45 protein-coding genes and 1 pseudogene (1 of these 46 cut by a window edge) are annotated in these 47,414 nt (G+C 63.2%); 28 read left to right on the top strand and 18 right to left on the bottom strand.

The genetic code is table 11. The features are described 5' to 3' along the window. A protein-coding gene (locus MJ606_RS10835) for a M20/M25/M40 family metallo-hydrolase (protein ID WP_243049523.1) crosses the window boundary here: on the bottom strand, nt 1-851 show its 5' portion. Its footprint begins 547 nt before the window's first position; only the first 851 of its 1,398 coding nucleotides appear in the window; the start codon lies at nt 849-851; its stop codon lies off the left edge, out of view. A 97-nt stretch (nt 852-948) separates the two neighbouring features. Continuing rightward, the gene (locus MJ606_RS10840; RefSeq protein ID WP_243049524.1) at nt 949-1,560 is read right to left on the bottom strand and encodes a 2'-5' RNA ligase family protein; all 612 of its coding nucleotides are present in this window, start codon (nt 1,558-1,560) and stop codon (nt 949-951) included. A gap of 279 nt (nt 1,561-1,839) precedes the next feature. On the opposite strand from MJ606_RS10840, the gene MJ606_RS10845 reads away from it, so the two are divergent. Together MJ606_RS10845 and MJ606_RS10850 are read left to right on the top strand one after the other, a co-directional pair. Further along, the gene (locus MJ606_RS10845; protein WP_243049525.1) at nt 1,840-2,166 is read left to right on the top strand and encodes a hypothetical protein; all 327 of its coding nucleotides are present in this window, start codon (nt 1,840-1,842) and stop codon (nt 2,164-2,166) included. A gap of 57 nt (nt 2,167-2,223) precedes the next feature. After that, nucleotides 2,224-2,769, top strand: a complete 546-nt coding sequence (locus MJ606_RS10850; RefSeq protein WP_243049526.1) for a Spy/CpxP family protein refolding chaperone — start codon at nt 2,224-2,226, stop codon at nt 2,767-2,769. A gap of 70 nt (nt 2,770-2,839) precedes the next feature. On the opposite strand, the gene MJ606_RS10855 is transcribed toward MJ606_RS10850, so the two are convergent. Continuing rightward, nucleotides 2,840-3,502, bottom strand: a complete 663-nt coding sequence (locus MJ606_RS10855) for a 2'-5' RNA ligase family protein (RefSeq protein WP_243049527.1) — start codon at nt 3,500-3,502, stop codon at nt 2,840-2,842. 145 nt (nt 3,503-3,647) lie between these two features. Here MJ606_RS10855 and MJ606_RS10860 point away from each other — a divergent pair, with 145 nt between their 5' ends. After that, nucleotides 3,648-4,115 carry a hypothetical protein gene (locus tag MJ606_RS10860; RefSeq protein WP_243049528.1) on the top strand — a complete coding sequence of 156 codons (468 nt, stop codon included), beginning with the start codon at nt 3,648-3,650 and terminating at the stop codon, nt 4,113-4,115. Nucleotides 4,116-4,233: 118 nt separating this feature from the next. On the opposite strand, the gene MJ606_RS10865 is transcribed toward MJ606_RS10860, so the two are convergent. After that, a complete protein-coding gene (locus MJ606_RS10865) occupies nt 4,234-5,595 on the bottom strand; it encodes a DUF2252 family protein (RefSeq protein WP_243049529.1) in 1,362 nt (453 codons plus the stop codon). Nucleotides 5,596-5,799: 204 nt separating this feature from the next. Here MJ606_RS10865 and MJ606_RS10870 point away from each other — a divergent pair, with 204 nt between their 5' ends. Together MJ606_RS10870 and MJ606_RS10875 are read left to right on the top strand one after the other, a co-directional pair. Next, nucleotides 5,800-6,036: a hypothetical protein gene (locus tag MJ606_RS10870; protein WP_243049530.1), complete on the top strand. Its 237-nt coding sequence runs from the start codon at nt 5,800-5,802 to the stop codon at nt 6,034-6,036. 43 nt (nt 6,037-6,079) lie between these two features. After that, on the top strand, nt 6,080-6,367 hold the full coding sequence (locus MJ606_RS10875) for a GIY-YIG nuclease family protein (RefSeq protein ID WP_243049531.1): 288 nt from the start codon (nt 6,080-6,082) through the stop codon (nt 6,365-6,367). 97 nt (nt 6,368-6,464) lie between these two features. Here MJ606_RS10875 and MJ606_RS10880 read toward each other — a convergent pair whose 3' ends face one another. Further along, nucleotides 6,465-8,774 (bottom strand): transferrin receptor-like dimerization domain-containing protein, encoded by a 2,310-nt coding sequence (locus MJ606_RS10880; RefSeq protein WP_243049532.1) that lies wholly within the window; start codon nt 8,772-8,774, stop codon nt 6,465-6,467. Between the two features lie 178 nt (nt 8,775-8,952). Continuing rightward, entirely contained in the window at nt 8,953-10,401 is a 1,449-nt protein-coding gene (locus MJ606_RS10885) for an alkaline phosphatase family protein (protein WP_243049533.1), read from the bottom strand. 253 nt (nt 10,402-10,654) lie between these two features. Here MJ606_RS10885 and MJ606_RS10890 point away from each other — a divergent pair, with 253 nt between their 5' ends. The 8 genes from MJ606_RS10890 to MJ606_RS10925 all read left to right on the top strand — a co-directional run bounded on the left by MJ606_RS10890 (nt 10,655) and on the right by MJ606_RS10925 (nt 19,808). Next, complete coding sequence (locus MJ606_RS10890; RefSeq protein WP_243049534.1) at nt 10,655-11,275, top strand: hypothetical protein; 621 nt, start codon at nt 10,655-10,657, stop codon at nt 11,273-11,275. A 316-nt stretch (nt 11,276-11,591) separates the two neighbouring features. Beyond that, a complete protein-coding gene (locus MJ606_RS10895) occupies nt 11,592-13,469 on the top strand; it encodes a KUP/HAK/KT family potassium transporter (protein WP_243049535.1) in 1,878 nt (625 codons plus the stop codon). Between the two features lie 112 nt (nt 13,470-13,581). Continuing rightward, the gene (locus MJ606_RS10900) at nt 13,582-13,956 is read left to right on the top strand and encodes a BlaI/MecI/CopY family transcriptional regulator (protein WP_243049536.1); all 375 of its coding nucleotides are present in this window, start codon (nt 13,582-13,584) and stop codon (nt 13,954-13,956) included. Then, a complete protein-coding gene (locus tag MJ606_RS10905; RefSeq protein ID WP_243049581.1) occupies nt 13,956-15,488 on the top strand; it encodes a M56 family metallopeptidase in 1,533 nt (510 codons plus the stop codon). Before MJ606_RS10900 ends, MJ606_RS10905 begins: the two co-directional genes overlap by 1 nt. Nucleotides 15,489-15,570: 82 nt before the next feature. Continuing rightward, the gene (locus MJ606_RS10910; RefSeq protein WP_243049537.1) at nt 15,571-15,822 is read left to right on the top strand and encodes a hypothetical protein; all 252 of its coding nucleotides are present in this window, start codon (nt 15,571-15,573) and stop codon (nt 15,820-15,822) included. A gap of 52 nt (nt 15,823-15,874) precedes the next feature. Continuing rightward, the gene (locus MJ606_RS10915) at nt 15,875-16,282 is read left to right on the top strand and encodes a hypothetical protein (protein ID WP_243049538.1); all 408 of its coding nucleotides are present in this window, start codon (nt 15,875-15,877) and stop codon (nt 16,280-16,282) included. Between the two features lie 21 nt (nt 16,283-16,303). Next, nucleotides 16,304-17,785: an FUSC family protein gene (locus tag MJ606_RS10920; protein WP_243049539.1), complete on the top strand. Its 1,482-nt coding sequence runs from the start codon at nt 16,304-16,306 to the stop codon at nt 17,783-17,785. Nucleotides 17,786-17,849: 64 nt separating this feature from the next. Further along, nucleotides 17,850-19,808 carry a peptidase M61 gene (locus MJ606_RS10925; RefSeq protein ID WP_243049540.1) on the top strand — a complete coding sequence of 653 codons (1,959 nt, stop codon included), beginning with the start codon at nt 17,850-17,852 and terminating at the stop codon, nt 19,806-19,808. A gap of 225 nt (nt 19,809-20,033) precedes the next feature. On the opposite strand, the gene MJ606_RS10930 is transcribed toward MJ606_RS10925, so the two are convergent. Beyond that, on the bottom strand, nt 20,034-20,786 hold the full coding sequence (locus MJ606_RS10930) for a DOPA 4,5-dioxygenase family protein (protein ID WP_343214814.1): 753 nt from the start codon (nt 20,784-20,786) through the stop codon (nt 20,034-20,036). Between the two features lie 197 nt (nt 20,787-20,983). On the opposite strand from MJ606_RS10930, the gene MJ606_RS10935 reads away from it, so the two are divergent. Together MJ606_RS10935 and MJ606_RS10940 are read left to right on the top strand one after the other, a co-directional pair. Further along, nucleotides 20,984-22,336: a dicarboxylate/amino acid:cation symporter gene (locus MJ606_RS10935; protein WP_243049541.1), complete on the top strand. Its 1,353-nt coding sequence runs from the start codon at nt 20,984-20,986 to the stop codon at nt 22,334-22,336. 215 nt (nt 22,337-22,551) lie between these two features. Continuing rightward, on the top strand, nt 22,552-23,136 hold the full coding sequence (locus MJ606_RS10940) for a cysteine dioxygenase family protein (protein ID WP_243049542.1): 585 nt from the start codon (nt 22,552-22,554) through the stop codon (nt 23,134-23,136). Between the two features lie 54 nt (nt 23,137-23,190). Here MJ606_RS10940 and MJ606_RS10945 read toward each other — a convergent pair whose 3' ends face one another. Then, nucleotides 23,191-23,940, bottom strand: a complete 750-nt coding sequence (locus MJ606_RS10945; RefSeq protein ID WP_243049543.1) for a helix-turn-helix transcriptional regulator — start codon at nt 23,938-23,940, stop codon at nt 23,191-23,193. Beyond that, nucleotides 23,937-24,314 carry a VOC family protein gene (locus tag MJ606_RS10950; protein WP_243049544.1) on the bottom strand — a complete coding sequence of 126 codons (378 nt, stop codon included), beginning with the start codon at nt 24,312-24,314 and terminating at the stop codon, nt 23,937-23,939. The genes MJ606_RS10945 and MJ606_RS10950 overlap by 4 nt, the downstream gene beginning before the upstream one ends. A gap of 216 nt (nt 24,315-24,530) precedes the next feature. Here MJ606_RS10950 and MJ606_RS10955 point away from each other — a divergent pair, with 216 nt between their 5' ends. Both MJ606_RS10955 and MJ606_RS10960 read left to right on the top strand, forming a co-directional pair. Beyond that, nucleotides 24,531-24,953 carry a GNAT family N-acetyltransferase gene (locus tag MJ606_RS10955; RefSeq protein ID WP_243049545.1) on the top strand — a complete coding sequence of 141 codons (423 nt, stop codon included), beginning with the start codon at nt 24,531-24,533 and terminating at the stop codon, nt 24,951-24,953. Between the two features lie 18 nt (nt 24,954-24,971). Further along, nucleotides 24,972-25,418: an isoprenylcysteine carboxylmethyltransferase family protein gene (locus MJ606_RS10960; protein WP_243049546.1), complete on the top strand. Its 447-nt coding sequence runs from the start codon at nt 24,972-24,974 to the stop codon at nt 25,416-25,418. A gap of 85 nt (nt 25,419-25,503) precedes the next feature. Here MJ606_RS10960 and MJ606_RS10965 read toward each other — a convergent pair whose 3' ends face one another. Beyond that, nucleotides 25,504-26,367 (bottom strand): alpha/beta hydrolase, encoded by an 864-nt coding sequence (locus MJ606_RS10965; protein ID WP_243049583.1) that lies wholly within the window; start codon nt 26,365-26,367, stop codon nt 25,504-25,506. A 264-nt stretch (nt 26,368-26,631) separates the two neighbouring features. Here MJ606_RS10965 and MJ606_RS10970 point away from each other — a divergent pair, with 264 nt between their 5' ends. The 3 genes from MJ606_RS10970 to MJ606_RS10980 all read left to right on the top strand — a co-directional run bounded on the left by MJ606_RS10970 (nt 26,632) and on the right by MJ606_RS10980 (nt 29,438). After that, nucleotides 26,632-27,546, top strand: a complete 915-nt coding sequence (locus tag MJ606_RS10970) for a LysR family transcriptional regulator (RefSeq protein WP_243049547.1) — start codon at nt 26,632-26,634, stop codon at nt 27,544-27,546. A 125-nt stretch (nt 27,547-27,671) separates the two neighbouring features. Continuing rightward, nucleotides 27,672-28,679 (top strand): helix-turn-helix domain-containing protein, encoded by a 1,008-nt coding sequence (locus tag MJ606_RS10975; protein WP_243049548.1) that lies wholly within the window; start codon nt 27,672-27,674, stop codon nt 28,677-28,679. Between the two features lie 132 nt (nt 28,680-28,811). Then, nucleotides 28,812-29,438, top strand: coding sequence for a cytochrome P460 family protein (locus tag MJ606_RS10980; RefSeq protein WP_243049549.1), 627 nt, complete (start codon nt 28,812-28,814; stop codon nt 29,436-29,438). A gap of 790 nt (nt 29,439-30,228) precedes the next feature. On the opposite strand, the pseudogene MJ606_RS10985 reads toward MJ606_RS10980, so the two are convergent. Continuing rightward, nucleotides 30,229-30,903 (bottom strand): annotated as a pseudogene (locus MJ606_RS10985) (DUF4424 family protein); the annotation flags it as partial. A gap of 12 nt (nt 30,904-30,915) precedes the next feature. Beyond that, nucleotides 30,916-31,344 (bottom strand): DUF4424 family protein, encoded by a 429-nt coding sequence (locus MJ606_RS10990; protein WP_243049550.1) that lies wholly within the window; start codon nt 31,342-31,344, stop codon nt 30,916-30,918. A gap of 668 nt (nt 31,345-32,012) precedes the next feature. On the opposite strand from MJ606_RS10990, the gene MJ606_RS10995 reads away from it, so the two are divergent. Continuing rightward, complete coding sequence (locus tag MJ606_RS10995) at nt 32,013-32,225, top strand: DUF3820 family protein (RefSeq protein WP_243049551.1); 213 nt, start codon at nt 32,013-32,015, stop codon at nt 32,223-32,225. Between the two features lie 411 nt (nt 32,226-32,636). Further along, nucleotides 32,637-33,317, top strand: a complete 681-nt coding sequence (locus tag MJ606_RS11000) for a hypothetical protein (protein WP_243049552.1) — start codon at nt 32,637-32,639, stop codon at nt 33,315-33,317. 60 nt (nt 33,318-33,377) lie between these two features. Here the strand turns inward: MJ606_RS11000 and MJ606_RS11005 are convergent, their stop codons facing one another. Next, nucleotides 33,378-34,337 carry a hypothetical protein gene (locus tag MJ606_RS11005; RefSeq protein ID WP_243049553.1) on the bottom strand — a complete coding sequence of 320 codons (960 nt, stop codon included), beginning with the start codon at nt 34,335-34,337 and terminating at the stop codon, nt 33,378-33,380. A gap of 207 nt (nt 34,338-34,544) precedes the next feature. Beyond that, nucleotides 34,545-35,246 (bottom strand): hypothetical protein, encoded by a 702-nt coding sequence (locus MJ606_RS11010; RefSeq protein WP_243049554.1) that lies wholly within the window; start codon nt 35,244-35,246, stop codon nt 34,545-34,547. 960 nt (nt 35,247-36,206) lie between these two features. Here MJ606_RS11010 and MJ606_RS11015 point away from each other — a divergent pair. Both MJ606_RS11015 and MJ606_RS11020 read left to right on the top strand, forming a co-directional pair. Beyond that, nucleotides 36,207-36,542: a helix-turn-helix transcriptional regulator gene (locus MJ606_RS11015; protein ID WP_279236775.1), complete on the top strand. Its 336-nt coding sequence runs from the start codon at nt 36,207-36,209 to the stop codon at nt 36,540-36,542. Nucleotides 36,543-36,723: 181 nt separating this feature from the next. Continuing rightward, nucleotides 36,724-38,118, top strand: a complete 1,395-nt coding sequence (locus MJ606_RS11020) for an Hsp70 family protein (RefSeq protein WP_243049555.1) — start codon at nt 36,724-36,726, stop codon at nt 38,116-38,118. Nucleotides 38,119-38,132: 14 nt separating this feature from the next. On the opposite strand, the gene MJ606_RS11025 is transcribed toward MJ606_RS11020, so the two are convergent. Continuing rightward, nucleotides 38,133-38,834, bottom strand: a complete 702-nt coding sequence (locus tag MJ606_RS11025) for a CerR family C-terminal domain-containing protein (RefSeq protein WP_243049556.1) — start codon at nt 38,832-38,834, stop codon at nt 38,133-38,135. A 172-nt stretch (nt 38,835-39,006) separates the two neighbouring features. Between MJ606_RS11025 and MJ606_RS11030 the strand changes: the two genes are divergently transcribed. The 3 genes from MJ606_RS11030 to MJ606_RS11040 are packed head-to-tail and all read left to right on the top strand — an operon-like array spanning nt 39,007 to nt 43,146. Continuing rightward, nucleotides 39,007-40,071, top strand: a complete 1,065-nt coding sequence (locus MJ606_RS11030; RefSeq protein WP_243049557.1) for an HlyD family secretion protein — start codon at nt 39,007-39,009, stop codon at nt 40,069-40,071. Beyond that, nucleotides 40,064-41,644: an MDR family MFS transporter gene (locus tag MJ606_RS11035; RefSeq protein WP_243049558.1), complete on the top strand. Its 1,581-nt coding sequence runs from the start codon at nt 40,064-40,066 to the stop codon at nt 41,642-41,644. The genes MJ606_RS11030 and MJ606_RS11035 overlap by 8 nt, the downstream gene beginning before the upstream one ends. An 11-nt stretch (nt 41,645-41,655) precedes the next feature. Then, the gene (locus tag MJ606_RS11040) at nt 41,656-43,146 is read left to right on the top strand and encodes an efflux transporter outer membrane subunit (RefSeq protein WP_243049559.1); all 1,491 of its coding nucleotides are present in this window, start codon (nt 41,656-41,658) and stop codon (nt 43,144-43,146) included. A gap of 27 nt (nt 43,147-43,173) precedes the next feature. Here MJ606_RS11040 and MJ606_RS11045 read toward each other — a convergent pair whose 3' ends face one another. Then, nucleotides 43,174-44,169, bottom strand: coding sequence for a zinc-dependent alcohol dehydrogenase family protein (locus tag MJ606_RS11045; protein WP_243049560.1), 996 nt, complete (start codon nt 44,167-44,169; stop codon nt 43,174-43,176). 151 nt (nt 44,170-44,320) lie between these two features. Here MJ606_RS11045 and MJ606_RS11050 point away from each other — a divergent pair, with 151 nt between their 5' ends. Next, nucleotides 44,321-45,172: a LysR family transcriptional regulator gene (locus MJ606_RS11050; RefSeq protein ID WP_243049561.1), complete on the top strand. Its 852-nt coding sequence runs from the start codon at nt 44,321-44,323 to the stop codon at nt 45,170-45,172. Between the two features lie 62 nt (nt 45,173-45,234). Here the strand turns inward: MJ606_RS11050 and MJ606_RS11055 are convergent, their stop codons facing one another. Both MJ606_RS11055 and MJ606_RS11060 read right to left on the bottom strand, forming a co-directional pair. Beyond that, the gene (locus MJ606_RS11055; protein WP_243049562.1) at nt 45,235-46,329 is read right to left on the bottom strand and encodes a glycosyltransferase family 4 protein; all 1,095 of its coding nucleotides are present in this window, start codon (nt 46,327-46,329) and stop codon (nt 45,235-45,237) included. Then, the gene (locus MJ606_RS11060; RefSeq protein WP_243049563.1) at nt 46,326-47,051 is read right to left on the bottom strand and encodes a polysaccharide deacetylase family protein; all 726 of its coding nucleotides are present in this window, start codon (nt 47,049-47,051) and stop codon (nt 46,326-46,328) included. The genes MJ606_RS11055 and MJ606_RS11060 overlap by 4 nt, the downstream gene beginning before the upstream one ends. Nucleotides 47,052-47,414 lie beyond the last annotated feature (363 nt).

Consider the following 47,414-nt stretch of genomic DNA (forward strand, 5'->3'; position numbering starts at 1 on the left):
GCGCGCATGGCTTCGCCCAGCGTGCCCGGCGTGGTGGCGCCCAGGACCTTGAATGAGGCCAGCGTGGTGTCGTTCCACATCACCGGGAAACGGTAGCCCTGCACTTTCTTGAGTGCATCGGCCAGTTCATAGATGGCGTTGTCCGGACGCGGCAGCGAACTGTGGCCGCCCGGGTTATGCGTGGTCAGCTCGAAGCTGGCGTAGGCTTTCTCGGCCGTCTGCAGGCCGTACACCAGCGGCTTGCCGGTGTCGCTCAACTCGCCGCCACCGGCGTCCGTATTGAGCGCGAACTCGGCATCCACCAGGTCGCGGTGATGCTTCACCAGATCGTCCATGGTGTCCTGCGAAGTTTCCTCATCGCCGGTGTAGACGATGATCAGGTCGCGGGTGGGCACGAAGCCTTCTTTCTTCAGGCGGATGAAGTTGGCCGCCAGCGCGGTGACGCCGCTCTTGATGTCCTCGGTGCCGCGCCCGAAGAAATAGCCGTTCTCCTCGGTCAGCTTGAACGGGTCGCGCTGCCAGTCTTCCGGCTTGGCCGTCACCACGTCCATATGCGCCATCAGCGCAATCGGCTTGCCGCCCGTGCCATCGCCGCGATAGCGCACCACCATGGCCGCAGTCTCGCCATAGGGAATGATGTGGATGTCCGACTCGGGAAAACCCGCGGCGCGGAACTGGTCGGCCAGGTAGTTGGCCATCACCGGCACCTGCCCCTGCCCGATCTCGGTCTTGAACGCGATGAGCTGACTGAAGATGTCGCGCGCCTGGGCTTGGTCGGGGTCCAGCGTGGTCGCCATGGCAGGCAGCGCGACCGAGACGGCCAACCATGAAGCAAGCAGGGGTTTGAACATGAAGCCTCTCACCAGGATCGGAAGAAACCGTGAGTATGTCGTGTTCCCGTCCCTTCGTGCGGCCCGGGCCGCACGATTTTTTGCGGTATACCCGCTGCTATACGGGGTCAAAACGCCAGGCATCGAGAGTGCGGTATTCCCCGCCGCCGATCACGCTGTGCAGCAATGCAAAACCCTCGACCCGCCAGCTGATCGGATCGATCGGCACCGCTTGCGGCAGCACACCACGGCTGTAGGCAAACGTGACATGCGGCGTGAAGTTGCGTGAGAGATGCGCGCCCAACCCGGCCAGTATCAACGCCTGCTGCAAATCCTGCCACAGCGCTTGCAAGGCAGGAGGTACCTGCGTGCAGCGCAGTACGCAAGGCGGCTCGCGCCCATGAAACCCCGCCGCATGGTCGAGCACCAGCTCGAACGCTGCTGCGCGCACCTTGCCTGCCGCAGCGACGGCGGCCTGGACGATATCCGGGCGCAGCATCGGATGGTCGCCAAGGAAATGCAGCGTGGCGTGGTAGAGCGAGGGCCGGATCATCCGCGCGCGCAGATGTTGCGCCGCCACCACCTCGTTCGCCGCCTGCTCGACACGGCGGCCTGTCGCCTCGTTCGGCAGCAGGGCAAAGAACAGGCGATGGATTTCGGTCGGCGTGTTCGATCCACCGCCGAGCAAGTCGGGCTGGATATCGGCGGGGGCGGATCGACGGGGGCTCATGCCAAAAACAACCAGGGAAACCGGCACAGCCTACCGCAATCGCCCTGGTTTCTCCCAAGGAAGCAATAAAAGCTCGCGCCCCCATTAACAACCTTGTCACGCCGCTACCGCTGCGTCGGGAGAAGATGCTGCCCCTCCCGTGCTCACACCGTGCCGACATAGGCAAACGGAAACCAACGGCGCCGGCTGGGCATGGAAATCCGTTGAGCTGCCGTGCACATACATCGCCCTACGCTTGCCTGCGTGCGACACACCGCCGCGCTGCCGGAGGGAACGTTGATGAACCACAACAGGCACTTCCATCTGCATCACAAGATCGTCGCCGCCTGCATCGCTGCCGCCTGGGTGGCCATGCCGCTGCCGGCGCTGGCGCAATACCACCGCCATGAACCGCCACCGCGTTACGACCGCTACCACGGTTATGACCGTCACTATCGCGGCCACGACGACACCGGCGCCGTGGTGGCCGGTGCCCTGCTGGGCGTGGCTGCCGGCGCTGCCATCGTGGGCGCCAGCACGCCACAACCGCCACCGACGGTGGTCTACACCTCACCGCCGCCCCCGCCGCCTCCCGGTGTCGTGTACTACCAGGACGACGGCTACTGAGCGTGATGCCAGGCGCCCAGCTCAACCATTCGAACCCTTGAATCGGAGCATCTGACGATGACCCCTACCTTTCGCAGTATCGCCACGCCGGCCGTGCTTGCCGTCGCGCTGCTCACGGCACCGGCCTGGGCGCAGACCTCGCCCACCACCGGAACCTCCAACGCATCCTCCGCACCCGCGACCGCCAAGGACCATGCGCAAAAGCGGGCCGATGCCGTCGAACGACGCATCACCGAACTTCATGCCAAGCTGAAGATCACCGACCAGCAGTCCAAGCAGTGGGATGCGTTCGCGCAGACCATGCGCGACAACGCGCAGAAGGCGGACCAGGCCTTCCACGACCGGGCACAGAACATCGCCACCATGAGCGCGCCCGACGCCATGAAGTCCTACGCCGATCTCACGCAGTTGCATGCGGACAACATGAAGAAGCTGTCGTCGTCCTTCAATGACTTGTACGCCGTGCTTTCGCCCGAGCAGAAGCAGCTGGCCGATGCGTTGTACCGCAATCCCAACGGCAAGCAAGGTCCCGGGCCGCGCAAAGGCAGTGGCAAGGGCAGCAAGAGCGGCGCGCCTGCGAGTGCCTCATCGTCCGGTGGCTGAGCAAGTCTGCCATGGCGTCAAGTGATGCACGGTACGAAGGCGACCTTCGTGCCGTGCGTTTCGCCGGGAGCTAGCGCGCTGGCGCCGTCGTCTTGCCGGGCGCCGCCAACACCGAACGGTGTTGAACATGCAGCGGGCCAAACTGGCTGCGCGCGTCATAGGTCACGTAATGCAGCTGGCCGATGGACAACGCCACGCTGGGAGCCTCGATGGCAGCCAGTCGTTGCCGCAACGCATCCGCGCCCAGCCTGCGCCGATACAGCCCCAGGGTGAGATGCGGCACATAGGCCGCCTGCCGCACTTCGCGACTGGCATGCCCCAGCAACACTCGCCACTGGGCAAGCCGACCCTCGGGGTCGCCCACCGGAATGAAAGCCGCACTGGCGAAGCTGTCAGGCGCCGCCAGCGGCAACGTGCACGGCGTGCCGATAGCGGATTCCAGCCGGATGATCTGGCGTTGCAGCCGATCCGGCGGAAAGTCATCGTCATGAACCGCGCAGGGCTGATGAAAACCGCAGACGAACACGGTCAAGTGGGGCTGTCGTTGCGGGCTGGGATGCAGCAGGTCGCCGAGCCGGCGCCGCGCCTCGTCGATATACGCCAGCAGGGCCGGTTGCTCGACCGGGGCGATCCACACGCCATAGCGCTCGCGGCCGCGATGCCACTCGGGGTAGTCGCGCAGCTCGGCCACCAGCGTTTCGGCGGGACTTGCGAGTGGATCGGAAAAAAGCATGCCCACAATGGTAGCCGCAAGCTTCGCCAGCGCGGGCATTCCCCTGCGGGAAGTCATATCGCCATGCCACCGGCAGCTCACTAGAGTGAGCGGGGCTGGAAGCTCAACCGTGTTGCAAGAACCCCGAACACCTTCGGAGACCGTCATGCCACGCAAGCGCCACCCTGCCCTCGCCGCCGCGCTCTGGGGCGGATTCATCGCCGGCACCGTCGACATCGGGGCCGCCTCGCTGATCAGCGGCTACCACCCTGTCGTGATCCTCAAGTACATCGCGGGGGGCGTGCTCGGCAAATCGGCGCTGGCCGGCGATCTATCCGTCGCCGGGCTTGGCCTGCTGCTGCAATGGGCGATGTCGATCATCATCGCCGCCATCTTCGTGCTGGCGACGCGCCGCCGCGCCGCGCTAGCCAGGCAATGGCCCGTATGGGGCGTCATCTACGGCGCGGTGATCTTCGTGGTGATGAACTACGTGGTGGTGCCGCTATCGGCCCTGCACGCCAAGCCCCACTTCACCGTCTTCAACCTGATCGCCAACCTTGCCGCCATGCTGCTGTTCGGCTGGATCGTGGCGCTGCTGGCCAGCAAAGCCTCGGCGTCGACGCCGGCATCGTGAGTGCCATGTGCGGTTGGCGCGATGTCCGCCTCTCGCAGAGGCGGACATTCTCGCGGCGCGACCACGTGCTTGCCTTCAACGGCATTGACGCTCGGTCGAAACTTCCTACCCAGCGCCCCTAGTACAACGGCGTGCCCGCGTTATAGGCGCTGACGAAAGACTGCCAATCCAGATTCACCTGGGCGGCATAGTTGAACGCAAAAGTCGAAATCTCCGATTCGAGCCCGCTGGTGCTGGTGACGGCATTGCTCACCTGCTTGTCGATGCTGTAAGGCACGATGGCGCTGTTGTAGTCCTGATCGGAAATCGCATGAGCCGATGCGAGCGCCTGTCCAAGATACGTCGCGGCGGTATTGAGCTTGCCGGCGCTGGTCAGCTTGGTGTAGTCGAAATCTTCCTCGAACGGCGATTTCTCGTGGAAGAAATAGGCCTGGCCGTTGATGGTGGCATAACCGATCAGCACGTCGGCGTTGAGTGTCTGCGCCTTGGCCGTCATGGCCACGCGATTGCCTTCGTTGTTGTTGTAATCCGCCGCGGGCAGCTGGCCATTGTCCACCTCGGCCAAGGCGCTGGCGGTTTCCTGCTTCAGTTCCAGGATTACATCGTCGGAGGTCGATGTGGACGGGCCTTCGATGAGTACGTAATAGCGCAGCTTGCCCAGGCTGCCGACACCCGATCCGAGCTTCTGATGGATGTCCTTCACCTGGTAGTAACTGGCGGCGTACTGCTTGGACGACGCGATGGAGCTGATGTAGCTGTTCATCGCGGCGGCGATGTTGCTGTAGGTGGTGCTGTCCACCGCCACCAGCGTATTGGCGATGTTCTGGAAGCTGCGCACGCCGCCGGTCACCTGCGTGTACTTGCCGAGCAGACTGGCGCGGCTATCGCTCTTGGAATCGCCGATGGTGTTCTGCACCGCGCCGGACGTGTTGCCATTCTTGAGCTGGAAGCTCAGCTCGGCGTTGCCGCCCGTGAAATTGTTCATTTCGCTGACATACGCGCCCACCATGGTGTCGATGGCGGTCGTAATGTCGCTGTCCGCGATGCCGTTGGCGCGACCGGCCAGCACCATGCTGGTGGCCAGGCGACGCAGGTCCCATACGTACTGGCCAAGATAGCCCTCGTCGAAATCATCCACCGAAAACACGTTGTTGCCGCTGCTGTCCTGCCACGCGCCGAAGTTGCCGATATGCGCGTCGCCACCGATCCAGGTGTAGCCGGTCTGCGTGGTCGCATAACTCGACGCCGGCAGGGTCAGCATGTCCTGGTAGAAAATATGATCGGTACCGCGATAGAAGTCGAAGGCATCGGCCGCCATGGTCGACATCTTGGTGGCCAGGTCGGCGCTGTCGGTAGCCGCAAAGGGATGGTTATAGTTGTAGATCTGCGAAACCACCCAACTGGTTCGCGAGGTGGCGGCATGCGCGACGGATGCGCACAGCAAACTGGCGACGGACAAGACCATCCACGCTTTCTTCATGACTAGCCCCCGGAATAATGAAAAGGCGCAGCAAAGCCGCGCCCGTCTTGGTGAAGGGGGAGATTCAAGCAACCCTGCGTGACAGCGAGGTGACTCGATGGCGCACTCCAAGCCGGCCACGCCCGTCTCGACCGCAAGACATTGCGATATCGATCGCGGCATCATTGGCCATCGCCACCCGCCGCGCGAAACACCAGGGCCGCCATGGAACCGCTACGTCGAATCGCGATCTGCCTCCTGGTCGCCTACTGCGCCTATTCCGCACACGTCATCTGGCTGATGAATCGCACCCACGACACCTGCAGCGAGGCGCTGCAGGGACAACCCGACAGGCACGAACTGCTTGGCGCGCAACGCATTTGCAGCGCGGCCGGCGTGGATACCATGGCCATGTTGAAGGTGATCTTTCCGCAAACGCCTCGGCACAGGCCCGCGTCTTGAGCACAAGCCACCGCCAGGCGATGCCTGATTCGCGAGCCGATCCATGAGCACTGGCGATGACGCCGTGCAAGCGCGCAGCGGCTCGTGGTGGCTGTATCTGATCGAGTGCCGCGACGGCTCGTTCTATGCCGGCATCACCAACGACCTCGATGCACGCTACGCGGCCCATGTCGCCGGCCGTGGCGCCCGCTACACGCGATCGCACCCGCCGCTGCGGCTGATCGGTGCGCGGCCCTATGCGGACAGGGCTGCGGCGTCACGTGCCGAGTGGGAGATCAAGCAATTGCCCCGGCATCGCAAGCCTGGCTATTTGAGCGAAGGCGCTGATTGAGTCCACTGGAAGCACCGCAACGCCCCTCCCGTCATCCCGGCGAAGGCCGGAATGACGGAAAGGACCTGACAGAACAGGGTTATATGGTCACAGGGAACTAAGACGCCTTCTTCAGCAACGCCGTCAAATGATCCAGCTGCGCACGGTAGCGGTCGAGCACCTTGGCGGTAGCCACCGCATATTGGTTGGCCTCGTCCCAGCGACGCGCCTCCAGCGCTTCGCGCACGCCGGGCACGGTCTTCACTTCATAGCCGGTCAACATGCCCGGTGCGTAGATCATGTGCTGGAACCATGGGCGCCCAGGCAGGCCCGAGCGGTCGGACAGCGCCTGCTCCATTTGGCCCATCAAGGCATTCAACTCGCGCAATTGCCCGGCCGACAGATCAAAGCCCGCCGCAGCGCGCTCGTCATAAGCGGCTTCATAAGCCTGCGCACTCTGCTTGAGTTGTTTGGCCGCCTGATCCAGCGGCGCCAGCTGGATGTCCGGCACGTCGGAATCACGCGCGGGCGGCGCCACCGGACGCGTGGGGTCCGACACCAGCGCGAAAGCCCGCTGGTCGAGCAGCTTGTGCTGCTGCTCGGTGTCCTTGCGGGTGGTATCGAGCAGCTTGTGCAGCTGATCCACGTAGCGATCCAGCGTGTCGCTGAAATCGCCGAAGCGCAGCGGCACCACGCTGGCATCCGCCGTGCGCAGCACGATGTGCCCGGCGACCTTGGACAACGCCACGCCGTAGGCGAAGGTGGGGTCGCCAAAGCGCGCGTAGTGATCAAACGAGTCATAGGCCGAGTGATAGATGCCGCCGTTGTCGTCCTCGCCGCTGAAGCCGAGGTCCAGCGAGGCAATGCCCAGGTGCTCGAGGAAGGCACTGAAGTCCGAGCCCGAGCCCAGCGCGCCGATCGGCACGTCGCCGCCCTGTGCCGCCAACGTGGCTTCTTCCTTGATGGCGGGCTTGGCGTCCTTGCTGCTGCCGTCGACCAGCAGGCGGGCGCGCATGCGTTCGCGCACGCTCACGGTGGTCTCGGGATCGGTGACGCCGTCGGCCACCTGGTTCACCAGGTGCTGCAGCGAATGGCTGCCACCGGCGCTGAGGAAGCCGCGGCCGTTGGTGTCGGAGTTGAGATACAGCACGGCCTTCTGCTGCAGCTCCTTGCCATGCGTCTCCGCCCATTCGGTGGAACCGAGCAGGCCCGGCTCCTCACCGTCCCAGCTGGCATAGACCAGCGTGCGCTGCGGGCGCCAGCCCTGCCTGTACAGCGTGCCGATGGCCTTGGCCTCGGCCAGCAACGCGACATTGCCCGATAGCGGATCCCACGCGCCAAACACCCAGCCATCGTGGTGATTGCCGCGGATGACCCACTGGTCCGGCTCGGTGGAGCCCTTGAGCACGGCGATCACGTCGTACACCGGCTTCTGCCCCCAATCGGACAGCACCGTCAGGTGCACCGGCGCCGTGCTGGGTCCTACGTGATAGGTCAGCGGCAGCGAGCCGCGCCAGCGGGACGGCGCCACCGGCCCGGTGAGCGATTGCAGCAGCGGCGTGGCATCGGCATAGGAGATCGGTATCACCGGAATCTTCAGCAGCGTCTTCGCATCCTTCAACGCCAGCCGCTTGGCCTCGGGCGTCGAACCCACGCCGGGCGTGAGCGGATCGCCGGGGTATTGCTGCATGTCGGCCACCGAACCGCGCTGCACGCCATCGGCCGGGCGCCAGCCGCCCTGCGGATAGGTGTCGCCCTCCGCATAGCCATCGTCATGCGGGTCCGAGTAGATCAGGCAACCTACCGCACCATGCTCCTGCGCCAGCTTGGGCTTGAGGCCACGCCAGCCACCGCCGTAGCGGGTGATGACGATCTTGCCGCGCACGTCGATGCCGCGACGGGCCAGCTCCTTGTAGTCGTCCGGCATGCCGTAGTTGGCGTAGACCAGCGGCGCGGTCACGTCGCCATCGCCGCCGTAGACGTTGTAGGGCGGCAACACGCCGTCCTGGATGCTGGAGGTGGCATCGCCCGCCACCGCCGGCTCGTTGAGTTTCGCGGTATAGGGGTGCGGCCCCTGCAGCTCCAGCACCACTTTCTTCGGCGTGGGATAGAGCACGCTGAAGGTTTCGATATGGGCATCCCAGCCCCACTCGCGGAACTTGGCCAGCATGAATTCGGCATTGGCCTTGTCGTGCGGCGCACCGACCTGGTTGGGCCCGGACGACATCTGCTTGAGCCATTCACGCTGGTCGGCAGGGTCCAGCAGCGCATCGAAACGCTGCTCCAGGCTCTGCTGCGCGGCGGCGCCAGCGCTGGTGAAACCAAGCATGGCATCGTTGCCTTGACGGTTATCGGCAGCCGACGTGGCGGTGCCCATCGTCGCCAGCAGGCAAGCCGCCAGCAGCGGCCGGATCTTCAATCGGGTCATGCGTTTCCTCTCCCTAGGCTGGTCATGCAGGTAGTGACGCGGGCGAACCTGCCCCAATGAACGATCGAAGCCCCCTCTCTCCCGTCAGCCCGGTGTTCGCCGGCATGACGATCCAGAGCAGCAATCCCTGACGCGACAGTTATAGCAAGGGCTGGGCTGCCGGCACCTAGGACAAAGGTCATGCCTGCCCGTGGCGACGCCCAGCCTTCCATGCCTCAAGGCGACGGCGAATGTAGCCGTGGTAGTCGCTTTCCGTGTGCAGCGCGGTCAGCTCGGGCTGGGAGCCTTCCGCCTGGCCAGGCACCGGCAGCTGCGCCACCAGCGCGGCATACACCTGCTGCAAATGCGACGGCTGGCCCGCCGCGGGGTTGGCGCCTGTCGAGCGAGGCGCCACGACGCCGGCGAGCGGATCGTCCGTGCGCGGTGCCGCAAGGCTGAGCACAGCCCCGACCGTTGGAGCGGCGGCATCGCGGGCCGTCAACGCCGGTACGTTCCAGCGTTGTTCCACCGTGCGCAGTATCGAGGTGTGATCGAACGGCGTGGCGCCATCGGGCACGCGCAACACCGTGCCCGCGGGAATCAGCGGCGAGACCAGCACGGTCGGCACGCGCGGGCCGAACCGCTTGAAATCGAAACCATGCTCGCCCGCCGTGGCATCCGGCGGCACTGCGCCCAGGGGCGGCGGCACGTGGTCATAACAGCCGCCGTGTTCGTCGTAGGTAATGATCAGCAGGGTCTGGTTCCACGCCGGGCTGTTGCGCAGGGCGACGTACACGTCATGGATCAATTGCTCGCCCAGTGCGACATCGTAGTTGGGATGCTGGCTGTTGCCGCTGGAACCCCAGCTCGGCTCCAGAAAGGTGTAAGACGCCAGCGTGCCCTTCGCCGCGGCCGCCTGGAAATCCGTGAACTGGCCGAAGCTGGCATCCGGCGCACCGACGAGGTCGGTGAAGGTCACGCGCGTCAGCGGGTCCGCATCGTAGCCATGGATCATCCATGACACGCCCCGTTTGCTGAGCGAGGTGTAGATGGTCGGCGCCGTGAACGACTTGGTGGTGTCGTCCATATGCCCTTGCGAGGTGCCCGCATGCACGAAAGCGCGATTGGGCAGCGTTTCGGTGGGCACCGAGCCGTACCAGTGATCGCATACCGCAAAGCCGCGCGCCAACGCAGACAACACCGGCAGCGTATCCGGCGTATGCATGCCCATGATGTCCGCCGCCACCGTGCCGCTGAGGATCGACCACTTCTCCGTGGCTTCCCAACCCAGCGTGTAGGCAAAGTTGGCGACAAAACCCTGATTGGTCGCCACCGCGGGCGTCGGCGCCGTATCGCTGCCGAACAGTTGTGCGTTGGTGGCGCTATAGCCCTCGCCCGGATCGGCCCCGGGCTGAAAGTAGGTGGATGTCGTCGATGGCGGAATCTTGAACACCGTCACCGGCGCCGCACCATTGGCGCCAGGATTGGATTCCGTGCCCGTCAGCCCGTCGAACGGTTGGCCGGCGGTCGACACGTTGCCGCTGTCCGCATAGAGGAAACCGAGCATGTGATCGAACGACCGGTTCTCCAGCATCAGTACGACGATATGGTTGATCGCCGCCAGCGGATCGGCGCTTGTGTTGGACATGTCGTGCCACCTTCCCTTCGCGAAGTGCGCAGTTGCATGCCGCCATCGAGGCCAGGGCCATTCCAGCATCGGCGCATGTCGATGGCGTTACCCCGCCATCTTGCCCGGCGCGCGGAGGCCATGACGACCACGCCGTCACACGCACTGAAGTTTGTCGCCCGGGCGCCGATAACACGGTATGCCACGGCAACGAGGCCGCTCCGGCGCGTGCCCCACGGCACGCTTCAGGCGAATTCTTCAAGGTGGGAAACCTATGCTGCAACCGGCGCCCAATATCACTTATCTCAAAGCGGCCTGGGCCGCGCTTGGCGGAATCAGCGGAGCCAATGCCAAGCAGAGCTACGAAGCCGCTGGCCTGAGCTTTACCCGCGTCAACCATTCCACCCTGGTACGCAAGAACGATGTCCAGGTGTCCACCATGCCGGTGCGCTACACGCGCCAGGAGCTGCGGGTGGGCTTTCTCGGACGCATCGAAAACGAGGTGCGCAAAATGGTGGCCCAGATGGAGCCCATTCTGCTGCGCGACCTGGAACTTCCCTCGGGGTACCAGCTGGTCATCGAGCTGGAGGAATGCCTGCGCCTGCTCCGTCGCAAAGGCAACCGCTCGCTTTCCATCATGGTGGTTCCGCAGGAAGAAACCGCATTCGCCGCCACGCTGCGGATCGAAATGCGCGTCTTCCTCGATTCACCGCGCGCCTGCCTGTTCGCCTGCGTCGCCGATGCCGGCATGCACCACCATGTCGACCTGCTGGCCACCGCCCCCAAGCGCGTGCGCGTGCCGCGCGCAGGCAGCTACGCCGAACTGGCCGAACAGATGGCCAGCACGGTCAACGCCGCGCTCTCGCTCGCCTACACCGACGCGCTGGCGGCCTGATCGGCGGCGCGCAGGGACGATCCGCCAACGAGCAAAACGGCGGCCGTCATCCACGTACGTATCTTTTGTCCGTTCATCGCATTCCTCACCGGGCATGCGTGTTTCTTCGCGGAACCGTCTTTGCCAGGCGTCATGCGCTGTGCGCGGCCCAACATGCGCGAACGGCCCACTCCAAGTCGTAAAAGTAAACGCCAAGCGGCGCCGGCCACCACGATCGCGATTCCTTGCGACCAACCCAGGTCGACGGAACTGTCACCCCATCTCGATAGACTGCCGTACGCTGTCTCTCTCAACCGGGCCGTCGAACAGGTAAGCCGTGACCCACTCCAGCACGTCCGAACCGTGGAAGAAACCTGCCCTGCTGGCTGCCAGCGTCGGCGCACTCGGGGTGGTTTTCGGTGACATCGGCACCAGTCCGCTCTACACCTTCAAGACCGTGCTCGACCTGACCGGTGGCCATGCCGCGCCGACGATACTGGGCGTGATCTCGCTGTTGGTATGGACGCTGGTCATCGTCACCACGGTGAAGTACGCCGGCTTCGCCATGCGCATCGACAACGACGGCGAAGGCGGCATCCTCGCCTTGATGGCCTTGCTCGGCGTCAAGCGACATCAGCGCCCGCTGATCGTCGCGACCGGCCTGTTCGGGGCCGCGCTGATCTACGGCGACGGCGCCATCACGCCGGCCATCTCCGTGCTATCGGCACTGGAGGGCCTGAACATCGTCGCGCCATCGCTGCAACATTATGTGCTGCCGCTCACCGTGGTCATCCTGCTGGCGCTGTTTGCGCTGCAGCCGATGGGCACCGCCAAGATCGGACGGGCCTTCGGCCCCATCATGGCGCTTTGGTTCCTGACCATGGCCACGCTGGGGCTATGGGGCATCACGCAGCATCCGGCCATCCTGTGGGCACTCAACCCGTACTACGGCATCCACTATCTGGTGAATGGCGGCGGCAGCGGATTCCTGGTGTTGGGCGGCGTCTTTCTGTGCGTCACCGGCGCCGAAGCCCTGTATGCGGACATGGGCCACTTCGGCGCAGGCCCGATCAAGCTGGCGTGGTCCACCCTGGTGTTTCCCAGCCTGGTGCTCAACTACGCGGGCCAGGGCGCCATCGTACTGGCCGGCGCACCGACGGAAGGCAACATCTTCTATCGCTTGTGCCCGCCGTGGCTCACCTTGCCCCTGATCATCCTGTCGACCGTCGCCACCATCATCGCCAGCCAGTCGATCATCACCGGCGCGTTCTCGATGACGCGGCAAGCCATCCAGCTCGGCTGGATGCCCCGGCTGAAGATTCGGCAGACCTCGCAGGAAGGCTACGGCCAGATCTATGTCGGTGGGGTCAACTGGGTGTTGATGCTGGTGACCATCGGCCTGGCGCTGGGCTTTGGCAAGTCGGACAACCTTGCCGGCGCTTACGGCATCGCCGTGTCCGCCACCATGTTGATGACCACCGGTTTGCTGTTTATCGCCATGCGCGAAATCTGGCAATGGAACCTGGCCATCAGCGGCGCCATTGCCGGCCTGTTTTTCGTGGTGGACGCATCGTTCTTTGCATCGAACATGATGAAGCTGTTCGACGGCGGCTATGTGCCGTTGATACTCGCCGCCATGGTCTACACGATCATGTACGTATGGCACAAAGGCATTACCGCCGTCGCCCTGCGGCTTGGCGAAAACCCGGTGCCCATCGATAGCTTTTTCGCCGACCTTGCCGAGGCCAGGATATCGCGTGTGCCGGGTACCGCCGTATTTCTCACCCGCGCCAAAGCCAATACGCCACCGGTGATGCAGTGGTACGTGCGGCACAGTCACGCGCTGCATGAGCGGGTACTGGCGGTCACGCTGGATGTCGCGTCCACGCCGTACATCGCGGCGAAAGACCGGCTGAGCATGGCCGAGATGGCGCCCAACTTCTGGGTCATCACCGCCCGCTACGGCTTCATGCAGAAACCCGACCTGCCGGCCCTGATGTCGCTGATCGCCACGCGCGGCTGCCCCATCGAAACCCACGAGCTGACCTATTTCATCGGCATGGAGAAAATCGTGCCGCGCGATGATGGTCGCGGCCTGCCACGCTGGATCGAAGGGTTGTTCAACGTCCTGCTGCGCAACAGCGCCCGCGTGACCGACTACCTCCATGTGCCGCCCGACCAGGTCGTGGACATCGGGCGGCAGGTGTCGATCTAGCCGGCATTGCCAACGGTGAGCGGCGGCGCCGGCCCGCCCTATCTACTAAAGACATAGTTGACAAGGCGTCGCCCGGCGTTACCATCTACTAAACCCTTAGTAGGCGGTTGCGATGAAGATATCCCTTACTGATCGCGAAGCCGATGTCATGCAGGTGCTATGGGAGCATGGCCCCTCGGTGGTGGCCGAGGTGCGCGAGCGGCTCACCGACCAGCTGGCCTATACCACCGTGCTGACGGTACTCCGCACGCTGGAAGCCAAGGGCTATGTGGCGCATGACGAGGAAGGCCGCGGCCATCGGTACTTCGCCAGCATCAAGCAACAGGCGGCGCGCAAGAATGCCCTGGCCCACCTGACCAACAAGTTGTTCAAGGGCTCCACCGAACTGCTTTTCTCGCAGCTGGTGTCCGACCAGAAACTGACACCCGATCAGCTCAAGCGCATGCGCAAGCTGCTGGCGGAACGATCCGACGAGGAGAAGCCGTGATGCTTGCCTGGATGATCTACGTGATCGTTGTCACCATCGCGCTGAGCGTGGCCGCGCTGGTTGCCGAACATGCGGCGCGGCGACGGCAATCGCCGGGGCGATGGGTCTGGGCGGCGGCCCTGCTCGCGTCGCTGTTGCTACCGACCATCATGGCCTCGGTATCGGTGCAGGTGCCTGATCTCATGAAGCCGGCCACGCCCTCGATACCCGTGGTGCTGCGCAATGCCACCTCCGTGCCGTTGCCGGCCGCGATCATCGATCTTGGCTCGGACGATGCACCGCTCCTGCCTGGTCACACCCATGCGCTATGGCCCCGGCTGTGGGCGGCTTCCTCTGCCGTACTCCTGGCGGCGCTCTGCCTCAGCGCCGTGATGCTGCATCGGCGAAAGCGCCGTTGGAAGCAGGCGAAGCTTGGCGGCAAGCCCGTCCTTGTCACCCCTGATGTCGGGCCCGCGGTCGTCGGCCTGTTGCGTCCGAAGATTGTCGTGCCGATCTGGCTGATGCAAGCGCCGGTTGCGCAGCAGCAGTGGGTGATGGCGCACGAGCAATCGCATCTGGATGCACACGACCCGCAGCTGCTCACCCTGGCGCTCTGCCTGCTTGTCGTCATGCCGTGGAATGTTCCGCTGTGGTGGCAACTGCTGCGGCTGCGCCGCGCCATCGAGGTGGATTGCGATGCTCGCGTGCTGCGTGGCGGCGGCAACATCAAGGCGTACTGCGAAACCCTGATCGATGTGGGACAGAACCAGTCGGCCTATCTGGGCGCGGTGACGGCCATGTCGGAATCCAAGTCGTTTCTCGAACAAAGGATAAGCATCATGTTGCTCAAGCCAACGAAGTGGACGCGCGCATTGGCGACGGCCCTGGTTTGCCTGTCGATAGGCATGGTTGCGTTTGCCGCGCAGGTAAGTCCGCCCAACGCCGCCAGCCCCGCCATCGCTCATGTCGGGCCACTTGCCGGCTATGCAGGCAACTACAAACTCAATGACCTGTCGGTCGTGAAGGTCACGCCGGACGGCACGCAGTTGTCCGTACAGCTGAGCGGCCAGTCGCCAGTGGCGTTCATCCCCATCGGCAACGCGACCTTTGCCGCCAAGGTGGTCAACGCGCAGATCAGTTTCGTCGCGGAAGCCCAAGGCCAGGCCACGGCCCTGGTGCTTCACCAGAATGGCCGCGACATCACCGCGTCGCGCGTCAGTGACGTGGTGGCCAACCAGATCTCGGCGGCCCTGGCTGCGCGGGTCAGTGCGCAGCAGCCCTTCCCCGGCAGCGACAAGGCACTCCATCGCCTGCTGAGCGAACAGGACGACGCCACCGGCATGTCGCCCGCACTGGCGCAGGCGCGGCACGAACAGAAACCCCAGCGTGAGATATACCTCGCCAAACTGGGGCCCATGACCTCCTACGAATTTGCTGGCGTCACCAATCAGGGCTGGGACAAATACATCGTCCGCCATGAACACGGCACGGAAGAAGTGCTCTTCATGATCGACTCGACGGGAACGATCGTGAGTGCGTCACGGCATCCCTGAATCCACGACCGAACAAAGACGTCCAACGGCACCAGGCGCCGGTGCTCCACCCGATACGATCACCGTGGTTCAAGGAGAACGCATGGATAACCGGAAAAAATATTGGTTTCCTGCCAAGACCTACGGCTGGGGCTGGGGCCTTCCCAGCGCCTGGCAGGGCTGGCTGGTCTTCGCAGGTTATATTGCAGCCCTGGCCGTGCTCGGCAACGTGTTCCCGCCCAAGAACGAACACGCCGCATTCGTCATTGGCGCTGGCGTGCTCACCCTCTTGCTCCTGGCCATCTGCTGGCTCAAGGGCGAGCCACCCAGGTGGCGCTCGGGCGGTAGAAGCTAGTCCAACGTTCATGTCCACAAGCACGTGGCTCTTGAGGAAAGGAATCTCTCTTATGAAACGCCGCTTTCCGACATGGTGGGGACTGATCTGGCGTCTGCTTATTGCAGCGGCGGCGGTGATGTTGTTGATGCATCCTGAACTTCAGGGCATTGCGCCAATCCTCGACCTGCTTGGATCCTTGGGTCTTGATGGCGCGCTACTGCTTGTTGAACTCCAATGCGCCGTATGGCTTGCTCCCGTGTTCAACCAATGGGTCGTTCCTTGCCTGACCCGGCTATGGAACCGTCATGGCGCGCCACGCCTCGGCATGCCGCCGAGCGACAATGTTCTGGTGGACGCATCGCTCAGCGCATTCCACGCTTTCCTGTGTCGTGGTGGACAGGCAGGCCTGGCCTTGTATCTGGTGTATATCGCATTGAGCTATCACTTCACCGTGACCGCGGGGCATCCCCTGGCCTAACCGGGTGACAGGGTCACAAGCATGGAAGATCAGCCAATGCAGCAACGTACGCCTGGCGCGACCATCGACATCGCCGCACTCCGGCGCGCAGGGCGGGAAGCGGTCGTAACGATGCTGGCCGCCATCGGCACCCTGTGGTGTGCGTTGGCGCTGGATCCCGAGCCGGGCCCGGCGGTATTGGCGGTGGTGCTGTGCCTGTCGCTTTCGCGCAGCCACCTCGATCGCGATCGCCAGGGCAGGATCGAGGCGGCCGTGGCGCTGCCAGCGGTGGCGCTGGTTGCGGTGGGTGTCGGCCTGCTGTTGCAATCGGCACCATGGATCGGCGCTGCCGTCTTTACCGGCGGCATGTTCCTCTCGATCTGGCTGCGCCGGTTTGGCTCCATGGCGAGTCGGGCCGGCTCGCTGATCGCCCTGCCCTTTGTTGCGCTGCTCAGCACGCCTTACATCCCCTCGACGAAGGTCAGCCATATGCTGGCCGTGTGGATACCGGTCATCGTCGCCTTGCTGGCACTGCTATGGGTCAGTGCCTTGCATGCGCTGGCCCGTCGCCTGAATTTTCTGGCGCCGTCGCAAACGCCCGTTCGCCCACCGCCATCCACCGTGACGATGCCCGCGCCTCCCCGCGATGGCGCCCTGCGCCCGGTGGCATCCACCCGCATGGCGATCCAGATGGCGGTCGCGCTCGCCGTGTCCTTCGTGGTCGGCTACGCCTTCTTCGCCGAGCGCTGGGCGTGGATCGTACTCACCGCCTTCATCGTCAACAGCGGCAATCGCGGGCGGCTGGATGTGGCCTACAAGAGCGTGCTGCGCGTGCTCGGCGCCGCGAGCGGCACGCTGGCCGCCCTGGTGCTCAGTGCCCACCTTGGGTCCCATGACACGGCAACGGCAGTGATGATTCTGCTCGTGGTCTTTCTGGGTGTATGGCTGCGGCCGATCAGTTATGCCTGGTGGGCGCTGTTCGTCACCATCGCCCTGGCGTTGCTGCAGGGCTTTGCCGGTACGCCGGCACTGCACATGCTTTGGCCGCGCCTGGAGGAAATCGCCATCGGCGCCATCATCGGTGTCGCCAGCGCGTGGTTCGTGTTGCCGGTAAGGTCTACCGGCGTGCTGCGCCGGCGCCTTGCCGATGCCCTGGCCGCGCTTGCCGAAGCGCTCGACCCGGCCACGCCGCATCGAACGCCCGATGCGTTCATCGCGGCCATCGCTGGCCTGGAACAGGTACGCCCTGCCTTCCACGCGAGCCGCTTCGTGACGCGACGCTTCCGTGCAGCGCAGCCGGCGGATTGGGTGGACACGCTGGTGGCATGCCGCGCCCCCGCTGTCGCACTGATCGAAAAGGGCGAAATGCCAGGCGGGGTACGCCGTGCGGTGGGGGCGGCGCGCAAGGCGATGCGCGATCCTGCGGACATGTTGCCGGCCCTGCAAGCGTTGCATCGCTCACTGCATGAGCCACCCCCTTGCGATAGGACCGAACCCGCTCAAGCCAAGGCCCCTCCCCTCTAGCCCTGGCCGGCACCGGTGGTGTTAAGTTGCGGGTTTACCCACTCGCTTGCCGGAGCTTTGCCCCATGTCCCGTGTCCCTTCCGCTGGTTCGCAGGTTGTCACGCTTCGTACGTTTTCACGCCTTGCGATAGCCATAGCGACAGCGCTTGCGGCCGGCACCGCGTTCGCCCAGGAAACGCGTGCCGCCGAGGTGCCGCCACCGCAGGACGCGCCCTACGTTGGCACGGTGAATATTCATGTCGACGCCAGCGACACCGCGCAAGGCATCTTCCGCGTCCATGAAACCATCCCGGTGAAGCCGGGCGCACTGACCCTGCTGTACCCGCAGTGGATTCCCGGCGATCACTCGCCGACCGGCCCCATCGCGATGCTCGCCGGCCTCAAGCTCACCGCCAACGGCCAGCCGCTGATGTGGAAGCGCGACAAGTACGACGTGTACGCGTTTCATCTCGACGTGCCCGCAGGCGTCTCCTCGATCGATGCCGACTTCCAGTACCTGTCGGGCCGTACCGACAGCGAAGGCTTCGAGATCACCGACCGCATGATGGACATGGAATGGAGCAAGGTGTCGCTGTACCCGGCTGGCTATTTTTCGCGCGGCATCACCTTCGCACCCAGCGTCACCTTCGCACACGGCTGGCAGTTCGGCACCGCGCTGGAGACGGCTTCGCAATCGGGTGACACCGTCACCTTCAAGCCAGTGACGTACAACAACCTGGTCGATTCGCCGATCTACGCCGGCCTGTACTTCAAGCGGGTGGATCTCAATCCGGGCGGCAAGACGCCGGTGCACCTGGACATCGTCGCCGACGAGCCCAAGTACCTGGAGATGACACCCGAGCAGCTGACGGTGCATCGCGCCCTGGTCACCCAGGCGGAAAAACTGTTCGGCTCGCACCACTACGACCACTATGACTTCCTGTTCTCGCTGTCGGAGCAGTTGGGCGGCAACGGTACCGAGCATCACCAGTCCAGCGAGGACGGCCTCGGCACCGACTACTTCACCGGATGGAAGGACGCCGCGCCCGACCGCGACCTGCTGGCCCACGAGTACACGCATTCGTGGAACGGCAAGTTCCGCCGCCCGGCCGACCTGTGGACGCCCAACTTCAACGTACCGATGGGCGATTCGCTGCTGTGGGTCTACGAAGGCCAGACGCAGTACTGGGGCTTCGTGCTGACCGCGCGCGCCGGCATGTGGTCGCCACAGGAATTCCTCGATGCGCTGGCGATGGTGGCGGCCAACTACGACCGCAACCGCGTGGGCTTCCAGTGGCGCACGCTCGAAGACACCACCAACGACCCGACCGCGGCCCGCCGTTCGAGCCTGCCGTACCGCAGCTGGCAGATGAGCGAGGACTACTACAGCGGCGGCCAGATGATGTGGCTGGAAGTGGACGCCAAACTGCGCGCGCTGACCCACGACCAGAAATCGCTGGACGATTTCGCCCGCGCGTTCTTCGGCGTCGACAACGGCAGCTATGTCACCAAGACCTATACCTTCGACGACGTGGTGGCGGCACTGAATGGCGTGGCCCCGTTCGACTGGGCCAGCTTCCTGCACCAGCGCGTCGGCACGCTCAACCCGCCGCTGGAAAACGGCATTGCCGCCACCGGCTGGAAGCTGGTCTATACCGACCAGGAAAGCGCCTACGAAAAGCAGTACAACAGCCGGTCCGAACCGTCCCGCCATCTGTACAACTTCGCCTGGTCCATCGGCCTGACCATGAACGACAAGGGTCAGGTCAACGACGTGCGCTGGAACGGCCCGGCGTTCAAGGCCGGCGTCAGCACCGGCGCCACCCTGGTGGCGGTGAACGGCCAGACCTATTCGAACGATGTGCTGAAGAGCGCCATCGCGGCAGCCAAGGACAGCAAGGCACCGATCCAGCTGCTGCTGCAGTACCAGGGCAGCTACCGCACGGTGCCGGTGGACTACCACGACGGCCTGCAGTACCCGCACCTGGTGCGCGTGAACGGCACGCCCGATTACCTGAGCGAGATCATCGCGCCGCGCAAGTAATCTGCCGATATGTAGACGAAGCAAGGCGCAGGTGGTCAGCACCTGCGCTTTTTTCGGGCAGCCGATCCCGCTTCGCGAAAGCCATTGGGCATGCTGACGCACTAGCAGCAAAGGGGCTTTCTGCTTGGCCCCTGGTCGCCGGCGAAACCAAACACGCCGCGCTAAGCAGCGTGCCCTATCGGCTGTACGACGACGAAGGCACCAGGCCAATAGCTGCCAGGCGCCTCATGTCTCAAGCTCGACATGAGGCTTCGTATTGGGATAGATCTGCTCCACGGTAAGCTCTTTGCGCTGCTCAAGCGTGGGCCAGTCGAAGGCATTTACCGGCTGGCTGCGATTGACCCATAGCGCGTAGTACAGATGATCGGCGCGAGGGTCCACGGTATTGGGGTGGATCAATATCGTCAGCCCAAGGCTGTTGAGCTGCAGCCAGGGAACCACCTTCGGAAAAAGGTCGGTGGTGAAGCCGAAGTAGAACGACGGCGTGGTGTGCGGCCCACGCGGTTCGGTATTCCAGTCGCCCAGTTCGACCAGGAAGCGTTCCGCGGACCATCGCCGAATCAGCGCGGCCTTTTCGTAGCTGTCCTCGTCGAAATAAATGTGCGCGTGATAGCTCTTGATATCGGTGTATGCCCGCGGCTTGGCAGGGAGCCGGCTTTCGCCGGGCCGCACGCCCGCCGGTCTTGGTGTGGGCTGCTTGTAGGTGTCGTATCCCCATGGGCTTTCGCCAGGCTTGTGAGGCGGCTCCGCGAAGTTCTTGCCCGCATCGGGAATGCCCGTAGGCGCCTTGGCGTCTGCAGCAAGGACGGGACCAGCCAGGCCGGCCAACGCGAAGGCACCTACCGCAAGCCCTGTGTCACGCATCAACTGCCGCCGCGCGGGCGACAGCAGATCGGCCCATTGGCGATCCACCGCTTCGTCCACGGGCGGTGTGTCGACCGTATTCTTGTCGGCAGGGGATGTCGTGATGTTCTTCATGGGGAGTCCTGTGATGGGTAGCGCAAGCGACGCGCGGTGTTCGCCGTCTCTTGCGGCCCGCGTGGGTCGATACATAGGTTCGGCCATAGAAATAACCGCAATGCGACGAATGGGAAGATTCGCGCAGATGAGCATTTCGCATATCGGTAGAACGCCTGGTTATATGCCAATCGGGGCGCTTGATGGTGACATCGTGTTTGGACATCCAGGCGTCTGGCTGCGGTACTCTTGGTCCATGCAAGGGGAGGTTTCTAGCATTGACTGAGCGCAAGACGTGGCTGCCGTTGGCCATGGGGCAGCGGTGGCTCACCCTGGCGCTGGTGGCGGCGACGCTGCTTGGTGTCGCCGTTGGCTGGGCATGCCATCGCTCGCTGGCACCCGAGCAGACGATTGCCGTCGCGGCACGCCTCGCCCTTGTCACCGAGGCGTTTCTGCGGCTGATCAAGATGATCGTGGCGCCGCTGGTGTTCGCCTCGCTGGTCTCGGCGATTACGCGCATGGGCGGCGTGTCGGAGATCGGGCGTGTCGGCATCAAGGCATTGGCATGGTTCATCGCCGCCTCCTGGGTGTCGCTCACGGTTGGCCTGTTGATGGCGCATGGGCTGCAGCCGGGAGCGGCCCTGCACGCCATGCCCGGCTTTGCGCAAATCCCCGCAGGGGTTTCCAGTGGCGCCGATGGGCCGCGCCCTGCCCTCGCGGATTTCATGGCGCACCTGGTCCCGCGCTCGATCGTCGAGGCAATGGCCGGCAACGAGATGCTGCAGCTGGTGGTGGTTTCGCTGTTCATAGGCACGGCGGCGGCCTCGCTGAAGGAGCAGGCAGCACGGTTCGTCGAGCTAGTCGAGCAGCTGGCGGCCGTCATGTTCAGGGTGACCGACTATGTGATGAAGGCGGCGCCGCTGGCAGTGTTCGCCGCCCTGGCCAGCTCGATCGCTGTCCACGGCATCGGCATGCTGGGAACCTACGCGCGTTTCGTGGCGGGGTTCTATCTCTCCCTTGGCGTACTGTGGTTGCTGCTGATCGCGGCGCTGACGCTGATCATAGGGTCGCGCAGTATTCGACTGCTTGCCGATATCCGGCAGACGCTGCTGCTGGCGTTCGCCACGTCTTCCTCCGAGGCCGCCTATCCGCGCCTGCTGGAAGAGCTGGTGGCCTTTGGCATACCGCGACGCATCGCCAGCTTCGTGCTGCCGCTCGGATACTCGTTCAATCTCGACGGGGCGATGATGTATTGCACGTTTGCCATCCTGTTCATCGCGCAGGCCTATGGCATCGATCTCACGTGGGCACAGCAGATCACGCTGTTCGGGCTGCTCATGCTCATGACCAAGGGGCTGGCCGGCGTGCCGCGGGCGGCCATAGCGGTCATCGCAGTCACACTGCCCTATTTTCATCTGCCGGAAAGCGGCATGGCACTCGTGCTGGCGGTCGACCACGTGCTGGACATGGGGCGCTCGGCGACGAATATCGTGGGCAACTCCGTGGCCGCCGCCGCGGTGGCTTCCTGGGAAGGGCAGCTTGCCACGCCTCCGCCAGAGGAGCCGTCCTGATCGACTGCCCCAGCCCCCCCGTCGCGCACTTTCCCGCCGATCACATCGAGGCCAGGCCGGGATCGCCGTCGACCGATGCACCAAACCGCACCCCGGCAACGAAGACATAACCAGACGTGCATGACGTTGTTGCACCTGCGCACGATCTTCTAGCAGGTCTTTAACGATACCTATGGTTGCCTACGCACCGAGTACGCCAACACAGTGAGTTTTCCATGTCCGACGTGCCCACGACTTCCATCGGGGATTGGAGTAAACGAGTTCTTGCGACGATCGATGCCTGCATTCATCCAGGCAAGGCGATGGACGTCGCCACGATTGCCCAGGCGCTTTCGCCGGCCTCCACCTGGCAGGGCTGCCCCCGCACGGCGGATCTTTCGCCAAACGGCACCTTGCCGGCCTATCGGCGCATGCCGCTCGGTGTCGATGGACCGGGCCCGTACGAAGCCTTGTTGATCCTGTGGCCGCCGGGTCATGCCACCCCGGTCCACGACCATCAGGGTTTGTGGGGGCTGGAGTACGTGCTCGACGGCGTGCTCGAGGTGGAGTCCTTCGTGCTGACGCCCGAGCCGGCCATTCACTTGGAACCTCGGAGTACATTGATCGCGGGCGTCGGCGACTATCTGGTATTTTCCGATGCGGACTATGCGCATCGTTGCCGCAACCTGTCCAAGAACCGCCCCGCCCTCAGCCTGCATGTCTACGGCGGCAGCCTCGACTGGTACCGAAGCTTCCATGCCGAAGGCGAGGGATGGTCGTGGCAACTGCACCAGTCCATTCGTAACGAACTGCCCGCGTAGTCGCGGATTCTGGCGATGCACCGACATGCCGGCATTTCCCGCCCACGCGGCGGGCTATCGCAAGCGATACCGGCTCGGTGATATCCCGAACTGTTTTTTGAAGGCCGCGCTGAAGGAGGCCAGGCTCAGATAGCCGCATTCGAGCGCGGTGCGGGCCACACTGTCGCCGGCGCAGAGGAGCGTGACGGAATGGATCAGCCGCGCCTTCTGTCGCCAGCCTTCAATAGTGAGGCCCGTTTCCTGCGGAAATAGTCGTTGCAAGGTGCGCAAGCTGGCACCGACATCTTTTGCCAGCTGGGGCAATTCTTGGTTCTCGCCCGGCGCATTCAGCAGCATTTGAGCAAGCTTCAGGGCCCTGGCGGTGCGCGGAAGCGGCAGCATCATGTCTTCGCTTCGAGCCTCCAGCAATAGATCGACAAGCAGGCCGGCGAGGCGCTCGTGTGCCGGCTGCGTCGGCGCCAGCATCCCGATCTTCAGGATATGCAGGATCAACTCGCGAAGCAGGGGCACTACTTCCAAAGCGACCGGTGTCACAGGCAACGATGCAGCGCGGTGTGCGCTGATGTAAATCGTGCGAAGCGCGACGTCGCCCTGCATCTTGATGCCATGTTGGATACCCGCCGGCAACCATATGGCCCGCGTGGTCGGGACAAGCCAGGTGGCATCCCCGGTTATTACCTGCATGACACCGGTAGCCGCAAAGATAAGCTGCCCCCAGGCATGACGATGCTCTTGTAACCACGTACCGGCGTGAAAGGTCGCCGCCAGCGTGCGGATATCCAAGCCGTCGGCATCGCCAATCAATCGAAGACCCCCGGGTCGTACTGCATCGCGCCAACGAGATTGCCTTCGGTGTCTTCGAAATAGATGAGTTCACCCACGCCATCGATGCGGTACGGCGGCATGACGATCTTCCCCCCGCCCGCTTCGATGGCGGCGATCGTCGCCTTGAGATCGACTACGCCAAAGCTTGCCTCATATCCCACCATGCGCACGCCAGGGACGATGTCCCGGCGCTCCTGAAGCGCCCCCAGCAATCCGGTGCCAGCGTCCTTCACCTGATAAAAGCCCGGTGGTCCCCATGGCTGGAAGCGCCAGCCAAAGACTCCCTCGTAAAAGATCTTTGCGCGGCCGACGTCGTCGGCATTGATGGCGAAGTGGCGAAAAATGGCAGGCATGTGGCATACCTCTTCAAGTCAGATCGACATCCAGCATATCTGCGCCAATAATGGCGTGCATTCGAAAATATGACAGAAACGCACCGCCACGCGCCACGATGTATGACCCTCCGGCGATTTGGAACACCAGGCAATGGAATATCTGTTTCCGCGACCCGGGGCGAACCTCGTCCACGATCGACGTTTGCAGGGTGCTACTGGGAAATCACAGCCACGATGCAGCTGCAATTTCGCGAAGCGCGTTTGCAAGACCTCTGGCGAGACTCGCATGGTGACGAGCCCGTGCATCCTTATGTCGCGAACGGCCGGATAAGAAGTTGGGAGTGTGTAGATGATGCCCGGGTTGTGGGCCACTGCGCGGGCGATGCGCAGACCGGGGAGATACTGGGGCTCTCGGTGCTTCCCGCCTACCAAGCCAAGGGGATTGCAAGGAAGCTTCTCTCCTTGGTCGTCGACTGGCTGCGATCTGCAGGTGCCGAGCGGATCTGGCTCGCCGCTCCCTTCGATCCGGCGCAGCGCGCTCATGGCTTCTATCGCGCCTTGGGATGGGAGCCGACCGGCGAACCAGCTACCGAAGGGTCGCAGATTCTGGAACTTCGCAATGCCCGCTTCCGCCCTAAAATACACGTCCCGCAATGACTTGGAAGAGACAGGGAAGTGAGCATTCCACCGCCGGCTTTGGCAGTATCGATCGCGCTATCCACCTTGGCGACATCCCGGATCCTTGAGCCGATCTGGCTACCTAATGGCATTGCCTCGTGTTGCGCGCTGCTGCTGGCCGCGCTTGGCACAGCCCTCGATGTGAGCGCCAAGGGGTTATTCGTGCGCCAAGGGACCACGGTAAATCCGATGACACCTGGTTCTACGACGGTGATCGTGCGCGCGGGGGCTTACCGATGGAGCAGAAATCCCATGTATCTCGGCCGGGTCATGCAGCTCTTCGCATTGGCCATATACCTGGGCAATCTGCCGGGCCTGCTGGGCGCCCTCCTTTTCGCAATCTACCTGGACCGCGTCCAGATCCCGGCAGAGGAGCAGGCTCTGACAGAGCGCTTCTCCGGTGACTACTTGAACTACAGGTCCGGAGTGCGCCGATGGCTTTGATCGCAGAAACTACCGATGCCCGCATTCCCCCCACGCGCCCATTTCCCATCGTCCCTGGTCGACACGCGCCCGCCCATGGCGCTGGCTACCCGCCAACCCCGTTCCGATGAAGGAAGTCACGCATCCGCTCGGCAATCTCGGCGTGGTGAGTCTCCAAAGCGAAATGCCCCGTATCGAGAAAATGGATCTCGGCGAGCGGCAAGTCGCGCCTGTAGGCCTCAGCGCCCGGCGGAATGAAGAACGGATCATTCTTGCCCCATACCGCCAACAGCGGCGGGCGATGTTCACGGAAGTAGCGCTGGAAGGCTGGATACAACGCCACATTGGTACGGTAGCTCAACACGAGATCCAGCTGGATGTCCTGCGCGCCGGGGCGGTGCATGTAAAAAGTGTCGAGCGTGTAGCCATCGGGTGATACGAGTCCCGCCGGCGCACCGTGCTGATACTGGAAGCGGATGGCTTCATCCGTCAGCGAGGCGCGGCATATCTCGCGATTCTGCGGCGACGGATCACGCCAATAGGTTTGCCACGGGCCCCAATCCTTGCTCAGGCCCTCTTCGTAGGCATTGCCATTCTGCGTGATGATCGCGCTCACCCGTTCCGGATGCCTCATCGCAAGCCTCAGTCCGGTCGGCGCACCATAGTCGAAGATGTACAAGGCATAGCGCGCCAGGCCCAGCGCGTCGACGAATCCGCCGATCACTTCGGCAAGTTTGTCGAAGCTGTAGTCGAAGGAGCCTCGCGGCGGCGCCTTGGTGTTGCCAAAACCCGGCAGATCCGGCGCTATCACGCGATAGCGATCCGCAAGCGCGGGCATCAGGTCCCGAAACATATGGCCCGATGTCGGAAAGCCGTGAAGCAGAAGCAACACCGGCGCATCCGCCGGACCGGCTTCGCGATAGAACACCGTGACATCACCTACCTGCTGGGTGCCAAATCGTACGGACATGTCGTTCACCTTGCCTCGCGGCGTTGCCTGGCTCTGTGCTTTGGGAAACTTCTGCGGAGCATCGTCCGCCCCGGCGGCAGCGGCCACCAACCCCAGCCCGGCCGCCGCCAAAAACGACCGTCGATTGAAACCGTCACGCATGGACATCTCTGCCGCCTCCGTCAGTTCACCGAGGCCAGCATAGATAGTTTCCAATTGAGCAATAAGTGAGCCATGATGCAACAAATCATTTCATGAAGTGAAAGCATGGATCGTCTGGACGCTATGCAGATCTTCGTCGCCGTGGTGGAGCAGCGTTCGCTGGCCGCCGCCGCGCGTGTTCTCGGCAAGTCGCCGGCCACGGTGACGCGCGCCATAGCGCTACTGGAAGGCCGACTGGGAGAACGCCTGCTGCATCGAAGCGCGCGAACCCTGAAGCTGACCGAGAGCGGCGAGCGGCACCTTGCGGTCTATCGCACGGTTCTGGCGGAGCTGGAGGAAGCAGAGACACCCTCCGATATCGAAGGCCGCGTCGAAGGAACGCTGACCATCACCGCACCGGAACTGTTTGGCCGGCTCAAGGTGATGCCGGTCGTCGAGAGCTTTCTCGCGGCGCATCCCGGGGTACGCATGCGTGTGCTTCTGTTGAATCGCCTGGTCAACCTGGTCGATGAAGGCGTGGATGCCGCGGTGCGCATTGCCCGGCTGGCCGATTCCAGCGTCAAGGCCGTCGGCATTGGCGAACTCAGGAAAATGCTTTGCGCATCGCCCGCCTATATCGACAGGTTCGGCGCCCCGGTACACCCGGAAGATCTCCAGCGTTACGCCTGCATCGGCGCCGATGGTCATGACCAGGAGCTATGGCGCTTCGTCGATCGCTGCTTGCCGCGAAGCAAACCCTTTTCCATTGCCGTCCAGCCGCGCCTGATGCTCAACAGCGCGGGCGCCGCGGTTGATGCAGCGATGCGTGGCAGTGGCATCTGCCAGGCGTTGAGCTACCAGATCGTCGACGCTGTAGTCGAAGGGCGCCTGGTGCCCGTGCTGCCAAACTTTGAACCGAAGACCATTCCGGCCCAGCTGGTGTTCCACGCCATCCCTCGACACAACGCGGCGTTGCGCGCGTTCATCGATCACGCCGTGCCGCTGCTGCGACAGGCGTTATCGGATATAGGCCACCGAATGCCTCCCGGCCGCGGGTGACCGGTATCGTTCTTTCGATGCCATGAAGGAAGACCGATGGCAGACACGCCAGGCCAACCAACCCTGGCCCAAATGGTCTGATTTCTGTCCTTTACGCCAAATGCCGCAGCCCGCAGACTTCGGGCATGAAACCTATGGCATCGACACGGGAACGGACGGTTGCACTGATCCTCTTTGAGGGGTTTCAGGCGCTCGATGTGTTTGGCCCGCTGGATGCGTTCGATGCTGCCAATGGGTTGGTGCCGGGCAGTTATCGGTTGCAGCTGTGGAGCCTGGATGGCGAAATAGTGCGGGCCGAGAACGGTACGCGGGTGGTGGCGGATCGCAGCGTGCACAGCAATCTTCGGCCGGACACGCTGATCATCCCGGGAGGTTGCGGCGCGCGGTCGCTGCAGTTGTCCGATACACAGCGCAAAGCCCTGCTTGCCATCGCCCGCCACAGTCGCCGGCTGGTCAGTGTCTGCACGGGCGCGTTCCTGGCAGCGGAACTGGCGAACGGCCCACTGCGCATCGCCACCCATTGGAAGTACGCCAACGAGTTGCGCAAGCGCTTCCCGCAGCTTCATGTCGATGCGGATGTGCTGTATGTGCACGACGGCAACCTATGGTCGTCGGCGGGCATTGCTGCAGGCATCGATCTGGCGTTGAAGCTGATTGCCGACGACCTGGGCGAGGCAGTGTCCATCGCCTGTGCGCGGCAGCTGGTGGTGCACTACCGGCGGGCCGGCGATCAGGCACAGTTTTCCGAACCCCTGCAGTTGCAGCAACGCACCGCCGGTGAATTTGGTGGCCTGCTGGCGTGGATGCTGGCCAACCCGCGGTCGGACCTTTCGGTAACGGCCTTGGCCGAACGCACAGGCATGAGCCAGCGCAATCTCACGCGGCGCTTCACGCAGACCTTTGGCGAGCCGCCGGCGAAATTCGTCGAACGCATGCGGCTGGACCATGCGCGCACCTTGCTGATGCAAGGCCTGCGTATCGATGCCATCGCCCGCGCCGCGGGATACCAAAGCGCCGATGCGTTCCGCCGCGCGTTCGAACGACGCTTTTCTGTTTCACCCAGCGCTTATTGCCAGCGCTTTGGTCCCACACCCCCTGCCCCGGCAGGATCAACCCGGCGGCAACAGGCATGAAGCTTATCTCCACGCCATAGCGCGTACCTCCGCGTTTCGTAAATCCATCCACTTATCCCGCCGCACGAACCGCCATCGACCGGGTTCGGGCCCGACCGCGGCCGGGCGCCAATCCACCAAGGAATATGTGACATGGTCAAGCCAACGTTTCTACAGCTCGCCCTGCTTGTCATCGCGGCCGCCGCACTGCCGGTGGTGGTATTTGCCGATGGCCCAACAACCGGCGCGCATGAACCCACCTATACGGCAGACGGCAAACTGATTCCGCCTGCCGACTATCGCGAGTGGGTGTTCTTGAGCTCCGGCCTGGATATGAGCTACAACGAAAAAGCCAACGCCTCGCCCGACCCCGTGTTCGACAATGTCTTCGTCAACCCGGAGGCCTACCGCGTATTTCTCCAAACCGGTACGTGGCCGGACAAGACGCAGTTCGTGCTGGAGGTTCGCGGATCATCGGCCAAAGGCTCGATCAATCATCGCGGCCACTTCCAAAGCGGCGACGTCAAAGGCATGGAGATGCATGTGAAGGACAAGGCGCGTTTCGACGGTGGCTGGGCATTCTTCGATATCGAGGACGGCGCCCCCGCCTCGAAAATTCCGACAACGGCAGCCTGCTACGCATGCCATCGCGATCACGGCGCAGTGGACACTACCTTCACGCAGTTCTACCCCACCTTGCTGCCTATCGCCAGGAAACAAGCCACGCTCAGCGAGGCCTATCTCAGGGACGAGGCGGAGCTTGCCAAGACCGTGCATTGATTCCTTGCCGCCAACGACCATCGCCCCGCGGGTGAAAAACCCCGAACAATTGAGCGCCGATGCCAGAACGATTGCACAGTAACGCCGCAGTTCATGCGTACGATACCAAGGGCGCCCTTAGCCGCCGTAGACGTTACGCAGAAATCCATCCCTAGCGACGACTTTTCCAAATGACTTCGCCGCCCATGTCGATAAGCCAGGTTTCCATATCGTCGGTCATATGCTTGTTCCTGATCTGCATCCCATGTTCCCGGCGCCAGCTCTGAAGCGGTCGGCTCATCTGTCGGTTTGCGAAACTCGCCAGGCTAGAACGGCGGCCAGAACTTCTCCACCCAGCGATTGCCGAATATTTCTCGCCCTGTAAGGCGAGGAACTACCCCGCACAGCTGGAGCGGAGAAGTTAATTTCCTCGGCGAGCCAGGTCAGATAGTCATGCCCTTCACATTCGTAGAAACCGGCTTCGTTCGTATCAAGCCCAATGAGGACGCCGTACCCAACAGCGCCATGTTCACAGGCGACGTCTAGCAGCAAGGCGCTGGCGTCCCGAAGCAGAAACCCCCGTTGGGGTTCTGGTCTAGGAATCAAATGCCTGCTGTGGTGAGAATTACTTGGCAAAAAACTGCCCTGCTCACCTTGCGATAGCGCGGCGGACTCGTCATTCAACGAATTGAAGAAGAATTTCCTCGTGGGTGCTCACGATGCGCGAATAAACTCCGCACAAGCTGGAGAAGGCGACCTTAGCGGGCCTCTTCACAAATAGCCCTGGCGCCCCACTCCTGATTGGCTTCAACTATTGCGCCATCGAGTGAAAATCAAGATCGGGGTCGTCATAGTCGGTGCTAAGCGCGCCGCCATGCTTGTCGACTCGGATGGAAAACAGACGCGGCCAAGTATGCGGGTCACCAGCGCAAGTGGCATCATGCCTTTCGTGGACATCGAATACCCAGCGGTCGACGTCAACATCGCCGTCAAGGATATCCATACACTTGAGCGGCACGGATGAAAGCGGGTGTTTGCCAAGTGCCGCAAAGATCAAGTCGCGTGCCTGATCCCTGCCAATCGCAGCGGAAGATGAATTGGCGTGGATCGCTGGCTCTGGCAACTGCGCTGTGAGAAACAGTACCCGTAGCGTGCTCGGTGGAGTGAAGTCATCACGTTCGGCGACGAAGCGGGTGCTCGATTCCTTCTGAAGAGCCCCTGGAAAACATACCGACACCAGATCCTTGGGCGTGGCCTTGTCCAGCACCAGTGTAAAGTGCTTCACCGGCCCGCCAGGCAGCGAGTCCTTTGACGTATCCAGCTTGACATCGTACTGGGGGTCATTGGCATTGCTGGTGCGATCACTAAAGGTTTTGCGTGCCGCTTCGCTCATGCAGACCGCCTGCGCGTCGCTGGCCGACACGGGGTAGATGGCATTGACACCCCCTGCCGCCTCGTAATCCAGTGCGATGGTCAGCTCTCGGCCCGCAGGAAATGTTTACGTCCATGTACGCGTTACCTTGATTGGCGAAACCATGCCCTGCCCAGGGGCGATGGTTTTTTTGTCAGTACGCACGGCTTGCGATTTGCCATCCACCGTTACCACCAGGGCCAGTGGATTGTTGACGTCGGCGCCGTCCAGAGCGTTTTCCTGCTCCAGTGGCGCGCGGTCAAAGGCCGGCAAGTGAAAAGCCGCTTCGCGAACAATGTCGCGATCGCCTTCATTGCGAATGACGTACTCGATGTGGATATGCGTAGGCGATATCGATAAATGCTCCGCTTCGAGTGATAGACCATTGCTATCAGATAGGCTCAACCCACCCGTTGGCGTAGCTATTGAAATGTCGCTTGCAGATATGGGCGACATCATCAAGCCGAGAATCGCCGCGCTCGCCCAGGGGGCGATGCGTTTCAATAAGATCTTCATAGGTTATTGGATTCTCCGGACTTTGCAGACCAACATGATCAGGCGAACTGTCGCCTCACTTTGTCGGTGCGCATCGTATGCATGGCCCTGCATCCAAAACATAAGACGCGCCCTAAAGACGGCCGGCTCGGTGCGGTCTCAAGATGTACCATTGCCTCGACCGATCCGCTCCGATGGAACAGCGTCCGTTCGCCTCGCAGGGTTTCGCGGTCGACCTCGGCTTGCTCGTGGCTCATTCACGGGCGCAACGTCACCTGATGCAAGGTGGGTTCTTCGTGGCGTCATCATCTTCGGCGCCGGCTCAACATCACTCGAATCGGCAGCGCGGCGAAAGTGATTTGTTCAAAGCATCCCTGAAGACGGTCGCCTCAACCGGAGCGGTGGCATCACTGCCTGTTGGCTAATGAACCTGAGCCGGCCTGTGCCTTTGCGTTCCAAATGGTCCATCTGGGATGTACGGCTGGCTATCGTCCGTCGGCCGCAACGCTTGTAAAACCACCGCGGAGTGGTAATAAAGTCAGGCCCTTGCCGCCGAGCCCGACCATGCATGACTTGCCACTGCTTCACCTCGCCGTTTCGGCGACTTCGCCGACCAAGGCGCGGGTGCTCCATGGCGAGAACGCCTCGGAGTTCAAGGCATTGGTGTATCGCGCACGGTTGCTCGCCCCATGAAACCAGAAGACCTGCAACGCCTGGTGACCGTCACCATGCCTTACGGCAAATACCAGGGCCGACTGATCGCCGACCTGCCCGGCGCCTATCTCGCCTGGTTTGCGCGCAAGGGCTTTCCACCCGGTGAGCTGGGCCACTTGTTGGCATTGGCGCTTGAGCTCGATCACAACGGCCTGAAAGGGCTGCTCGACCCGCTGCGAAAGCGATAACACCGCACAGCCATGTTTTTTCGCTGGGCGCGCAGGCAGCTACCCATTTCCATGTAGGGATGTAATCCAGCCGGATACGACCCTGGATGGTCCAGGTGCGGCGCACCGTCCTCATAACGCGACACGCCGCGGGGCAATCATCGGACCCCAGCATTCCACCAACGGCCCATGACTGAGCAACTCGGCGGATCGTGTGAGCCGCAACTCATGCGATCCGCGCCACCTCACTGCATCGCTGCAAGGGTCACCCATGTAACCCCACGAGAGATGGCGTGCTTGACCGGCCGAAGGTAGCGAGGCAACTGGCAGCTGCGCATAAGCGGTTGCCGCTTTGCCACTTGCGGCTAAGCGGACAGCCCTATTGGCCATAGCCCTGTACGCACCTATGCTTACCCCGACAAAGGGGGAGCTATGGACTCGGCGAAACTGACCTTTCGGGAGTTGAACGATCGTATTGAGGCACTACCGCAGCATCCGAGCATGTCGGTGCAAGCTTCAAAGCGCACTCAATGGGGCTATTTCATCGGGTTTGCAGCCTGGGGCGCGGGGCTCCTTCTAGCCAAACTGCTTCCCCATAACCAGATCTACACCGTGGTGGTCACCGCGGTGATGTTGATCGTCGAACTCGTCGCCATGGCTGTCGCGGTGATCCCCCAGCGCCCATGGAGGCTACCCGGATTCCGCCAGGAGCGCTGCGAATACGCGGAGCAGCTGGATTTCGACATGCCTCACCATGCCGAACTCATTCAATGGCTGCGGACATTTCCCAGAGAGCAACTCGAAGCGATGGGGGAATACGCCGCCCATCGCCATGAGCGCCTCAAAGACAAACTACCGTTGCTCACTGGAAGCCTGGAAAAGCTGGGCGCGCTTCCCATCGTGATCGCCCTCTACATCCAGTTCAAAGACCTCCATTGGCCACCGCAACCGAGCTGGGCTGAGATAATCCTGGGGGCTGCGCTTGTACTCTGCTATTGGTCGAGCCTGCTGCAAGTTAGCGTCCGCTTTCGCGTAGCGCTTTACGAAACCCTGCTTAGAAAGGCAGCGGACGCGCCCGACATCTGCACCAGCGACCACGGTCGCTGCAACTAGCGATGCCACCAGGTGGAGGCCACGTTGGGCTCTCCACCGGAAGAGGCCATGCTTCGGCTGTCACGAGCCCAGATAGTTCTTTAGCCAGATGCCTTTCAAGTACTTGAGTGCCTGCATATAAACATTGTCGTTATTGTTGTGCTGTATGCAAATGGGCAGTATCCATACCGAGTTCGAGCCCTGGGGAACGATCGATGCGTGGGTTCCGCCAATGACATGGCCACCCACCAGCGAGTTCCCGCAGTTGAAGCCGTTGGATTGGTAGGATGTGCAAACGACGGGATACGTGCCGAACTGATTCGCCCATAGCTGTATCCATGACAGGCCGGCGATCTTTGGATCATTGGTACTGCCAATGACGTTGGCGAAAGCCTCTCCATAAGTGAGCGTGACTTCGCCGCCAAACACCGAATCCACGGTGAAAATTTCGTCCTGGGGGCCATACTGGCGCCCCGGCTCATGGAAACCCAGAAATTTCCCGCCTCGATACACCGTGAGGAACTGCTGGTGCTCCTCGGCCGACATCTCGGGCGGATCCTTGCGAACCTGCACGATCAGTTGGGGTACTTTTTTCAATGCGTCAATCAACCTGTCACTGACGGTTCTCACGATGCCCCTGAAGACATCCCGAAGCCCCGGCGTCAGCGTTGTCAGGTAGTTCCAATGCGGGTTGGCCGCCAGTTCATCGCTCACGAAGCCACCGCCAGCGCTCCGTTGGCGGCAATACTCCGTCGTTCCCTGGGGCACCGTGGTGAGACACATGGACCCCGCGGAATCGAAATCGGTACCGCAGACCGTAATGACACGTCGATCCGGCTCATAGGTGTATTCGAAGCTGAATTGGCCAAGCAGCCGGCGCCCCTCGAAAGAGGAAATCACGCCGAGATCGACAAAATCCGAGCGGGCGACATTGGTGCCCTCGTCCAGCTTGAACGCGACCGTGTGCTCGCTATCGGACAACGATACGAATTCGTTGCGATAGGGGTTTGGCAGCGAGAAACTAACCTTGACACTCAGCATATGACCTCCATCGAATCACGCCGAAGAACCCATGGCCAAACCAGCAGCGCCGAGCAGTCGCCTGCCCATTGATGCGCGCGGCACTCGGTATCTCGGTCGGCTGTTCGGCTTATTCAGGCTCGAATGGCTGTAGCGAACCAAAGCGCTACAGCAGGTAGGCGCGTTCGCCGGCCTTGCCGGCCAGCGAACGCTCAATGCCCGACGGGCTTACTTCGATGGCGGAACGTAGTTGTACTCAACCACGGTGTACGAATAGTCATAAGACTGGTGCTCTACGCTTCCGCAATTCACGCTAACAAACCACGTACTGACTTCTTGCGATGAGAACACGTACTGAAAGGTCGTTACCGGCACATTGAGCACGGGCATCACGGATATCATGCCGATCACGGTGCCGAAGTTCTGCGTTACCGTGCTTTTCTTCACCTGCGCCTGGACGTCACCCATCTCGGTGGTGAGGTAAGTAAGCAAGGGCGTCACATCGCCGCCCAATCCACCAAGAATAGCGGAGAAGAAATCGCCGGTAATGCTGACCGCCGTGCCGGACCCTTCCTCGGAGTATTGGTTTACCGTGGTTTGGCCCATGCCTTCAATGGCATTCATTGCCGTGGTCATCGCGCTCTGGTTCAAGAGGTACAGGCCGTTGACGACCTCCTGGCCGCTGGTCTTCTTTACCTCCGCCTTGATGGTTGAAGACAACGCAAGTGCGGCCTCGAATGCCGCCGTGACGGCAGCCGTTACCGTTGCCGGCCAATCATTCTCCAGATAGGCAAACAGGAAGTCCGAACCCGGGGCATTCAGCCACTTTCCCTTTTCAGTCAAGATCACGTTGTAGCTGGCGGGGCTTCGACGAAGTTCGACGGCGCGGGCGCGACGCTGACGACGCACCAGAATATTCTGATCGCTCATGAGTTCTCCTATGGCCGTTGGCACGGCCGATCCGGCCACGAGATCGTGGTCAAGTGAGGACGGTGAACCGTCCAAGCGCATCTCAAGCAGCCGCCTGGTACGGACATGAAATGGGTGTCAGCTATGCGTCGGATGCGACTGGACGCAACCGACCGTATCGACGGCGGTGATCTTCTAAGTCATGGCGAGCCCTCCCTGGAGAAAACCTACAGGCAAGCGAAACGCGTCGAGCAGACGTCGGCGATGCTCATCCAAGGCGCCCACACCCGTTGCAGCCACAGGGGCCGATAAGCCATCTGCGTCACCGATGCAGTGCTCGCTGAAAGAGGCAACGCCTGGATGGCCTGGCATCAACGACCGGCCGGGAGAATTTGCCCGTGAACCCGTGATCCGCCGCTCAGATTTTATTGGCACGCAATCATTTACTAACATCGGGGATTTGTTCCCCGTGCAATTGCAAGCACGCCACTCAAAGGCCTGATAGACGCCTACATCGACATGGACGCAATGCAGGTTTGAAAGGCTGATGGCCCAGCGTGACATGGTTATCGGCTCACGCCAGGCTTCACTCAGCCTCCGGCAGCCGTCAGGAAATCGCCGTGACTTGATGTAAGAAGCCGAAAGACCCATGCCAACCCAAAAAGCGACAACGACGCACATCGATAGCCGATAATTGAGCATGGGCGACTCGCCTTGTGAAAGGATTGCATGTGGCATGGCACCGCAATTCCTCAGCGAGCTTGCGCCAGTGATCACCGCGCACTCAAGCACAAAACATTTCGTGTCATTCAAGCTTATTGCGTGTGGCGCAACGCCCCAGGAAAACGCAATTGGTCTATTAGCCTGTTCGGTACGCGCGGTTCCCCACTGTTGCCGTCGACTTCCGCTAGACACGGATTCGATGAGCATCGATTCGCTGTAAAGCGCTTTCAATCTCCAGTGAAGTCTAGGAGAGACGGAATGACGGAGACACGGGGGGAGCGCCTTCGCACTGCGATGCGAGCGCGCGGATTAACCAAGTTGAGCGCGATGGCCTCGGCGGTCGGCGTCACCGAGAGTGCCATCAGCCGCTGGTGCCACGATGGCGCCATGACCCTTGAGAACGTGATGCTGCTGTGCGAGGTCCTGGATATCTCGACCGATTGGCTCTTGCTTGGTCGCGGCCACATGGAGCTTCACCAGTCCGCTGTTACCCCCATCCATCCACAGATCGCCCTTGCCGTCTCCAAAATGAAGCCCCACGTCCGCGAGCATCTTTCGTTGTTCCTCACCACGGTGCAGGCAGATGTGCGTTAGCGATGGAGCTTCGTGTTCCGCAAGCATCCGGACATGAGCCACAAGGGGAAATGGACATCCTGACTGGACGGACGGCACTGCGAAGGGTGCTGCCGAATCAGCACTATCGTCCACCAGTGCTTGGGCAGCCCGCCATGACGGGTCATAATGCCCGGTTGCAATACGACAACCACGTGACCCCATGCATATCGGCATCGACTTCGGCACCAGCTATTCCGCTGCGGCCGCCATCATCCATGGCCAGCTGACCCTGGTGCGCTTCGGCGAGGCCGAGCAGTTCCGCACCGCGGTATTTTTCCCTGAACTGGTGCCGGACCCCAATGACTTCGAGCTGACGCCGGAGCTGGAAGCCCAGCTGGAAACGCAGCTGCGCCTGGCCCGCACCCAGCATCGCCAGGCAGCTGCCGCAGCAGCAGCGCGCGGGCAGGTGCCGGTGTCGCGTAGTGAGCAGGAGTTGCGCCAAGAGGCGTTGCGCGTGGTGCGCCGGCAATGGATGGAAGACCAGACGCGCGAGGCCACGGCCTCGGTCGCCAGCTTTCAGCATGCGCTGTTCGGCGAGGAGGCGGTGGAGGGTTATCTAGAAAGCGGTGGCGGCAACCTGATCGAGTCGCCCAAGTCGATGTTCGGCTATCGGCTGGACCCGCAGGTGCGCAAGGTGATCGTGCATATCGCCACGCATATCCTCGAACACATCCGCCTGACCGCCAGCCGGCAGTTTGGCGTGCCGGTACGTGGCGCGGTGATCGGGCGGCCGGTGGAGTTTCGCAGCTCCATGGGGGCGGCCGGTTCGCAGCAGGCGATTGAGATTCTGCGCGAGGCGGCTGCCGTGGCCGGCTTCGACCAGGTGCGCTTTCTGGAAGAACCCGCCGCGGCCGCGATGCATTATCACAAGAGCCTGGATGCCCGGCAGCACGCGCTTATCGTGGATATCGGCGGCGGCACCACCGACGTGACGCATGCGGAACTCGGCGGCGAGCAGGCGCCGTTGATTGCGCGCAACTGGGGCCTGCCCAAGGGCGGCACCGACCTGGACGTGAGCGTGAGCCTGCACAGTTTCATGCCACTGCTGGGCAAGGACATCGTGCGCGTGCCGCAGCACCAGTTCGTGGAAGCGGCCAGCGTGCACAACCTGCCCAAGCAGCGCGAGTTCCGCAAGCAGAACTATCGTCTGGTGGCCGCGCCCTATGGCCCGCGCCTGCGCGCCTTGCAGGAGCTGGGCGCCACCACTCGCCTCAACCAGATGGCCGAGCGCACCAAGATCACCTTGAGCGGTATCGCGAACTACCGTGCCGAGCTGGACTTCATTGAACCGGGCCTGGCTGCGGAAACCAGCAGCGATGATTTCGACGCAGCCATCGAAACCTTCCTGAGCCAGCTGGAGCGCACCCTCAGCAGCGTGCGCGCCGACCTCACCGCACTGCCCGCCAGCGTCTTTCTTACCGGCGGCACCTCGCGCTCACCGCACGTCAAGGCGCGCGTGCAGGCGTGCTTTCCCGAGGTTCCGCTGGTGCTGGGCGACCCCTCGCTGGGCGTGGTATCGGGGTTGGCGGTGGCGGCCAGTGAAGTCACCGCCTGAGCACCCGCCGACGTTCAACGACTGGATTGCCAGCTTTCCAGCAACGTATGCGTCTGCTCCATCACGGTGGCCTTGAGCAGGGCGCCCTTGGCGGCGTCGATCGCTTTCCAGCCGAGTTCATCCAGGCAGCCTCCGGGTGGGTAGAAGAACGGCAGGATCTGGCCCTTGAGGGTGAGCAGGCGTATCCGGGTCACCGGGTCGCGCGTGGTGGTGCCGCTGATGCGCGCGAGCAAGGTAAGTCGCAGCTTGTTCAGCGGCTGCTTGAGGCGCTGCTCCAACAGCGTTGAAGCGACCCGGGGTTCCTCACCAGCCACTTCCCGCGCCACGAACAGGCGCCGGTTGGACGCCTGTGGGTCGCTCAGCACCATATCCAGCATGACTTCGTGAAGGCTCATGAACGCATCGATCAGGGCGTGCATGTCGCCTTCGCCTTTCAATACGCCGGCCGCGTGCCGCATGGCGGGCTCGAAGCGGGTACGGATATCGTCGGCGATGAACTCGGCGCAGGCGAGATAAACCCCTTCCTTGTTCTCGAAGTAGTACTGCAGCGCGGGCGCGTTGACGCCGGCGGCGGCGGCGATGTCGCGCGTCGAGGCGCCGGCGAAGCCGTGCTCGCCAAACAGCTTCACTGCCGCGGCGATGATCCGCTGACGCGTTTCATCGCCGCGTGCGTAGCCTCCGGCCTGGGAGCGTCGGGGACGCCTGGGTTGGCTCATGCACGGTTCTCCTGCTTGCACCCGGCGAATATATCATTTGACAAAGTTATTCCAATCGGAATAAATCTTCCAGCTGGAATACATTGGACGAACCCTCATGCCCGCCCCCTCCGGATCCGCCCCCGGCGACGCATCGAAAGATGCCGCCACCCCACCCTCGCGCCGATCGAAGGTGGGCAAGATTCTGCTGCCTGTCGGCATAGCGCTGGCCGTGGTCGCGGTGCTAGCCCTGGGCTACTGGTGGCTGGTTGGCCGCTTTATGCAGAGCACCGACGATGCGTACTTGCGCGCCGACAGCATGACGGTGTCGCCCAAGGTCAGCGGCTATGTCACCGACGTCTACGTGGGCGACAACGTGACGGTGAAGGCCGGCGACCCGCTGGTGCGGCTCGACGGGCGGCAATACCAGGCCGCGCTGGACCAGGCCCAGGCCACCGTCGATGCACGCGAGGCGGATATCCAGCGCGCGCAGGCGGGCATCCTGCAGCAGCGGGCCGCCATCGAACAGGCCAAGGCGCAGCAACAGGCAGCCCAGGTCAGCAGCCGGCATGCGGAGGACGAAGTGCGCCGCTATGGGCCGCTGGCCACGTCCGGCGCGGAAAGCAGCGACCAGCTGTCGGTGCTGATCAGCAACCGCGACCAGGCGCAGGCCGCCCTGGCCGCCGACACCGCTGCGCTGGATCAGGCGCAGGCGAAAATCGCCGACCTCAATGCGCAGATCGCCCAGGCGCGCGCTCAGCTGGAAGCGGCGCAGGCCTCGGCGCGGCAGGCGAAGCTCGACCTGGAAGACACCTTGATCCGCAGCTCGCTGGCGGGCCGCGTGGGCGATCGCTCGGTTCGCGTGGGCCAGTATGCGCAGCCCGGCACGCGGATGATGACGGTAGTGCCGGTGCAGAGCGTGTACCTCACCGCCAATTTCAAGGAAACCCAGATCGGCCAGATGCGCGCTGGGCAGCACGCCAGCGTGCATGTCGATGCCCTGCCCGGCACCGAGCTGCATGGCGTGGTCGAAAGCTTTGCCCCGGGCACGGGCTCGGAGTTCGCGCTGCTGCCGCCCGAGAACGCCACCGGCAACTTCACCAAGATCGTGCAGCGCGTGCCGGTGCGCATTCGCCTGGATACCGATGAGCAGACCCGCAAACTGCTGGTGCCCGGCCTGTCGGTGACGGTGAAGGTGGATACCCGCCCGGCACACGACGACGCCGAGGCCGCATCGACGGGAAGCCGTCATGGCTGAGGCAGCCGCCCTGCCTGCCAGCCATCCCGAGCGCGCCAGCGTGGCGGACTGGATCGCGGTAGCGGCCGGTTCGCTGGGCGCGCTGATGGCCACGCTCGACATCTCCATCACCAACTCCGCGCTGCCGCAGATCCAGGGTGAAATCGGCGCCACCGGCACCGAGGGTACCTGGATCTCCACCGGCTACCTGATGTCGGAAATCGTGATCATCCCGCTCGCCGCGTGGCTGACCCGCGTGTTCGGCCTGCGCAATTTCCTGCTCGGCTGCGCCGTGTTGTTCATCCTGTTCTCGATGATGTGCGGCATCTCGACCACGCTGATGGCGATGATCATCGGCCGCATCGGCCAGGGCCTTACCGGCGGCGCGATGATCCCCACCGCGCAGACCATCATCCGCAGCCGCCTGCCGCTGTCGCAGATGCCGATCGGCATGACCGCCTTTGGACTGATCGTGCTATTGGGGCCGCTGCTGGGCCCGGTGCTGGGCGGCTGGCTGACGGAAAACATCAGCTGGAGCTGGTGCTTCTTCATCAACCTGCCGGTGTGCGTCGGCCTGATCACCCTGCTGCTGGCCGGCCTGCCGTCGGACAAGCCGCACTGGGAAGCCCTGAGAAAGGCCGACTGGCTGGGCGTCTTCGGGCTCACCATTGGGCTCAGCTCGCTCACCGTGGTGCTGGAGGAAGGCCAGCGCGAGCGCTGGTTCGAGTCCGACATGATCATCTGGCTCAGCCTGCTGTCGTTCGCTGGCATGGTGTTGATCGCCATTTCGCAGTTCACCGCCGCCAAGCCGGTGATGCGCCTGAGCCTGCTGAAAAACCCGCGCTATGCCAGCGTGATTTTCATCGTGCTGGTGGTGGGCGCGGCGCTGTACGGCGTGATCTACGTGATCCCGCAGTTTCTCGGCATCATCGCGGGATACAACGCGGAGCAATCGGGCTGGGTCATGCTGGTATCGGGCGTGCCGGCATTCATGATGATGCCGCTCTTGCCGCGCCTGCTCGGCAAGGTGGATTTTCGCATCCTGGTGATCACCGGCCTGCTGTGTTTCGTGGCGAGCTGCATGCTGGATATCCACCTGACCGCGCAGTCCGTCGGCGAGGATTTCTTCTGGTCGCAGCTGGTTCGCGGCGCGGGCCAGATGCTGGCGATGATGCCGCTGAACCAGGCCTCGATGGCGGCCGTTTCGCGCGAGGAATCGGGCGACGCGGCCGGCATCTACAACATGGCGCGAAACCTTGGCGGCTCGATCGGCCTGGCCATCATCGGCACGGTGATCGATCGGCGCAACACGTTTCATGTGGCGACCATCCGCGAGTCGCTGTCGGCCAACTCGGTGCTGGGCCAGGAGCGCATGGCCGCCAACGCGGCCAGCTGGTTCGCGCAAACCGGCGACATGGCGTACTCCAAGATGCGCGCCCTGGGCCAGTTGGCGGCGCAGATCCAGCAACAGGCCTTGGTGATGACCTATTCGGAAATTTTCTACGTGCTGGGCATCGCCCTGCTCTGCTGTGTGCCGCTCGCCTTGCTGCTGAAGACGCCCAGGCACTATGCGCCGGCAGCGGCGGGCCACTGAGGATGTTTGCAATGACCACGCTTGAATCACGCGCGCCGCGCGCCCTGCTGCTGGCGCTGCTCGCGTCCATCACGACATTGTCGGGCTGCACCGTCGGCCCCGACTACCGTGGCGCGCCCAACGTGCCCACCGGCGCCGGGCACGGCAATGCGTTTGTGCGTACGCCCGCCGCGGGCGTCGCCTCGTCGCCCGCACCGAGCCAGTGGTGGACCACCCTCAACGATCCGCAACTCAATGCGCTGATCGATGCCGCGCTGGCGCACAACCAGGACCTGCAGGCGGCACAGGCCCGCTTGCGCCAATCGCGCGAGCAGTTGCAACAGCAGCGCACCAAGGCACTGCCCAGCGTCTCGGTCGACGCGGCGGCCGTGCGCATGCGTGACCCAAATCTGCCGGCGCTGCAATCGTCGCAGTCCTCGGGCAACAACGCCTCGCAGGCCGGCCAGAGCAACGGCACATCTACCGGGCGCGGCCCGCTGCAACTGTATACGGCCGACTTCGACGCCTCCTGGGAACTGGACCTGTTTGGCGGAACGCGACGCGCCACCGAGTCCGCTTCGGCGCAGGCCGAGGCGGTCGAGGCGGACCTCGCCGACACCCAGGTATCGCTGGCTGCCGAAGTCGCGCAGGCTTATATCGACCTGCGCGACCAGCAGCAGCGCCTGGCGCTGGCCAACCAGTCCACCGAACTGGCGCAGAAGACGCTCGTGCTGGTGCAGCAACGCCGCGCGCGCGGCGTCGCCGCCGATGCGGATGTCGAGCGCCAGACCACCCAGGTGGAAAACACCCGCGCCACCTTGATTCCGCTGGACGAGCAGATCACCGAGTCGCTCGACCAACTGGCCGTGCTCACCGGACAACCGCCCGGCGCGCTGGATCAGCAGCTGTCCAAGCCGATGCCCCTGCCGACCTTGCCGGCGACCGTGCCCATCGATGATCCGGCCACCATGCTGCGGCAACGGCCGGATATCCGCGCCGCCGAACGCCGGCTGGCATCGAGTCATGCGCAGATCGGCCAACACACCGCCGACCTGTTTCCCAAGGTGACGCTGCTGGGCTTCCTCGGTTCCAGCGGCGTCAACCCCGCTGATCTCACCAAGAAGAGCGCGTTCACCTGGGTCGGCGTGCCCTACCTGCAATGGGACGTGTTCGATTTCGGACGCACCCACAGCAGCATTCGCCAGGCCGAAGCGAGCCGCGACGAGGCGGCGGCCAAATACACGCAGACCGTGCTCGCCGCGCTGCAGGACGCCAACAACGCCCTGTCCCGCTATGGGCACCAGCGCGAGAGCGTGGCGCGCCTGCGGCAGATCGAGGCGTCGGCCAACCGCTCCGAGACGCTGATGCACCAGCGCTATGACGCGGGCGCATCATCGCTGATCGACCTGATGGATACCCAGCGCACGCAGTTCAGTGCGCAGCAGAACCTGGTGGAAGGACAAGCCGATCTGCTGAAGGACTTCGTGTCGCTGCAGAAGAGCCTGGGGCTGGGCTGGCAATAAGCGGCATCCGGCGATTCGCCGATGGGCTTAGATGTCGATGACGAGCTTGCCCCGCGCCTGCCGCTGTTCCAGCAACGCGTGTGCGTCACCCACGGTGGTAAGGTCGAAATGGCGTGGGTCCACTCGCGGCAGGATCTTTCCGGACTCGATCAGCCGGGTGGCTTCACGCAGAATGTCGCCGTGATGAGCCCTTCCCTCGCCCGTCAGCAGCGGCAACAGAGTGAAGACCCCGGAATAGCTGGCCGCACGAAACGATAGCGGCGCAAGGGCATGCGTGCCCCAGCCCAGCGAACTGACCACGTGGCCAAAACGCGCAACGGCCTTGAAAGAAGCATCCAGGCTTGCACCACCCGCCGTGTCATAGACCACGTCGAAACCGCGACCTGCGGTATGCATCGCGACATAGTCCTCCACGCTGATCAGCGTGTAGTCGATCGGGGTCGCGCCCAGCGACTCGATTGGTTTTGCGCTGGCCGCCGAACCCGTCGCGAATACCATGGCGCCGAGCGCACGGGCGAGCTGGATGGCGATATGACCAACCCCGCCCGCACCGCCCTGGACCAACACGGTCTGGCCGGCGTGCACCTTGGCGCGATCCACCAGCCCCTCCCACGCGGTGATAAACACCAACGGCAGCGAAGCGGCTTCGCGCATGCTGAGGTTGGCGGGCTTGAGAGCAAGCAATTGAGCATCGACCGCGGCGTACTCGGCCAGCGATCCTTGCACGCCGCCCACGCCACCGGTCATGCCATAGACCTCGTCACCGGGACGGAAAACCGTGACGCCCTGGCCTACGGCTTCGACGACACCGGCAAGATCGATCCCCAGGATGGCCGGCAACGGATGACGCGCATGACCCGCACTGCCGCTGCGTATCTTCAGGTCCAGCGGATTGACGCCGCTTGCCTCGATGCGCACCAGCACCTGGCCAGGACCCGCGACCGGACGTGCCACCGTGGTAATACGAAACGGCGCGCCGTGGCTCTCCAAAACGGCAGCGTGCATGGAACGTGTATGTGTCATGACCAGGACCTCATTGAACTGGCGGCCAAGCTATACCCATGCAATGCGCATGAAAACCAAAGAAACGGCACGACTTCCATGCATAATTGCATGACATAAGGGTGGCGTCCCGACCGGGCGCCAGCGCCGATCAGCGGCAGGAGTGGCTCGTATGGAATGGGATGATCTTCGTGTCTTCCTGGCCATTGCCCGCGAGGGAACGCTGGGCGCCGCCGCCCGCAAACTGGGACAGACCCAACCGACCATGGGACGTCGACTCCGCGCGCTGGAAGCGTCGGTAGGACAGCCGTTGTTCCAGCGGACGAGCGAGGGCTTCGTGCTCACCGACGAAGGATCAGCCGTACTCAGCCATGCCGAGCGCATGGAGGAAGAGGCGCTGGCGTTCCAGCGGCAACTTGCCGGCCAGCAACAACAGCTGGATGGCGTGCTGAGAATCACCTCGTCCGATTGGTTCGGCGAAACCATGCTGACTCCCGTGCTGGCGGAATTCTCGCGCACCCACCCACGGGTGACCATCGAACTGCTGACGGACACGCGCTTCCTGAATCTCTCGCGTCGCGAGGCCGACCTGGCGTTTCGCATCCAGCCGTTTGCCGAAGCGGACGTGGTGTCGCGCAAACTGCTGCGCATGCCGTATGGCCTCTATGCAAAAGCAGGCACGCCTCATCCCGTGGCGGGTGACGGCGCCGATGCCGCATTGATCACCATGGATACCGGACTGGGCGAGATGCCCGATGTGGCGTGGCTGCAACGCCTGTTGCCCCGGGCCCAGGTGGTATTTCGCAGCAACGCACGCGCCATCCACGCACGGATGTGCCTACAAGGCGTGGGCCTGGCCGTGCTGCCGCGTCCGCTGGGTGACGCGTATGGCGAGCTGGAGCGCATCGACCTAGGTGAAGACCCACCCTCCCGCGACACCTGGCTTGGCTATCACCGCGATATGCGTCGACTCGCCCGCCTCAGGGCCCTGGTGGAACTGGTGATCGCGCGCCTGGCGAATTGACAACTGAGCAAGGCTACGCGGCGGACGGTAGCGCAGCGTTCCTGGCTTGGCCGCAGCGTGAGCTAGTGATGCACCGGAACCTTGCCGTAGCGCAGCAGCTCCTCAAAATCGCGGGCGACCGCGGCATTGCCGAAGCGCTCGACGGTAAAGGAGCGCGCCGCCACACCCATGGTCCGGCAACGCTCGCCATCGCACAAATCAAGGATGCGCTGCCGCCACGCCGCGATGTTGCCCGGCTCGATCAGATAACCGCTGACCTGGTCCCGCATGGTCTCGGGGATGCCGCCGATATCGCTGCCCAGCACTGGTATCCCGCAGGCCTCGGCCTCGATGGCCACGCGCCCAAAGGTTTCCGGCTGCACCGAAGGAAACGCCAGGAACGACATCGCGCTGTAATAGCGATCGGTGTTGGACACCCAGCCGGTGAAGTGATGGCGATGCGCCAGCCCGCACTGTTCGGCCAGCTGATGTAATGCCGGTTCCTCCGGGCCATTGCCAACCCATAGCGCATGCAGCGTCGCGCATTCGGCCATGGCTTCATTCACCGCCTGCATCAACGGCACGACGCCTTTGCCGCCGTGCATGCGGCCGGCATAGCCCATCACGATGGCCGCATCGTCAACACCAAACTCCTGCCGCACGATGGCGCGCTGCGCCGGATCCGGCTGAAACTGCCGGGTATCCACCGGGTTGTACGAGATAAATACGCGGTCAGCCGGCACGCCCCAACGCAGGTAGGCACCGCGCGCATATTCGGATACCGCGATAAAGCGCTGCGCCAGGCGCGGAATGCAGTATTCGGAAAGTCGGCTCATACGCGGCACGCGATGGCGAAACAGCGCGACTGGTGTATGGGTGGCGCGGCCGCAGGCGATCAGCGGCCAGTATTCCTTGCCGAAATTGCCGACCAACCAGTCCGGCGAAACCCGGCGCAGCTGCCGCAGCACCGTGGTGTATCCGCGCAGATCGTAGACGTTGCGGAATATGCTGAAGTGAGTGGGAATGTGCGCCGCCTTCATTCCTTCACCCATGAGTCCATGGCACGAGACGATGCCTTCCACTTGATGCCCGGCTTCCGCCATGGCCTTGGCCAACGCCACGAAATGCGTGGCGGCGCCGGTATTCTCCGGATTGGTACCGACAAACAGCAGCTTCATCTGCGTTTGTCCTCGTAACCGGTCAGCACTTTCGCCGCCACTTGCGCAAGCAGATGATGACGTGCCACCTGGATCCGCGGCAGTCGCCACAGATCAATGCCCTCGCCCGCTTCCGCGCGACCACGGTCGGTGGTGGTGGCTGCCTCAAAGCCGGCACGCCGCACCACGCCGATGGCCCGTTCGTCGTAGTCGCCGTAGGGGTAGCAGAACTGGGTGATGCGCGCGCCGAGGCGATCCTCCAACTCGGCCTTGCAACCCTGAATTTCGTCGTGCTGCTGCGAGTCATCGCATTGGCTCAGCCGCACGTGCGTACGAGTATGCGCACCCACCTCCATGCCCGCCGCACGCCAGTCGAGCAACTGGCCGACCGTCATCAACGGCTTGCGTATGCCAAGCCGGCCGGCATCCCAGGCGTTGTATTGGCCGATGAATCCACTGACCACATAGCAGGTGGCGGTGAAGCCATGGCGGCGCAGGATGGAAGCGGCCGACTCGAGATTGTCGGCATAGCCATCATCCAGGGTGATCACGGCAACACGCCCTTGCCGTTCCCCGCGCAGATAAGGCATCGCATCCGACATCGACATGCCGCGATAACCCAGCATGTTCAACAACCTCATCTGCCGCGCAAACGATGTCGGCGATACGTAGAGGCTGCGATACACCTGCACGCCGCGCGGCACCCGGGCGATGTTGTGATACATCAGGATGGGTATTTTCATGGTACGTCCCAATGACTGATCAGGCACCCGCCTGGCCGTCCTGCGCGCCCATCACATGCCACGACACGCCGCCAAAGCGCCGCCTCGCAACGAGCGTTCCGCCGATTCATGTGCGACAAGAATCATGCACGAGGAAACTGTCGTGCACCTTGCGTGTCGACGACTTTGCGCGGCGTGGGGGCCGTGCCCAGGAACAACGAGGCTTGGGCTGGCACTCGCCTCTTGCTCCTCAGGGCCGGCGCCGTCCATGGCGCCTCCCTGCATCCCCAGGGGGATGGGATTCAGCGTGAAGGCTGGATCACATGTTTCGGCGGTACTCGCCGCCCACGTCGTACAAGGCGTGGCTGATCTGGCCGAGCGAGT

Source organism: Dyella sp. RRB7, assembly GCF_022761115.1.
In the GTDB taxonomy this organism is placed as follows: Bacteria; Pseudomonadota; Gammaproteobacteria; order Xanthomonadales; family Rhodanobacteraceae; genus Dyella.

Coding starts and splice junctions, on each gene's coding strand:
- MJ606_RS11000 (WP_243049552.1), top strand. CDS start 32,637: ATGGACTCGGCGAAACTGACCTTTCGGGAGTTGAACGATCGTATTGAG.
- MJ606_RS10995 (WP_243049551.1), top strand. CDS start 32,013: ATGAAACCAGAAGACCTGCAACGCCTGGTGACCGTCACCATGCCTTAC.
- MJ606_RS11005 (WP_243049553.1), bottom strand. CDS start 34,337: ATGCTGAGTGTCAAGGTTAGTTTCTCGCTGCCAAACCCCTATCGCAAC.
- MJ606_RS10855 (WP_243049527.1), bottom strand. CDS start 3,502: ATGCTTTTTTCCGATCCACTCGCAAGTCCCGCCGAAACGCTGGTGGCC.
- MJ606_RS10940 (WP_243049542.1), top strand. CDS start 22,552: ATGTCCGACGTGCCCACGACTTCCATCGGGGATTGGAGTAAACGAGTT.
- MJ606_RS11040 (WP_243049559.1), top strand. CDS start 41,656: ATGACCACGCTTGAATCACGCGCGCCGCGCGCCCTGCTGCTGGCGCTG.
- MJ606_RS10865 (WP_243049529.1), bottom strand. CDS start 5,595: ATGAAGAAAGCGTGGATGGTCTTGTCCGTCGCCAGTTTGCTGTGCGCA.
- MJ606_RS10840 (WP_243049524.1), bottom strand. CDS start 1,560: ATGAGCCCCCGTCGATCCGCCCCCGCCGATATCCAGCCCGACTTGCTC.
- MJ606_RS11060 (WP_243049563.1), bottom strand. CDS start 47,051: ATGAAAATACCCATCCTGATGTATCACAACATCGCCCGGGTGCCGCGC.
- MJ606_RS10980 (WP_243049549.1), top strand. CDS start 28,812: ATGGTCAAGCCAACGTTTCTACAGCTCGCCCTGCTTGTCATCGCGGCC.
- MJ606_RS11025 (WP_243049556.1), bottom strand. CDS start 38,834: ATGAGCCAACCCAGGCGTCCCCGACGCTCCCAGGCCGGAGGCTACGCA.
- MJ606_RS10900 (WP_243049536.1), top strand. CDS start 13,582: ATGAAGATATCCCTTACTGATCGCGAAGCCGATGTCATGCAGGTGCTA.
- MJ606_RS10975 (WP_243049548.1), top strand. CDS start 27,672: ATGAAACCTATGGCATCGACACGGGAACGGACGGTTGCACTGATCCTC.
- MJ606_RS10925 (WP_243049540.1), top strand. CDS start 17,850: ATGTCCCGTGTCCCTTCCGCTGGTTCGCAGGTTGTCACGCTTCGTACG.
- MJ606_RS10885 (WP_243049533.1), bottom strand. CDS start 10,401: ATGTCCAACACAAGCGCCGATCCGCTGGCGGCGATCAACCATATCGTC.
- MJ606_RS11055 (WP_243049562.1), bottom strand. CDS start 46,329: ATGAAGCTGCTGTTTGTCGGTACCAATCCGGAGAATACCGGCGCCGCC.
- MJ606_RS11050 (WP_243049561.1), top strand. CDS start 44,321: ATGGAATGGGATGATCTTCGTGTCTTCCTGGCCATTGCCCGCGAGGGA.
- MJ606_RS10905 (WP_243049581.1), top strand. CDS start 13,956: ATGCTTGCCTGGATGATCTACGTGATCGTTGTCACCATCGCGCTGAGC.
- MJ606_RS10950 (WP_243049544.1), bottom strand. CDS start 24,314: ATGCCTGCCATTTTTCGCCACTTCGCCATCAATGCCGACGACGTCGGC.
- MJ606_RS10965 (WP_243049583.1), bottom strand. CDS start 26,367: ATGTCCGTACGATTTGGCACCCAGCAGGTAGGTGATGTCACGGTGTTC.
- MJ606_RS10880 (WP_243049532.1), bottom strand. CDS start 8,774: ATGACCCGATTGAAGATCCGGCCGCTGCTGGCGGCTTGCCTGCTGGCG.
- MJ606_RS10930 (WP_343214814.1), bottom strand. CDS start 20,786: ATGAAGAACATCACGACATCCCCTGCCGACAAGAATACGGTCGACACA.
- MJ606_RS11020 (WP_243049555.1), top strand. CDS start 36,724: ATGCATATCGGCATCGACTTCGGCACCAGCTATTCCGCTGCGGCCGCC.
- MJ606_RS10990 (WP_243049550.1), bottom strand. CDS start 31,344: ATGAAGATCTTATTGAAACGCATCGCCCCCTGGGCGAGCGCGGCGATT.
- MJ606_RS10870 (WP_243049530.1), top strand. CDS start 5,800: ATGGAACCGCTACGTCGAATCGCGATCTGCCTCCTGGTCGCCTACTGC.
- MJ606_RS10970 (WP_243049547.1), top strand. CDS start 26,632: ATGCAGATCTTCGTCGCCGTGGTGGAGCAGCGTTCGCTGGCCGCCGCC.
- MJ606_RS10920 (WP_243049539.1), top strand. CDS start 16,304: ATGGAAGATCAGCCAATGCAGCAACGTACGCCTGGCGCGACCATCGAC.
- MJ606_RS11010 (WP_243049554.1), bottom strand. CDS start 35,246: ATGAGCGATCAGAATATTCTGGTGCGTCGTCAGCGTCGCGCCCGCGCC.
- MJ606_RS10875 (WP_243049531.1), top strand. CDS start 6,080: ATGAGCACTGGCGATGACGCCGTGCAAGCGCGCAGCGGCTCGTGGTGG.
- MJ606_RS10850 (WP_243049526.1), top strand. CDS start 2,224: ATGACCCCTACCTTTCGCAGTATCGCCACGCCGGCCGTGCTTGCCGTC.
- MJ606_RS11035 (WP_243049558.1), top strand. CDS start 40,064: ATGGCTGAGGCAGCCGCCCTGCCTGCCAGCCATCCCGAGCGCGCCAGC.
- MJ606_RS11045 (WP_243049560.1), bottom strand. CDS start 44,169: ATGACACATACACGTTCCATGCACGCTGCCGTTTTGGAGAGCCACGGC.
- MJ606_RS10860 (WP_243049528.1), top strand. CDS start 3,648: ATGCCACGCAAGCGCCACCCTGCCCTCGCCGCCGCGCTCTGGGGCGGA.
- MJ606_RS10910 (WP_243049537.1), top strand. CDS start 15,571: ATGGATAACCGGAAAAAATATTGGTTTCCTGCCAAGACCTACGGCTGG.
- MJ606_RS10890 (WP_243049534.1), top strand. CDS start 10,655: ATGCTGCAACCGGCGCCCAATATCACTTATCTCAAAGCGGCCTGGGCC.
- MJ606_RS10955 (WP_243049545.1), top strand. CDS start 24,531: ATGCAGCTGCAATTTCGCGAAGCGCGTTTGCAAGACCTCTGGCGAGAC.
- MJ606_RS11015 (WP_279236775.1), top strand. CDS start 36,207: ATGACGGAGACACGGGGGGAGCGCCTTCGCACTGCGATGCGAGCGCGC.
- MJ606_RS10845 (WP_243049525.1), top strand. CDS start 1,840: ATGAACCACAACAGGCACTTCCATCTGCATCACAAGATCGTCGCCGCC.
- MJ606_RS10915 (WP_243049538.1), top strand. CDS start 15,875: ATGAAACGCCGCTTTCCGACATGGTGGGGACTGATCTGGCGTCTGCTT.